At 59.7% G+C, this 55,408-nt stretch carries 54 protein-coding genes, 2 pseudogenes and 1 riboswitch (2 of these 57 running past the window's edge); of the genes and pseudogenes, 25 read left to right on the top strand and 31 right to left on the bottom strand.

The window, feature by feature from the left end; genetic code table 11:
• Positions 1–21: the 5' end (the start) of a 30S ribosomal protein S9 gene (rpsI, locus tag ACEN8Q_RS28130; RefSeq protein WP_003228056.1), read on the bottom strand. It extends 372 nt beyond the left edge of the window; the window shows 21 of its 393 coding nt (coding positions 1–21); it begins with the start codon at positions 19–21; its stop codon lies beyond the left edge, outside the window.
• Between the two features lie 14 nt (positions 22–35).
• Positions 36–464 carry a 50S ribosomal protein L13 gene (gene rplM, locus ACEN8Q_RS28125; RefSeq protein ID WP_003228062.1) on the bottom strand — a complete coding sequence of 143 codons (429 nt, stop codon included), beginning with the start codon at positions 462–464 and terminating at the stop codon, positions 36–38.
• Positions 465–709: 245 nt separating this feature from the next.
• On the opposite strand from rplM, the gene ACEN8Q_RS28120 reads away from it, so the two are divergent.
• Complete coding sequence (locus ACEN8Q_RS28120; RefSeq protein WP_413704031.1) at positions 710–1,750, top strand: NADP(H)-dependent aldo-keto reductase; 1,041 nt, start codon at positions 710–712, stop codon at positions 1,748–1,750.
• A gap of 103 nt (positions 1,751–1,853) precedes the next feature.
• Here the strand turns inward: ACEN8Q_RS28120 and ACEN8Q_RS28115 are convergent, their stop codons facing one another.
• Positions 1,854–2,990, bottom strand: coding sequence for an acyl-CoA dehydrogenase family protein (locus tag ACEN8Q_RS28115; RefSeq protein ID WP_413427719.1), 1,137 nt, complete (start codon positions 2,988–2,990; stop codon positions 1,854–1,856).
• Between the two features lie 221 nt (positions 2,991–3,211).
• Between ACEN8Q_RS28115 and ACEN8Q_RS28110 the strand changes: the two genes are divergently transcribed.
• The 5 genes from ACEN8Q_RS28110 to ACEN8Q_RS28090 all read left to right on the top strand — a co-directional run bounded on the left by ACEN8Q_RS28110 (position 3,212) and on the right by ACEN8Q_RS28090 (position 9,643).
• Positions 3,212–4,132, top strand: coding sequence for a GlxA family transcriptional regulator (locus ACEN8Q_RS28110; RefSeq protein ID WP_178120848.1), 921 nt, complete (start codon positions 3,212–3,214; stop codon positions 4,130–4,132).
• Positions 4,133–4,330: 198 nt separating this feature from the next.
• Positions 4,331–6,277: a flavin monoamine oxidase family protein gene (locus ACEN8Q_RS28105; protein ID WP_413427720.1), complete on the top strand. Its 1,947-nt coding sequence runs from the start codon at positions 4,331–4,333 to the stop codon at positions 6,275–6,277.
• A gap of 207 nt (positions 6,278–6,484) precedes the next feature.
• Positions 6,485–7,372 (top strand): nitrilase family protein, encoded by an 888-nt coding sequence (locus ACEN8Q_RS28100; protein WP_413427721.1) that lies wholly within the window; start codon positions 6,485–6,487, stop codon positions 7,370–7,372.
• A gap of 16 nt (positions 7,373–7,388) precedes the next feature.
• Complete coding sequence (locus ACEN8Q_RS28095; RefSeq protein WP_413704030.1) at positions 7,389–8,582, top strand: hypothetical protein; 1,194 nt, start codon at positions 7,389–7,391, stop codon at positions 8,580–8,582.
• A 77-nt stretch (positions 8,583–8,659) separates the two neighbouring features.
• Positions 8,660–9,643 (top strand): asparaginase, encoded by a 984-nt coding sequence (locus ACEN8Q_RS28090; protein ID WP_413427773.1) that lies wholly within the window; start codon positions 8,660–8,662, stop codon positions 9,641–9,643.
• A 195-nt stretch (positions 9,644–9,838) separates the two neighbouring features.
• On the opposite strand, the gene zapE is transcribed toward ACEN8Q_RS28090, so the two are convergent.
• The 3 genes from zapE to ACEN8Q_RS28075 form a co-directional block, all read right to left on the bottom strand.
• Entirely contained in the window at positions 9,839–10,933 is a 1,095-nt protein-coding gene (zapE, locus tag ACEN8Q_RS28085; RefSeq protein ID WP_413427774.1) for a cell division protein ZapE, read from the bottom strand.
• A gap of 90 nt (positions 10,934–11,023) precedes the next feature.
• Positions 11,024–12,379 (bottom strand): tryptophan--tRNA ligase, encoded by a 1,356-nt coding sequence (locus ACEN8Q_RS28080; protein ID WP_413427775.1) that lies wholly within the window; start codon positions 12,377–12,379, stop codon positions 11,024–11,026.
• A 24-nt stretch (positions 12,380–12,403) separates the two neighbouring features.
• Positions 12,404–13,033, bottom strand: a complete 630-nt coding sequence (locus tag ACEN8Q_RS28075; protein WP_413427776.1) for an alpha/beta hydrolase — start codon at positions 13,031–13,033, stop codon at positions 12,404–12,406.
• 144 nt (positions 13,034–13,177) lie between these two features.
• Between ACEN8Q_RS28075 and ACEN8Q_RS28070 the strand changes: the two genes are divergently transcribed.
• Positions 13,178–13,612 carry a YhcB family protein gene (locus tag ACEN8Q_RS28070; protein WP_008016678.1) on the top strand — a complete coding sequence of 145 codons (435 nt, stop codon included), beginning with the start codon at positions 13,178–13,180 and terminating at the stop codon, positions 13,610–13,612.
• A 249-nt stretch (positions 13,613–13,861) separates the two neighbouring features.
• On the opposite strand, the gene ACEN8Q_RS28065 is transcribed toward ACEN8Q_RS28070, so the two are convergent.
• On the bottom strand, positions 13,862–14,602 hold the full coding sequence (locus tag ACEN8Q_RS28065) for an OmpA family protein (RefSeq protein ID WP_413427777.1): 741 nt from the start codon (positions 14,600–14,602) through the stop codon (positions 13,862–13,864).
• 103 nt (positions 14,603–14,705) lie between these two features.
• Positions 14,706–15,350, bottom strand: a complete 645-nt coding sequence (locus tag ACEN8Q_RS28060; RefSeq protein WP_413704029.1) for an MBL fold metallo-hydrolase — start codon at positions 15,348–15,350, stop codon at positions 14,706–14,708.
• Positions 15,351–15,535: 185 nt separating this feature from the next.
• Here ACEN8Q_RS28060 and ACEN8Q_RS28055 point away from each other — a divergent pair, with 185 nt between their 5' ends.
• Complete coding sequence (locus ACEN8Q_RS28055; RefSeq protein WP_413704028.1) at positions 15,536–16,609, top strand: polymorphic toxin type 44 domain-containing protein; 1,074 nt, start codon at positions 15,536–15,538, stop codon at positions 16,607–16,609.
• A 483-nt stretch (positions 16,610–17,092) separates the two neighbouring features.
• Here the strand turns inward: ACEN8Q_RS28055 and ACEN8Q_RS28050 are convergent, their stop codons facing one another.
• From ACEN8Q_RS28050 to ACEN8Q_RS28030, 5 genes are all read right to left on the bottom strand, one after another.
• The gene (locus tag ACEN8Q_RS28050; RefSeq protein ID WP_413427780.1) at positions 17,093–19,831 is read right to left on the bottom strand and encodes a LuxR C-terminal-related transcriptional regulator; all 2,739 of its coding nucleotides are present in this window, start codon (positions 19,829–19,831) and stop codon (positions 17,093–17,095) included.
• A gap of 175 nt (positions 19,832–20,006) precedes the next feature.
• On the bottom strand, positions 20,007–21,371 hold the full coding sequence (locus ACEN8Q_RS28045) for a DUF1329 domain-containing protein (protein ID WP_413427781.1): 1,365 nt from the start codon (positions 21,369–21,371) through the stop codon (positions 20,007–20,009).
• Between the two features lie 28 nt (positions 21,372–21,399).
• Complete coding sequence (locus tag ACEN8Q_RS28040) at positions 21,400–23,283, bottom strand: DUF1302 domain-containing protein (RefSeq protein WP_413427782.1); 1,884 nt, start codon at positions 23,281–23,283, stop codon at positions 21,400–21,402.
• A gap of 339 nt (positions 23,284–23,622) precedes the next feature.
• Positions 23,623–25,305 (bottom strand): fatty acid--CoA ligase, encoded by a 1,683-nt coding sequence (locus ACEN8Q_RS28035; RefSeq protein ID WP_413427783.1) that lies wholly within the window; start codon positions 25,303–25,305, stop codon positions 23,623–23,625.
• A gap of 256 nt (positions 25,306–25,561) precedes the next feature.
• Positions 25,562–26,191, bottom strand: a complete 630-nt coding sequence (locus tag ACEN8Q_RS28030; protein ID WP_218477436.1) for a LysE family translocator — start codon at positions 26,189–26,191, stop codon at positions 25,562–25,564.
• A 91-nt stretch (positions 26,192–26,282) separates the two neighbouring features.
• On the opposite strand from ACEN8Q_RS28030, the gene ACEN8Q_RS28025 reads away from it, so the two are divergent.
• The 3 genes from ACEN8Q_RS28025 (at position 26,283) to ACEN8Q_RS28015 (ending at position 29,129) form a co-directional block, all read left to right on the top strand.
• Positions 26,283–27,248: a 2-hydroxyacid dehydrogenase gene (locus tag ACEN8Q_RS28025; RefSeq protein ID WP_413427784.1), complete on the top strand. Its 966-nt coding sequence runs from the start codon at positions 26,283–26,285 to the stop codon at positions 27,246–27,248.
• 33 nt (positions 27,249–27,281) lie between these two features.
• Positions 27,282–28,280: a methyltransferase gene (locus ACEN8Q_RS28020; protein ID WP_413427785.1), complete on the top strand. Its 999-nt coding sequence runs from the start codon at positions 27,282–27,284 to the stop codon at positions 28,278–28,280.
• A gap of 51 nt (positions 28,281–28,331) precedes the next feature.
• A riboswitch (yybP-ykoY riboswitch) is annotated at positions 28,332–28,454 on the top strand.
• Positions 28,455–28,544: 90 nt separating this feature from the next.
• Positions 28,545–29,129, top strand: a complete 585-nt coding sequence (locus ACEN8Q_RS28015; protein ID WP_008016665.1) for a TMEM165/GDT1 family protein — start codon at positions 28,545–28,547, stop codon at positions 29,127–29,129.
• 153 nt (positions 29,130–29,282) lie between these two features.
• On the opposite strand, the gene ACEN8Q_RS28010 is transcribed toward ACEN8Q_RS28015, so the two are convergent.
• Positions 29,283–30,101 carry a M48 family metallopeptidase gene (locus ACEN8Q_RS28010; protein WP_413427786.1) on the bottom strand — a complete coding sequence of 273 codons (819 nt, stop codon included), beginning with the start codon at positions 30,099–30,101 and terminating at the stop codon, positions 29,283–29,285.
• A 272-nt stretch (positions 30,102–30,373) separates the two neighbouring features.
• Between ACEN8Q_RS28010 and ACEN8Q_RS28005 the strand changes: the two are divergent.
• Positions 30,374–31,660: pseudogene (locus ACEN8Q_RS28005) on the top strand (HAMP domain-containing protein); the annotation flags it as partial.
• Positions 31,661–31,672: 12 nt separating this feature from the next.
• The gene (locus tag ACEN8Q_RS28000; protein WP_413705520.1) at positions 31,673–32,515 is read left to right on the top strand and encodes a methyl-accepting chemotaxis protein; all 843 of its coding nucleotides are present in this window, start codon (positions 31,673–31,675) and stop codon (positions 32,513–32,515) included.
• 108 nt (positions 32,516–32,623) lie between these two features.
• On the opposite strand, the gene ACEN8Q_RS27995 is transcribed toward ACEN8Q_RS28000, so the two are convergent.
• Genes ACEN8Q_RS27995 through ACEN8Q_RS27985 form a run of 3 tightly spaced genes read right to left on the bottom strand, consistent with a single transcriptional unit; the run spans position 32,624 to position 33,735 of the window.
• Complete coding sequence (locus ACEN8Q_RS27995) at positions 32,624–33,247, bottom strand: SOS response-associated peptidase (RefSeq protein ID WP_008016662.1); 624 nt, start codon at positions 33,245–33,247, stop codon at positions 32,624–32,626.
• Positions 33,248–33,282: 35 nt separating this feature from the next.
• On the bottom strand, positions 33,283–33,543 hold the full coding sequence (locus tag ACEN8Q_RS27990) for a putative signal transducing protein (RefSeq protein ID WP_007979315.1): 261 nt from the start codon (positions 33,541–33,543) through the stop codon (positions 33,283–33,285).
• 9 nt (positions 33,544–33,552) lie between these two features.
• Positions 33,553–33,735, bottom strand: a complete 183-nt coding sequence (locus tag ACEN8Q_RS27985) for a CPXCG motif-containing cysteine-rich protein (RefSeq protein ID WP_085715945.1) — start codon at positions 33,733–33,735, stop codon at positions 33,553–33,555.
• Between the two features lie 139 nt (positions 33,736–33,874).
• On the opposite strand from ACEN8Q_RS27985, the gene ACEN8Q_RS27980 reads away from it, so the two are divergent.
• A complete protein-coding gene (locus ACEN8Q_RS27980; RefSeq protein WP_413427080.1) occupies positions 33,875–35,041 on the top strand; it encodes a 1-acyl-sn-glycerol-3-phosphate acyltransferase in 1,167 nt (388 codons plus the stop codon).
• A 75-nt stretch (positions 35,042–35,116) separates the two neighbouring features.
• Here the strand turns inward: ACEN8Q_RS27980 and ACEN8Q_RS27975 are convergent, their stop codons facing one another.
• Positions 35,117–35,395, bottom strand: a complete 279-nt coding sequence (locus ACEN8Q_RS27975; protein ID WP_008016658.1) for a hypothetical protein — start codon at positions 35,393–35,395, stop codon at positions 35,117–35,119.
• A gap of 190 nt (positions 35,396–35,585) precedes the next feature.
• Between ACEN8Q_RS27975 and ACEN8Q_RS27970 the strand changes: the two genes are divergently transcribed.
• Positions 35,586–35,792: a hypothetical protein gene (locus ACEN8Q_RS27970; protein WP_085724026.1), complete on the top strand. Its 207-nt coding sequence runs from the start codon at positions 35,586–35,588 to the stop codon at positions 35,790–35,792.
• A 124-nt stretch (positions 35,793–35,916) separates the two neighbouring features.
• Here ACEN8Q_RS27970 and ACEN8Q_RS27965 read toward each other — a convergent pair whose 3' ends face one another.
• Entirely contained in the window at positions 35,917–36,501 is a 585-nt protein-coding gene (locus ACEN8Q_RS27965; protein ID WP_007973847.1) for a YajG family lipoprotein, read from the bottom strand.
• A 205-nt stretch (positions 36,502–36,706) separates the two neighbouring features.
• Here ACEN8Q_RS27965 and ACEN8Q_RS27960 point away from each other — a divergent pair, with 205 nt between their 5' ends.
• Both ACEN8Q_RS27960 and mqo read left to right on the top strand, forming a co-directional pair.
• Positions 36,707–36,946, top strand: coding sequence for a hypothetical protein (locus ACEN8Q_RS27960; protein WP_413427077.1), 240 nt, complete (start codon positions 36,707–36,709; stop codon positions 36,944–36,946).
• 737 nt (positions 36,947–37,683) lie between these two features.
• The gene (mqo, locus tag ACEN8Q_RS27955; protein ID WP_413427075.1) at positions 37,684–39,192 is read left to right on the top strand and encodes a malate dehydrogenase (quinone); all 1,509 of its coding nucleotides are present in this window, start codon (positions 37,684–37,686) and stop codon (positions 39,190–39,192) included.
• Positions 39,193–39,258: 66 nt separating this feature from the next.
• Here the strand turns inward: mqo and ACEN8Q_RS27950 are convergent, their stop codons facing one another.
• The 4 genes from ACEN8Q_RS27950 to ACEN8Q_RS27935 all read right to left on the bottom strand — a co-directional run bounded on the left by ACEN8Q_RS27950 (position 39,259) and on the right by ACEN8Q_RS27935 (position 41,257).
• A complete protein-coding gene (locus ACEN8Q_RS27950; RefSeq protein WP_008016652.1) occupies positions 39,259–39,546 on the bottom strand; it encodes a PA4642 family protein in 288 nt (95 codons plus the stop codon).
• 63 nt (positions 39,547–39,609) lie between these two features.
• The gene (locus ACEN8Q_RS27945) at positions 39,610–40,095 is read right to left on the bottom strand and encodes a hypothetical protein (protein ID WP_413427073.1); all 486 of its coding nucleotides are present in this window, start codon (positions 40,093–40,095) and stop codon (positions 39,610–39,612) included.
• 127 nt (positions 40,096–40,222) lie between these two features.
• Entirely contained in the window at positions 40,223–40,696 is a 474-nt protein-coding gene (locus tag ACEN8Q_RS27940; protein WP_413704027.1) for a WbuC family cupin fold metalloprotein, read from the bottom strand.
• A gap of 3 nt (positions 40,697–40,699) precedes the next feature.
• A complete protein-coding gene (locus ACEN8Q_RS27935) occupies positions 40,700–41,257 on the bottom strand; it encodes a hypoxanthine-guanine phosphoribosyltransferase (protein WP_007981338.1) in 558 nt (185 codons plus the stop codon).
• Between the two features lie 164 nt (positions 41,258–41,421).
• Here ACEN8Q_RS27935 and upp point away from each other — a divergent pair, with 164 nt between their 5' ends.
• Positions 41,422–42,060 (top strand): uracil phosphoribosyltransferase, encoded by a 639-nt coding sequence (gene upp / locus ACEN8Q_RS27930; RefSeq protein WP_102671705.1) that lies wholly within the window; start codon positions 41,422–41,424, stop codon positions 42,058–42,060.
• A gap of 2 nt (positions 42,061–42,062) precedes the next feature.
• A complete protein-coding gene (locus ACEN8Q_RS27925) occupies positions 42,063–43,337 on the top strand; it encodes a uracil-xanthine permease family protein (protein WP_413427068.1) in 1,275 nt (424 codons plus the stop codon).
• A gap of 103 nt (positions 43,338–43,440) precedes the next feature.
• Here the strand turns inward: ACEN8Q_RS27925 and hemH are convergent, their stop codons facing one another.
• Both hemH and ACEN8Q_RS27915 read right to left on the bottom strand, forming a co-directional pair.
• Positions 43,441–44,463 carry a ferrochelatase gene (gene hemH / locus ACEN8Q_RS27920; protein ID WP_413427066.1) on the bottom strand — a complete coding sequence of 341 codons (1,023 nt, stop codon included), beginning with the start codon at positions 44,461–44,463 and terminating at the stop codon, positions 43,441–43,443.
• Positions 44,464–44,476: 13 nt separating this feature from the next.
• Positions 44,477–45,379 (bottom strand): TIGR01777 family oxidoreductase, encoded by a 903-nt coding sequence (locus ACEN8Q_RS27915; RefSeq protein ID WP_413704026.1) that lies wholly within the window; start codon positions 45,377–45,379, stop codon positions 44,477–44,479.
• 196 nt (positions 45,380–45,575) lie between these two features.
• Between ACEN8Q_RS27915 and ACEN8Q_RS27910 the strand changes: the two genes are divergently transcribed.
• From ACEN8Q_RS27910 to ACEN8Q_RS27885, 6 genes and pseudogenes are all read left to right on the top strand, one after another.
• Positions 45,576–46,562, top strand: a complete 987-nt coding sequence (locus ACEN8Q_RS27910) for an NAD(P)/FAD-dependent oxidoreductase (protein WP_413427063.1) — start codon at positions 45,576–45,578, stop codon at positions 46,560–46,562.
• 197 nt (positions 46,563–46,759) lie between these two features.
• Positions 46,760–47,305, top strand: a pseudogene (locus ACEN8Q_RS27905) (YbgA family protein); the annotation flags it as partial.
• Positions 47,302–48,243: a MerR family transcriptional regulator gene (locus ACEN8Q_RS27900; RefSeq protein ID WP_413427061.1), complete on the top strand. Its 942-nt coding sequence runs from the start codon at positions 47,302–47,304 to the stop codon at positions 48,241–48,243. The pseudogene ACEN8Q_RS27905 and the gene ACEN8Q_RS27900, both read left to right, overlap by 4 nt.
• A gap of 21 nt (positions 48,244–48,264) precedes the next feature.
• A complete protein-coding gene (gene phrB / locus ACEN8Q_RS27895; RefSeq protein ID WP_413704025.1) occupies positions 48,265–49,722 on the top strand; it encodes a deoxyribodipyrimidine photo-lyase in 1,458 nt (485 codons plus the stop codon).
• A gap of 98 nt (positions 49,723–49,820) precedes the next feature.
• Complete coding sequence (locus tag ACEN8Q_RS27890; protein WP_413704024.1) at positions 49,821–50,603, top strand: SDR family NAD(P)-dependent oxidoreductase; 783 nt, start codon at positions 49,821–49,823, stop codon at positions 50,601–50,603.
• Positions 50,604–50,696: 93 nt separating this feature from the next.
• A complete protein-coding gene (locus ACEN8Q_RS27885; RefSeq protein ID WP_008016637.1) occupies positions 50,697–51,002 on the top strand; it encodes a YkgJ family cysteine cluster protein in 306 nt (101 codons plus the stop codon).
• 146 nt (positions 51,003–51,148) lie between these two features.
• On the opposite strand, the gene ACEN8Q_RS27880 is transcribed toward ACEN8Q_RS27885, so the two are convergent.
• The 6 genes from ACEN8Q_RS27880 to hemA form a co-directional block, all read right to left on the bottom strand.
• On the bottom strand, positions 51,149–51,667 hold the full coding sequence (locus ACEN8Q_RS27880) for an acyloxyacyl hydrolase (RefSeq protein WP_413427055.1): 519 nt from the start codon (positions 51,665–51,667) through the stop codon (positions 51,149–51,151).
• A 121-nt stretch (positions 51,668–51,788) separates the two neighbouring features.
• Positions 51,789–52,580, bottom strand: a complete 792-nt coding sequence (gene murI, locus ACEN8Q_RS27875) for a glutamate racemase (protein ID WP_413704023.1) — start codon at positions 52,578–52,580, stop codon at positions 51,789–51,791.
• Positions 52,573–53,328 carry a molybdopterin-synthase adenylyltransferase MoeB gene (locus tag ACEN8Q_RS27870; protein WP_413427051.1) on the bottom strand — a complete coding sequence of 252 codons (756 nt, stop codon included), beginning with the start codon at positions 53,326–53,328 and terminating at the stop codon, positions 52,573–52,575. Before ACEN8Q_RS27870 ends, murI begins: the two co-directional genes overlap by 8 nt.
• Positions 53,322–54,152: a peptide chain release factor N(5)-glutamine methyltransferase gene (gene prmC, locus ACEN8Q_RS27865; RefSeq protein WP_007973878.1), complete on the bottom strand. Its 831-nt coding sequence runs from the start codon at positions 54,150–54,152 to the stop codon at positions 53,322–53,324. Before prmC ends, ACEN8Q_RS27870 begins: the two co-directional genes overlap by 7 nt.
• The gene (prfA, locus tag ACEN8Q_RS27860; protein ID WP_413427049.1) at positions 54,153–55,235 is read right to left on the bottom strand and encodes a peptide chain release factor 1; all 1,083 of its coding nucleotides are present in this window, start codon (positions 55,233–55,235) and stop codon (positions 54,153–54,155) included. It lies immediately after the preceding gene.
• On the bottom strand, positions 55,232–55,408 hold the end of the coding sequence (gene hemA / locus ACEN8Q_RS27855) for a glutamyl-tRNA reductase (RefSeq protein ID WP_008016623.1). The gene runs 1,113 nt beyond the window's last position; only the last 177 of its 1,290 coding nucleotides appear in the window; the start codon falls outside the window, past its right edge; the stop codon is at positions 55,232–55,234. Before hemA ends, prfA begins: the two co-directional genes overlap by 4 nt.

Here is a 55,408-nt window from a genome sequence, read left to right as displayed (position 1 = left end):
GTAATTTTGAGTCGCCGACATAATGAACTATTCCGTTAAATCTTCAGTTCTTGGGGCTGCTGAGCAGTATGAGGGTGTGCAGCGCCCGCATAGACTTTCAGCTTACGGTACATGTCGCGACCCAGCGGGTTCTTAGGCAGCATGCCTTTGACCGCGGTCTCGATCACGCGCTCAGGGGCCTTGGCGATCAGCTTTTCAAAGTTGATCGACTTGATGCCGCCCGGGAAACCGGAGTGGGAGTAGTACATTTTGTCAGTGGTTTTAGCACCGGTAACACGGATCTGCTCGGCGTTGATTACGACGATGTAGTCGCCGGTGTCAACGTGAGGAGTGTACTCAGGCTTGTGCTTGCCACGCAGACGGCTCGCGATTTCGGTGGCCAGACGACCCAGGGTCTGACCAGCAGCGTCGACGACAAACCAGTCGCGCTTTACTGTTTCCGGTTTAGCAGTAAAAGTTTTCATTCTTTATAGCCTCAGGGGCCGCCCTGTAAATTAGACGGCGGATCTTACTGAATAGTGCGTACTTTGACAAGTCAAAGGCAGCCGGATACAGACGCTTTCGGGGGCTCGGGTCGGCGCGTCCGTTCAACGGCAAGATTCTTCGGCGGCGGCGCATCACTTCCACTGCAGAAAGAGGTGCGCAATTATGCAGATTGCGAAAAATAATTCAACCTGCTTTTATGATTGTTTTGCCCAAGGAGCACCCGATGGATTATCGCCAGCTAGGCCGAACGAATCTGAACGTGAGTGCCATCTGCCTCGGAACCATGACCTGGGGCGAGCAAAACAGCGAGGCAGACGCCTTCGCCCAGATTGAGCGGGCCAAGGCTGCCGGGATCAACTTCATCGACACCGCCGAAATGTACCCGGTGCCACCCAAGGCCGAAACCTACGCCACCACCGAACGCTATATCGGCAATTACTTCAAGAGCCGCGGCGACCGCGCCGACTGGATCCTGGCCAGCAAGATCGCCGGCCCCGGCAACACCATCGACTACATCCGCGATAAAAACCTGCGACACAATCGACAGCACATCACCGCAGCGGTGGATGCCAGCCTCAAGCGCCTGCAGACCGACTACATCGACCTTTACCAGTTGCACTGGCCGGAGCGCAGCACCAACTTCTTCGGCCAACTCGGCTACAAGCACAAGATCGAAGCCAACCTGACCCCGCTGGAGGACACCCTCGAAGCGCTGGACGAGCAGGTCCGCGCCGGCAAGATCCGCCACATCGGCCTGTCCAACGAGACGCCATGGGGCACCATGCGTTTTCTCGCCCTGGCCGAAGCCCGAGGCTGGCCGCGCGCCGTGTCGATCCAGAACCCGTACAACCTGCTCAACCGCAGCTTTGAAGTCGGCCTGGCGGAAATCGCCATCCGCGAGCAATGCGGCCTGCTCGCCTATTCGCCACTGGCGTTCGGTTTCCTGTCAGGCAAGTACGAAGGTGGCGCCCGCCCGCCAAAAGGTCGCCTGAGCCTCTACAGCCGCTTCAGCCGCTATTTCAACCCGCAGTCGGAAGCGGCCTGCAGCCGTTACGTGGCATTGGCCCGCGAGCACGGTCTGGACCCGGCGCAAATGGCCCTGGCGTTCGTGACGCAGCAGCCGTTCGTGACCAGCAACATCATTGGCGCCACGACCATGGAACAACTGGAGAGCAACATTGCCAGTTTCGATCTGAAACTGTCGGAGGAAGTGCTGGAAGGGATCGAGGCGATTCACAAGGATCATCCGAATCCTGCGCCATAACCCCCACTTGTAGGAGCGAGCTTGCTCGCGAAAAACCTGAGCACACCGTTGGGTGTCAGGTTTTCAACGTTATCGTTGACGACCATCGCGAGCAAGCTCGCTCCTACAATGATCTGGCAATAATCTCCTTCATGATCTCGTTAGTCCCGGCATAGATCCGCTGCACCCGCGCATCCGCCCATGCCCGTGCGATCGGGTATTCCCACATGAACCCGTAACCACCGTGCAATTGCACACACTCGTCGAGCACCTTGCATTGCAGGTCGGTGCCCCAGTACTTGGCCATCGCCGCCGTCGGCACGTCGAGCTTGCCTTGCAGGTGCAGTTCCAGGCAGCGGTCGACGAAGACGCGGCCAATCTGGATTTCCGTGGCCATCTCCGCCAGTTTGAACCGGGTATTCTGGAAATCCGCGATCGACTTGCCGAACGCCTTGCGCTCGCGGGTGTAGTCCAGCGTCCATTGCAGCGCCGCTTCAGCTGATGCCAGCCCGCCAACGGCCACGGTGAGGCGCTCCTGGGGCAACTCCTGCATCAGGTAGGCAAAACCCATCCCGGCCTGGCCCAGCAGGTTTTCCTTGGGCACTCGCACGTCCTGGAAGAACAGCTCCGAGGTGTCCTGGGCTTTCATCCCCACCTTTTCCAGGCGCTTGCCCTTGTCGAAGCCCGGCGTGTCGGCTTCCACCAGAAACAGACTGGTGCCCTTCGCGCCGGCCTTCGGATCGGTCTTGGCGACGACGATCACCAGATCGGCCAGGTATCCGTTGGTGATGAAGGTCTTGGAGCCATTGATCACGTACTCATCGCCATCGAGCACGGCCGTGGTTTTCACGCCCTGCAGATCGGAACCGGCGCCCGGCTCGGTCATGGCAATCGCGGTAACCATCTCGCCGGACACCAGTTTCGGCAGGTACTTATGCTTCAGTGCTTCACTGCCGTAATGCAGGATGTAGGGCGCCACGATGTCCGAGTGCAGGGAAAAGCCGATGCCGGTCAGGCCAAGTCGCCCCACTTCTTCGATCACCACCGCACTGTAGAGAAAGTCCGCCCCCAGACCGCCGTACTCTTCCGGCAGGTGCGAGCAAAGCATCCCCGCCTCCCCTGCCTTGTTCCACAGCTGTCGGTCGATATAGCCTTGTTTTTCCCATTGCGCATGGAACGGCACCGCCTCCTTTTCGAGAAACGTTCGCACGCTGTCGCGGAAAAGCTCGTGCTCGGGACTGAACAAGGTTCTGGGGATCATGCGGCACCTTTTCTTTGTTTTTAGAAGGAGTTGACCTTCAGAGACTATGCCTCGCTTCCGATACAGGACACTGGACACATCCGACAAAAAATAAGACGATCCAGCCGTCTGGTGACCACTTCCCCCTATAAAAATAAAGTTGAATTATGTCTAAGCAAGCCTCCACGCCCCTGCGGCGCGTCAGCATCCTGGCCATCGACCGGGTTTTCGCTTCCACCCTCATGCAAGCCAAGGATTTCTTCCATCTCGCCAGCCTGCGCTACGGCAAACAGCTGGGCCAGGGCCTGACACCGGCGTTCGAAACCCGTCTGGTCAGCCCCGATGGCAAACCGGTCAACACCTTCAGCGATGTGATGATTCCGGTGGATGGCGGACTGGAAAACGCCGACATCATCGTTCTTCCCGCGTTCTGGGACGATTTCGACAGTCTCTGCAAACGTTACCCGCAAGTCCTGCCCTGGCTACGCCAGCAACATGCACGCGGTGCCGTGCTGTGCGGCGAGGCCACCGGTGTTTTCTGGCTGGCCGAAGCCGGGCTACTCAATGGCAAGGAAGCGACCACCTACTGGCGCTTCTTCAATGCCTTCGCCGAACGTTTCCCCCAGGTCCAACTCAATCAGGACAAGCACCTGACCGACGCCGACAACCTGTACTGTGCCGGCGGCACCACCTCGGCGTGCGATTTGTACATCTACCTGATCGAGCGCTTCTGCGGTGCCAACGTGTCCCAGGCCGTAGCGCGGGACATTCTGTATGAGGTGCAGCGCAGCTACTCGCCTGGACGCATCGGTTTTGGCGGCCAGAAGCTGCACCAGGACGTGATCATCCTGCAGATCCAGCACTGGCTCGAAGAACACTTCGCCGACAAGTTCCGCTTCGAAGACGTCGCCCGCGAACACGGCATGAGCATCCGCAACTTCATGCGCCGCTTCCAGACCGCCACCGGCGACAAGCCGCTGCATTACCTGCAACGCCTGCGCATCGAAACCGCCAAGGGCTTGCTGTCCGGCAGCCGCAAGAGCATCAAGACCATCAGTTACGAAGTCGGTTACGACGACGCGAGCTTCTTCGCCCGGCTGTTCCGACAGCACACGGAATTGTCACCGAACCAGTATCGGCAGCAATTTCAGCAGGCTGCTTAGCCGGACACAAACCGAATGTGGAAGCGAGCCTGCTCGCTTCCACATTGAATCTTGCGCCGGCCACGCAGTTCTTTAGCTGTGCATTTTCCTACGCAAAAAGCGGAATACAGAGCGCTAGAGCACCCAACCCTGCTCACAGACGCAGCCCCTTAAAAAACTCAATATTTTCCCTGTAAACACCATCAGGGAAGATCATCAATGACTATCGGATCAAGCTACAACTACCCTTCATACATCGCCAAGGAAGCCGCCCGAACAAAGCGCTCGGCTAAAAACAAATGGGCGGCTCGCTTTCCCAATCCGCCGGACTTGTGCTTTGACTATCGTGCACTGGTAGAACAGGAAAACGGCATCGCCAGGGCAACTGACCCGCAACATAAAATCTGCATCATCGGCGCCGGTGTCACGGGCCTGACTGCCGCCAGAGAACTCTATCGCTGCGGCTTTACCCATATCACTCTCATCGAACAATCCACACGCATCGGCGGCAGGCATCTGACCGTTCCCGGTAGCCGAAACTCGGCAGCAAGCCATACACCGTTTGAAATGGGCGCCATGCGCATGCCCTTCTTCAACCGGGCGGATGAGCCACCGACAGAAGGTCGGTCGCTGATGGCTTACTACACCAATCAATTTGAATTGGCGTTTTCAGACTTCGCCAACCCCGGTAGCCAATGGGTCAGCTCGACAGGCATCTATCTCCGGGAGGGCAGCATGGGCGGCGGATCAGCACCGCAAATGTTGATATGGAAAAACGAAGACGGCGTCACACCGCCTCCCGGCGCTGAATTGCAAAAGGTTTATTCCAAGTGGAAAGCCTTTGCCGATCGCATGACCCGCCACGTTGCCGAGCTCTACGCGAGCCAGGAATGGGAAGCTGTATGGGCTTCTATCGTCGAAAAATACGAGAGCGTCTCGTTCCGAGACCTGGTCAGCATGCCGGCACTGGAAGCTTGGGATGACCGCTCACCCGGGGATTTCGGCGGAATGGGAATGTCTGCGCAAGAGTCCGCAATTTTTTACGCGATAGGTATAGGTGACGGTAGTTGGGGAGCTTTTTATGACGTCTGCTGCCTCTACCCTCTGCGTACCGCGATTTTCGGTTTCAGCAGCCAATTGCAACTGATCCATGGTCGAGTGGACTCAAACGGCGATCCACTGGATTCGCCCTACCTGAATAGCGAAGCCGTTTTTGACTCAATGGGGCAGCGTTTCGACAGCCCCCGCTACATCGGCCTCGCCGCGTTGGACGAATGCCTGTTGTTTGTGAAAACCGACGAAACCGGAAAGTCCATCTACGAACATAGCCTCGAAAGAAGCAATGGGCTTCTCACCGACTCATCCGTCACAAAACTGGAAAAGCTGACCAATCAAAAAATACGCGTCCATTACAACTGGAAACACAGTCACCCCGAGCAAATCCGGGAGCAATTTGACGACTTCGACTCGGTCATCATGACACTACCTTCCTGGCTGATTGAAACTCGACTCAAGCTCGAAAATTTCACTCGGGAGATGCTGCCTTTCGAAACGATCAACGCCTACAAGACCGCACACTGGGAAACCAGCTGCAAAGTGTTTGCACCGCTGAAAAAATCATTTCTCTCGAAAAACAAAAACATCCCGCAAGCCATCGTAACCGACAGTTTTATCCACGATGTCTATACCTACCGCTACAACAACAACTACAGCTATGACTGCATCCTGCTGAGTTATACCTGGGAAGATGACGCAACCAAGCTCGCCTCATTCAGCGATAAGGAGTTGGTATCAAAATGCGCCGAAGAGCTGGATCGCATACTCATGAACTCTGCCAACATCCAGGAGAAAATTTCTCCCTACATAGGCATTGATCAAGCGGTGGTTCAGCGCTGGATCACTGATAAAAATGCTCTGGGCTGTGCCAAGCTTTACCGACCGGGCACCTACTACGATGCCGTCGGCCTGATGAAGTACAACCGGGACTTCGCGCATGTCTCAGGCTTGTATTTGTCCGGCGAGTCATTTTCCGTCGACGCCGGTTGGACGGAGCCATGTTTTCGCGGTGCTGTCGATGCAGTGATCCATATCTGCAACAAAACCGCCGCGAACTTCAATGGCGGATTTTCCTTGAGCGACTACCCGCACTACCAACTCAAAACCTGATCACATCCCCGCTCCAGAGCCATGCTCGCAATACATGGCTCTACCTCTCGCGCCTGCTACCCACTGCAATCAAACATCACGTTGATCCATTTTCGGACAAGGACTACGACCTAAACGGAAGTAGCTGACTTACGCCCCATTCCTGATTCCCCTCTTATAAACACGCCATTTAACACCTTGAAAAACAATTAAAAGAGGAACGCCGGAATGACCGAGCCAACAAGCCCTGTTCGTGTAGCAGTCGTGCAATTCGATCCACAAGTCGGCATCGAGAAATGTGTAGGTAATCTGCGGTGCAGCCTGGAATTGGCGCTTGAAGCGGTAAACGGCGGTGCGAATCTCATCGTTCTGCCCGAGCTTTCCAATACCGGCTATTTCTTCAGCAATCGGCAGGATGCCTTCGCCCATGCAGAAGCGGTTCCCGACGGGCCAAGCGTGCAGCGCTGGATCGACTTCGCCCGCGAGCACAACGTTTACCTCGTGGCCGGCCTGGCCGAACGCGACGGCATGCGACTCTTCAACACCGGCGTTCTGGTGGGACCAGACGGTTTTATCGGCAAGTATCGCAAAGCCCATCTGTGGAATATGGAGAAGCTCTGGTTCACCCCCGGCGACCTGGGTTTCCCGGTTTTCGACACACCCATCGGCCGCATCGGGCTGTTGATCTGCTGGGACATCTGGTTCCCGGAGGTGCCTCGGATCCTCGCCCAGCAAGGCGCGGACATCATTTGCAGCCTGAACAACTGGGTCTGGACACCGCCGCCGCTGTTCGACGATGCCGGTAAGTGCATGGCGTCGTATCTGACGATGACGGCCGCTCACGTCAACAACGTATTTATCGCTGCCGCCAGCCGGATCGGCGAGGAGCGCGGCGCGCGCTACCTGGGTTGCTCGTTGATTGCCGGAACCAACGGCTGGCCGATTGGTGCCGTGGCTTCCGCAGACAAACAGGAAATCCTGTTTGCCGATGTCGACCTGACCAACTCCCGCAGCGCGCCCATCTGGAACAACCTGAACGACCTGCATCGTGATCGCCGGGCCGATCTTTACGATCAGATGCTCGGTTACACCCAACACCCTTGCCTCCCACGCTGATCAGGAGGCCTATCGCATGGAAGTTACAACCGACAAAAACCAACCGTCGCGCAAATCGCCGATTGATACAGCCGTCGTCCTGCTAATGATCGGCGCGACACTGCTGATCGTCTGGCTTTCTTTCAGCAACCGGACTTTCTGGGGAGCGCATTGGCCCGGGTACGGTGACATGGTATCGCTGCTACCCGAACCGAGTGCCTGGTTGCGCTGGGTGTTAGGTGACATCAGCGAGGTGGCTTTCTACAAGCACGAGTTCGCCTCGATCGGCCTGCTGGCGGGCGCTTATCTGGCTTACTGGGCGAATCGAACGGGGAAATCCTGGCAAGGGTTTGCCATCTCCTATGGAACCGGACTTTGGCCCTGGCTGGTCACCAGTTCGTTGCTCGGGCTGCTGCTGAGCAATCTGCTGTGGGGCTGGACGGTGACAGCCACAACCTGGCAACCCACATTCGTAGCGTTCGTCTCGCTGCCAGCGGCGATGGTGCTGATGTTTGGCGCAGGCTGGAAAATCACGATCAACGGCGCACTCATGGGCGCCGTACTCGTCACACCGATGTGCCTGCTGATCGTCAACTACGTGTGCCAACCGCTGGCCTTGCCTGCGGTGATCGGCAATGTGCTGGGCATGGCGGTTGCCAGCGTCCTGGCGTTTCTGTTCTGCCGCTATTGGCCGAACCTGGTGAAATCCAGGTCGTCGGAAACACCACCCACCCCGATCGCCCCCGCCAAGGTCCCCGACTATGGCGTCATCTGGAGCCTGCGCAGGATTCTGGCGGACTTTTCCGAAGCACCGTTCTTCGGCAATGAACTGGCCAGCCTTGGCCTGATACTGGGGGCATTGCTGGCGTACAGCTTGAACCCTTCAAGCCCCGCGTACGGATCGGGCCTGTTGCTGCACATCATCGGCGCGCAGGCATTGGCCTCGGCCATCGGCGTGCTGATCTGGCGTCGACAATGGATGTTGCGCGGCTGGTATCCCACTTACATCCCGCTGGTTTCAGTGGTGCCCGCGGCGATCCTGGCCTATGGCGGCAGCTGGCAGATTATCGCCTCAAGTGCACTGCTGGGGGCATTGCTCGCACCACCGCTGGCCTGTGTGATTGCCAGGAAATTACCGGCCGACATGCACGCCTACATCGCCAATGTATTGTCGATGGCCATCAGCACACTGCTGATCGTGCCGCTGATCGGCTTTCTGATCGCTGATTGATGTCCCAGCCATTCGGCTGTATCGCGGCCTCAAAAGCGGATACAGCCACTTTTCATTACAAACAAGCGAGGTAACCCATGGACCTGCCCAAACTGTCCATCGCGGCACTTGGCGGCACGGTAAGCATGCAAGCGAGCAATGCCGGTGAAGGTGTCATCCCGACCGTCAGCGGCGAAGCCCTGCTGACTTCCATACCGGAACTGACGACGCTGGCCGAAGTCACTGTCGAGACCCTCGGCCTGCTGCCCAGTGCGTCCCTGGATTTCGGGTTTTTGCTGAACGTATTGTCCTGGGCTGAGTTTCAGGTCAAACAGGGCGCCGTTGGGGTCGTGATAACCCAGGGCACTGACACCCTCGAAGAAGCCGCGGTGTTTCTGGATTATCTGTGGCCCTACGGCACCCCCTTGGTGCTGACCGGTGCCATGCGTTCCGCAGCACAGCCAGGTGCCGATGGACCGGCCAATCTGCTGGATGCATGTCGCGTTGCCCTGGCGCAGAACAGCCGGCAACGCGGTGTCCAGGTCGTGATGAACGGACAGATTCATCAAGCGTGCAGCGTACGCAAAACCGATTCGCTGGCATTGCAGGCGTTTTCCTCTCCGGTCGTGGGACCCGCGGGCCTGCTGCTGGAAGACCGTGTTCGCTACCTGCGCCCGCCGGGGCCGCGCACGGTGTTGCCGTTGCCGCAACAGACCACGCAGAAGGTTGCGCTGCTTGAGGCCTCACTTTCGGCCGACACCCTGCTACTGGAGAATATTCTCGCACTCGATTACGACGGACTGGTGATCGGCGGTTTTGGCGCCGGCCACATCTCGCAGCGCTGGGCGACAATGATTGAGCATATTGCCAAACGAATCCCCGTGATCATTGCGACCCGAACCGGTTCCGGCTCCACTGCACTTGCCTCTTACGGTTTTGGTGGCGGTGAGATGGACTTGATCCGCAAGGGTGCATCGATGGCGGGTTTTCTCTGTCCGCGAAAAGCCCGGATTCTGCTTTGGCTGTTGCTCGGTTGCCAACGGCAGCACGAGCTTGCGCGGTATCTCAACGAAGACATTTGACTTCAAGACAATGTACGAGCTTGTGGGAGCGGGCTTGCTCGCGAAAGCGGAGTGTCAGCAAAAAGAGCATCAACTGACACGACGTCTTCGCGAGCAAGCCCGCTCCCACAGGGTATTGTGATGAACCCATGGGGTTCTTCCGCGTACAAAAAAAGGGCCTGCATTTGCAGGCCCTTTTTCATTTTCCGAATCGTCCTACGGCTTATGCGCCCGGGACAGGAATTCGTGGGACTGCATTTCCAGCAGTCGGCTGAGGGTCCGCTGGAATTCAAAGTTCAGGCGACCACCGGTGTACAGATCCTTGAGCTCGACTTCGGCAGAAATGATCAGCTTCACGTTACGGTCGTAGAACTCGTCGACCATGTTGATGAAGCGGCGGGCGATGTCGTCGGTGGTGACGCTCATCTGCTCGACATCGCTGAGCAGCACGGCGTGGAAGATCTTGCCCAGCTCGATGTAGTCGTTCTGGCTGCGCGGGCCGTCGCACAGTTCACGGAAGTTGAACCAGGCCACGTCATCGCAGGTGCGCAGGGCACGAATTTCACGGTTTTCGATCATCAGCACGTCATTTTCGACCGCTGCCGTGCATTCCGGTGTCAGCGCACGGAAGCTCTTGCGCAGGCTTTCGTTGGCGGCTTCGTCGAGTGGATAGTGGAACAGCTCGGCTTGCTCGAGGTGACGCAGACGATAGTCGACGCCGCTGTCGACGTTGACGATCTCGGTGTTCTGCTTGATCAGCGCAATGGCCGGCAGGAAGCGCGCGCGTTGCAGGCCATCCTTGTACAGGCCGTCCGGCACGATGTTCGAAGTCGCGACCAGGGTCACGCCGTTCTTGAACAGCTCTTCCATCAGGGTGCCCAGGATCATGGCGTCGGTGATGTCGGAGACGAAGAACTCATCGAAGCAGATTACCCGGGCTTCGGTGGCGAAACGCTTGGCGATGATGGTCAGCGGGTTTTTCTCGCCGCCCAGGGTTTTCATCTCTTCGTGCACGCGCTTCATGAAACGGTGGAAGTGCGTACGGGACTTTTCCTTGAAGGGCAGCGCTTCGAAGAAGGTGTCCACCAGGTAAGTCTTGCCGCGACCTACGCCACCCCAGAAGTACAAACCCTTGACCGGGGCCTGATCCTTCTTGCCAAACAACTTGCCCAGCAGGCCCGGCTTGTTTTGCTCGGCCGCGACCAGGTCGTCGTACAGGCGCTGCAAATGACGCACGGCGGTTTCCTGCGCGGCATCATGGAAGAATTCCGGGCGTTTCAGATCAGCTTGATATCGTTCTAGGGGCGTCATAATTCGTTAGCAAGGCAACAAAAACGGGCCGACACTGTAGCGACGGCCCGCAGGAATGGCAATCGGCCCTTGGTCAGGCCGAACCGTTGTTTATTCCTGAACCGGCGTCAGGGCAATGCGCAAGGCTTCAATGGCCGCGTCGCGTGCGGCGCTGTCGGCGAAGGCCGGGCTGTCGGCAACACACTCGCCTTCCAGCCAGAGGCTGAAGCACAGTTCGTCACTGCGCACGTCCAATGCCTGGCCCGCTTGCAGTTGCTTGGTCACCTGACCGGCGGTTTTACCATCGGCGAAGTTGCGCGACAGCAGCAGCTGTTCGCCATCGGCCGCCAGCAGACGGAAGCGGAAACTGCCGTCGTCTTCGCGGAAGCTGACAAAACGTGCGGCCTTCACGGCTTTCTTTTTGGTAGTCGCCGCCACTTGAGTCTGGGCAACGAAGGAGCGCAGGCCCACCGCTTCACGCAGTTCGTGGAGGAACGGCGTCGCCACCGCACGGGCCTTTTTCGCGCCGTGTTGCAGGATGTCTTCCAGATCCGCCGGACGCTCGATCAGCTGGTTGTAGCGCTCGCGGGATTCGCCCAGTTCGGCGTCCAGCAGCTGGAACAGACGATTCTTCGCCTCGCCCCAACCCAGGCCCTGCAACAGCTCGCTGCGGAACTCGTCGGCCTGCGCCGGGGTGGCGAATGCCTGGAACAGGGTGAACAGGTGCGAATTGTCCGGATCCTTGGCTTCGCCCGGCGCGCGGGAGTCGGTGACGATCCGCGAAATCGCGTCCTTCATCTCTTTGGCGCTGCTGAACAGCGGAATGGTGTTGTCGTAGCTCTTCGACATCTTGCGGCCATCCAGGCCCGGCAAGGTGGCGACGCTCTCTTCGATCAGCGCCTCGGGCATGGTGAAGAATTCCTTGCCCTGGCCAAACAGGTGGTTGAAGCGCTGACCGATGTCCCGCGCCATTTCCACGTGCTGGATCTGGTCACGACCGACCGGCACCTTGTGCGCGTTGAACATCAGGATGTCCGCGGCCATCAGCACCGGGTAGCTGTACAGGCCCATGGTGATGCCCGCGTCCGGGTCTTCACCGGTCTCGACGTTCTTGTCCACCGAAGCCTTGTAGGCGTGGGCGCGATTGAGCAGGCCCTTGGCGGCGACGCAGGTCAGCAGCCAGGTCAGCTCGGGGATTTCCGGGATGTCGGACTGGCGATAGAAGGTCACGCGATCGACATCCAGGCCACCGGCCAGCCAGGTCGCGGCGATTTCCAGACGCGAGCGCTGGATGCGCAGCGGGTCATCGCACTTGATCAGGGCGTGGTAGTCGGCCAGGAAGTAGAACGAATCGGCATTGCTGTCACGGCTGGCAAGGATTGCCGGGCGGATGGCGCCAGCGTAGTTGCCCAGGTGCGGCGTGCCGGTGGTGGTGATGCCGGTGAGGATACGGGTACGAGTCGTCATGGGTAATCGCTTGTCAGACTGCAATCAATTCGAGAGACGCGGCAGGATCAGATCCTTGAGATCGGTCAGCTTGCCATGAAAAAAGTGTCCGCATTCTGCCACTTTCAGCAGCTCATGGGGGCGTTCGAGCTTGTCGGACCATTCGTAAACGACTTGTGGATCGATCACTTCGTCGGTTTCCGGCTGGATCAAGGTCAATTCGCCGTGCTGCGGCAACCGATCCTGATCACCGAGGCGCATGACCGCTGGCGCGACCATGAACAGATGCTTGAGCTGCTCACCCTTGGCCTCGAGGCGCCCGCCAAGGCTTGCTGCAACAAAACCGCCGAAGGAAAAACCGAACAGGGTCAGCGGCAATTCCGGGTGTCTGGCGCGAATCCATGCGGCGACAGCCTGGGCATCATCGACTTCACCGGTGCCCATGTCGTGGGAGCCTTCGCTGGCACCGACGCCACGATAGTTGAAGCGCAGGGTGATCAGTCCGGCGTCGCGCGCGGTGCGCTGCAGGGTCGAGACCACCTTGTTGAGCATGGTGCCGCCTTGCACCGGGTTCGGATGGCAGATGAGCGCCAGGCCACGCGGTTGCTCATTGTCCAGGTACAGTGCTTCCAGTTGGCCGACCGGGCCATCAATCACTACAGGGGTTTCGCGCATAAGCAAGGAAGGAACTCCGTGACCTCGAATCGGGTCGACTCGTCTAGCAAATTGTCTGTGGCTGTCTATTGCGAGTGAATCGCGGTATACAGCGCAGGTTCGAGCCGTTAACGTAAAGCAAAGCCGTTTATAGAGGAAGGACTCGTGGAACACTCGCTCTTAGTTTGGTTGTTACCGACTCTTGCCCTGGTTGTGGGTGTCGCCATTGGGTTTCTGATCGCTCGCCTTGCGCCGAATGCCGCGCCTAGCAGCACGCAACGTCAGCTGGACGACATTCAGGAACGTTTCGACAGTTATCAGAACGAAGTGGTAACTCACTTCAACAGCACTGCAACGCTGGTCAAGAAACTGACTGCGAGCTATCAGGAAGTGCAGGACCATCTCGCCGAGGGCGCCAACCGCCTGGCCCTGGACGAACAGACTCGCCAACGCCTGCTGGCCTCCCTTCACGCCGATGCGGCGCAGGCTCCACGGGAACGCCTGACGCCGCCACGCAATCAGGAACCGCCTCGCGACTACGCACCGAAAGCCCCGAACGCGCCGGGCATGCTCGATGAGCATTACGGCCTGAAGAAGTAAGCAGACCTGCGCAATGAAAAGCCCCCGGACAAATGATTGTCCGGGGGCTTTTTTGTTTCTGATCCAATATTTTCGGTGTTTGTCAGGGCCCCTTCGCGGGCAAGCCCGCTCCCACAGTATCCGTGATCGACCCAGAACCCTGTGGGAGCGGGCTTGCCCGCGAAGAGGCCGGAACTGACAGCACAAAAAAACCGTTCGCCCCCCATAAGGACCGAACGGTTCTTTTACACCCGGGATTCAGTCAGACGCTTATGGATACTGCTGAACTGTACCCTGCTGCTGAGCACCATACTCCTGACCCGGAATCGCCTTGAGGTTGACCTCTACACGGCGGTTCTGCGCCCGGCCATTGACGTCGCCGTTGCTGGCAACCGGGCTATCGGGACCTGCGCCGCGAGCGCTCAGGTTGGTCCCGCTGACACCTTGCGAGGTCAGGTAGGTTGCCACGCTTTGCGCACGACGCTGGGACAGGTCCATGTTGTGCTGGCGGCTACCGGTGCTGTCGGTATAGCCGACGATCTCGATCTGGTTCTGGTTGAACTCTTTCAGCGAGCCCGCCAGGTTGTTCAGCGGTTGATAGAAACCTGGAGCAATGTTCGCCGAATCGGTAGCGAACGTGATGTTACCCGGCATGATCAGTTTGATCTGGTCGCCCTGGCGCTGCACTTCAACACCGGTGTTGGCCATGCTGGCGCGCAGCTTTTTCTCTTGCTGGTCGGCGTAGTAGCCGTAACCGGCGGCGGAAGCACCGACCACTGCAGCACCGATCAGCGCACCCTTGCCACGGTTATCGTGGTTGATGGCAGCACCGGCCAGCGCACCGGCCAGAGCGCCGAGGCCACCGTATTTCGCGGTCTTGCTCATGCCTTCGGAGCCGCTTTCCGCCTGGCCCTGAGCCTGGCCCTGACCGCCGTAAGGGTTAGGCGAGGCACAACCGGACAAAACGGCCACAGCTGTAGCGACAATAATCAAACGACGCGTGGTGAACATGTAAAGCTCCTACGTTTTTGCATTCTGTGGTGCAACGGACCAAGGCATCAGCCTTTGCGGGCGTTGGATCACTTCCTGGATTAAAAATTCCGCTCGTTACAAATCATGCCCGTACAAACGGGTTTTCGCGCATTTCATCGCCCAGACGAGTGTCAGGACCATGCCCGGCTACCACCGTCGCCTCTTCGTCGAGGGTGTACAGCCGCTGCTTGATCGAACGCACTATGGTCGCCTGGTCGCCACCCCACAAGTCCGTGCGCCCGACTCCGCGACGAAACAGCGTGTCGCCGGCAATCAGCAGCCTGGCCTCGGAAAACCAGAAGCTCATTGAGCCCGGTGTATGACCCGGCGTGTGCAACGCCATACCGCAGCCGCAGGCCAGTTCTTCATCATCGGCCAGCCAGCGATCCGGTGACGGCACCGGGGTATAAGGCACACCGAACATCTGGCACTGCATTTCCAGGTTGTCCCACAGAAACTGGTCTTCCTTGTGCAGATGCAGTGTCGCGCCGGTTTTCTCCTTGAGTTGACCGGAAGCGAGGAAATGATCGAGGTGGGCATGGGTATGGATGATACTGACCACTTTCAGCCCCAGGGCATCGAGACGCGCCAGGATCAGCTCATGATTGCCACCCGGATCGACAACGATGGCCTTTTTCGTCACCGGATCGCCGATGATTGTGCAGTTGCACTGCAAAGGACCGACGGGGAAGGTTTCGCGGATAAGCGCAGGTTTGACAGCGTCCATGGGCGTTCCTGGAGTAAATGGATGGCCTATTCTGGCACAGCCCGCCGACATCGCCGATGCCGTCCGCCGCCTATCACCTGCCTGATTGCAGAATCCACCTACATCATTCAAGGAAACGTCTGATTTAACTCCCGTGCCGCCAAGCCTAGCGTGCTCGTCCCTGCAAACAACACAAGGACTGAATCATGGGGCGAGGAACAGCTAACGGGTTAGGACAAGGATTGCACGGCGACCTGACCACGACAGGAGCCATGTGTATCAGTAGCTTGCCCTGTGCAACGCATGGAGGGCGTGCTGTGCTACGACTCGGGGACAAGACCACTGCGTGTAAAAAATGCGGCAGAACCGGCGTTATCGTTGACAGCCTACCCGCTATGAAATGGCACGGCGTTCCAACTGTACTGGACGGTGCAGAAGTTCACTGCGGCTGCCCACCAGGTACCAATCGGCTGATTGCTCCCGCACCTTCGCCTCGCGCCACCCGCTCCGAGCACACTCAAAGTGTTGCTCATCCGACGAGGCATTCTGATCAAGTATCGACGACAAAATCTCTACAAAGTGATCAAAAAACAGTTGAGATAAAAACGCGACCTGTCGTTTGCAACGACCCGGACATGATGGAAGAGGTAGCGAGCTACATTGCCGGGGAAATGAACCGCAATATTACTCATCCGTCCGTAGTGAAGATGAAGAACCTCAACAATTTTGACGCTGATGGTGAGCAAAAGAAGTTCAGAAAACTACCTTGGTACGCACGCCTTTCCCCACCCAACTTCAAAGCAATTGAGTCAGGAAACAGGGTGACGGCCATGGCTCTTTGGGCAGAGCGCGTAGGTCAGAACAGACCCTGGGATCACAAGGTCACGATAGGGCTACAGTTTGGCGGCCCCTGGCAGAAACAAGGTATGTTCGACTACTTCTACGACATATGGTCAAACGTGCACTATGGGTACGTAGGGATGGCGGGAGGACTTTCCGAAAGTCTCCTTTTGGATGGAGCTGGAGTCGAACAAATTGCCTCAGATTCCATCCGTAAAATACAAAAATGGGATAAAAGACCGGGGCCACGTCGGTCGACGGACATCGAAGGGATGCGAGCGTGGGACGACATCGGAGACAGGGTATCTATCAGCATTGGCATCAAACTCTACAGACTTCAACCGAACGGCGGGATAACAGTGAAGATGCTGATGGATGAAGTCTTGGGTTTACCACGCACAAGCTGGGGTGATGGTATTCGTGACCATATCTGTAAATAAGCCCCATTCCAGGAATACATGGTGCGGTTTGGTCATTCTATTGCTCGCACCCATCCTCTTTTGGTACTTCGCCGCACCTCAGGTGAACTTCTACTTTTCTGAAAAAGGCCAAGGGCGCCTAGGCTACATCCTGAATGTGCAGCACGAGATCTCGAAGGGAGAACTTTACCCTGGTGAAGTGACTGGAGGCCCCGGTCATATCTTCCCAGACGCGAAATTTTTTATGGAGTTTTACTGGAATAACGGAGGTAAATCACACTGCATACGGGTCAAACCGAAATGGCCAAACACAGATATCTACATTGGGCCAGACGGAGAAATTGAGAGTCGCACTGAGAGTAGCCGTATTGAACAATGTGGAGCGCTCCCGGGCTGATTGCTGGCCAATGTTTTCAAATTTGGCCCGTTTTTTTGACCACAACTCCCCTCTTGCAGTACAGAGTCACTAATACCAGCCCCCCACGCTGGAAAGTCCGCTGCACGTTACACCAACACCCCCAGCTCCTTGGCCCGCGCCACGGCCTGAGTACGCCGCTCGACCCCGAGCTTGCTGTTGATGTGGCTGGCGTGGGTCTTGACCGTGTGCAGGGAGATAAACAGCTGATCGCTGATTTCCTGGTTTGAACAGCCCTGGGCAATCAATCGCAATACCGCCAGTTCCCGCGTGCTGAGCTGTTCCGCGGCGACGCCGGACTCCTGGCCGGAGCGGGCAGCCAGTGCCGGCAGTTTTTCACTGAGGCTCAGGGAAACGGGGGTTGGCGGACAGAGTTGAAGTTGCCCACGCAGCCAGTCCGGGTAATCGGTCAACAAGCACTCAAAGGGTTGCAGCACCCCGCCACCGGCGACGTCCAGCGCCTGAGCCAGGGCCTTGCGTGCTTCCGGTTCCCGTCCGGTGCCCAGCAATAGCGCCACTTTCTGGGTCAACGCCATGGCACTGAGCATCTGTCGACCGCTTTGCTGGCCATGTTCAAGCAGCGCATTCAAACGCCCTTCAGCCAGCATCGGTTGGCCCTGGATGGCATCCAGCAAGGCTTGCTGCAATTCGATATGCAGCGGCAATTGCGGGTGGAACTCTGGCGGTGCTGCCCCGTATTCACCGTTATAGGTCTGGCCCAGACGCGCCAGCCAGGCTTCAGCCAGATCGGTGCGCCCCTGGGCCAGCCAGAGTTCACATTTGACCAGGGTAATCATCGCCAGGTAGTAGATCGGCGGCACATCCCAGATGTGCATCAGCCGTTCGGCTTCGGCAAGTTCGGCAAAGGCCTTGGCGAACTCACCGCTGCAGCCTTCCAGCCTGGCAATCACGCAGTGGCCGATAAGCACGCTGATGTCACGACAGGCACGCGCCTCGCTCAACCCGGCCTGCAAGCGCACCCGGGCCAATTGCGGCTGCATGCGCTGGGCCAGCAAAAAGCCTTCGTACAAGGTCAGCCGGGCGCGAACCGCATACAGCCGTTGCGCAGACAGGCTCTGCAGGCGCTGCATTCCCTGACGGACCTCTTCCAGCGCCCGACAGATTTCCCCGCGCGCTTGCAACACCCGGGCACGGTCGTAGTGCGCCAGTGCTTCGAACAACGGGTTGCCGACCCGTTGCGCCAGCTCCAGCGATTCGCGGTTCAGCCCCCGCGCCTGCCACAAATCACCATCGGCAATGGCCAGGTTGGACAGGGTCGAGAGGCACATCAGGCGCTGGCCGTAACGCTTGGTCGGAAGACTCTCCAACGCTTCGCGGCAGTACCGCAGCGTCAGTTCGCGGTTGCCGCGCCCACGGGCAATGATGCCGCTCAATGCCAGCCATTGAGCCAGCATGGACTTCTGGGCGGTGGCTGACGGAGCAGGCAGGAAGCGGCTCAAATGGCTGGCCAGCTCCTCGGCGGCATCCAGCTGGCAAGCCATCCCCAGCGCCCAGCTATACAGCACGATCAGTCGCGGCGTGCTGATCAGCAAGCTGTCAGGCAAGTCCATTTTCCAGCGCAGCAACATGCCGACATTCTGCTCGGCCAGCAGTTGCTCTTCGGAGAGGTTCTGCACCAGGTTCGCCGCGACGTCCAGGTGACCGGCACGCAGGGCCTGCTCCACGGCCTCATCGAGCAATCCCTGGGCATTGAACCAGCGACAGGCACGCAGGTGCAGGCTGGCGGCCGGGACCATCGACTGGGAAGTCGGCCGCGTGCGCAACAGATCGGAAAACAGGTGGTGGTAACGATACCAATGGCCATGCTCGTCCAGCGGCACCAGGAACACCTGGTGAGCCAACAGGAAACGCAGGATCTCTGCGCTGTCATGGGCGTCGCGGACGGCATCGCACAGTTCGCTGCAAAAACGTTCCTGGGGCGCCGTGTCATAGAGGAACGACTGGACCTCGGCGGGCAGGCAATCGATGACTTCTTCGAGCAGATAATCACGGATCAGCCCTTCCCCACCGTGCAACGATTGCGGCAGCGTCCCATCGGTGCCCGCCTCCGAAGCGGCCAGTAGCCAGAAGCGTAACCCCGCGACCCAGCCTTCGCTGCGCTGGATCAGACTCTCCAGTGCCTCACCGCGCAAGGAACTGCTGTGCCGGTCGAGCAGGCTCAAGGCCTCGTCACGGGTCAGGCGCAAATCCTGTTCATGCAACTCAAGCAGTTGTCGCGACAGCCGCAGCCGCGCCAGGTGCCAGTCGGGACGTTGCCGACTGGTGACCATCACCAGCAAGCCATCCGGAAGATGATTGAGGAAAAACTGCAGGCAACGGTCCAGTACCGGCCCCTGGGCCAGATGGTAATCATCCAGCACCAGCAGCAATGGCCTCGCTGTGGACAGGTGCACGGCCAACTCGTCGAGCAGGCCGTCCAGCCACTCTTCGAACGCGAACGGCTGATGGCGCTGGCGCATTTTCAACAGCCCGAGGGATTGCCTGCCCAGGTGCGGAAAATAGTCCTGAAGGCCTTCGAGCAGGCGTTCGAGAAAACGCCCCGGGTCACTGTCTCTCGGGCTCAACCCCAGCCAGAGACTTTGCCAGTGCTCTGGCAAGCCCTGACAAAACTCCACCGCCAACGAACTCTTGCCGAACCCTGCCGGTGCGCTGACAAGCAACAACCTGCCTGCGAGCCCGGCATTCAGCCGTTCGCACAAACGCGGACGCAGCACATGGCCGTCGGGCAACGGCGGGCGGAAGAAGCGCCCGTCCAGTGTCGCGACGGCAACATGAGCAGAACCTGGGGGTGTAGACAAATCAGTCATAACCGGCTCTTGTTTGAATTGCGGGTGGCGGCGTTGCAGATGTCCGCAGACTAGCCGTAATCGGATAGGGAATGAAGGTAATTGCTACAAATGGCTACAAAAAGACTACAAGCAAAAAAAAACGCCCCGAACCAGTCGGGGCGTTTTCAGAGGGTGCGTCGCTACTCAGTTCACCTTAGCGAACACCATCCTGACGCAAGGCTGCCGGGGTGAAGTCGCTGGTGGTGGCGGTGAAGCCGAAGTCATAGGCCGACTTCTCTTCGTTCTTCATGCCGAGCGCCAGGTAACGACCCGACTGCAGGTCATACAGGGCTTCGAGGGCATACCACGGCACTTGCTTGTCGTAATAGTTCTCGGCGTGGGCCTCGGCGACGCGCCACAGTTGACCGCGACCGTCGTAGTGATCGATCACCGCTGCTTGCCAGGTGTCTTCGTCAATGTAGAAGTCACGCTTGGCGTAGATGTGACGCTGACCTTCCTTCAGGGTTGCAACCACATGCCACACACGACGCAACTCGTAACGAGCCAGGTCCTGGTTGATGTGGCCGGCCTTAATGATGTCGGCGTACTTGAGCTTCGGATCATCGAGTTTGTAGGCATCGGAGGCGATGTACATCTCTTTCTTGCCTTCGAGCTTCCAGTCGTAGCGATCCGGCGCACCGTTGTACATGTCCAGGTTGTCGGAGGTACGCAGGCCATCGGCTGCAGTACCCGGGCCGTCATAGGACACTTGCGGTGCACGGCGCACACGACGCTGACCGGCGTTGTAGACCCACGCCGAGCGCGGCTCCTTCACCTGGTCGAGGGTTTCGTGCACCAGCAGCACACCACCGGCCAGACGTGCCGGCGCGGTCACTTTCTGCTTGAAGTAGAACAGGATGTTGCCCGGGTTTTTCGGGTCGTAATCCTTCATCTTGTCGCGGAACACGAACTGGTCCTGGAAGTAGACCAGGCTGAACGAACCGTTCGGCTGTGGTGTGGCCTGGGTCACGAGGCGGGTCACGCTGCCCCCGCGATAGCGGGTGATGTGGTTCCAGATGACTTCCACGCCGCTTTTCGGAATCGGGAACGGCACGGCCGTTTCGAAGTTTTCCAGACCGTTACCGCCGGACACCAGGTTGGTGTTGGTGGCGTTGCGCTTGATGGCGGCGAACACGTCATCCGGCACGGTGGCACCGCGATGGGACGGGTACACCGGCATCTTGAAGGTTTCCGGGTAGCGCTTGAACATCGCGTACTGGCCCGGGGCGAGCTTCTCTTTGTACTGATCGACGTTCTGCGCCGTGATGGTGAACAGCGGCTTTTCGCTGGCGTACGGATCGGACAGGAAGCCCTTGCTGTCAGCGGTGCCGGCATTCTTCGGCATCGGCTTCCAGGCCGGGATAGAACCGTCGGCGTTACCCGCCATTTCGGCGCCCATCGGGGTCAAGCTCTTGCCCAGCTTGTCAGCCTCGGCCTGGGGAACCGCTGCCATGACGCTGGTCGCCAGCAGCGAAAGCCCCAGAACACCGGCGTGGAACAGACTCTTTGTTATTTTCATATGTGCGTTCGTCCTGAGAATACAGTGCTTAGAAGTTCACGCCGACGCTGAGCGCAACGAAGTCGCGGTCATCCACGGTGGTGTACTTGCCGTCGAAGAAGTTGGTGTACGCCAGGCTCGCGGTGTAGGTGTTCTGGTACTCGGCGTCGACACCCAGGCTCACCGCCTTGCGGCCTTCCTCGAAGTTGCCGCCAGGGCCAGGCGAGTAACCGCTCACGTCATGGGACCAGGCAACGTTCGGCTTGAGGTTCACACCGGCAAACACGTCGTTGTATTCCCAGATGGCGCGACCGCGGTAGCCCCACGAAGTCGGGGTGGTGAAGCCTTCGTTGGTGCAATTGCGGCTGAGGTTGTTGGTTGGAGTACCCGGGCCGGCCCCGCGGATGGTGCCGGCGTTAAGCGTCACGCAGGTATTTTGGCCGTTGGTAGCAGGCAACTCACCCGGGCCGTAGACCGGGTCACGGCCGTAACGGACATCGGAGGAGCTTTCCAGCCCGCCGACATGAGTCACGCCCACTTCGCCCACCAGGGTCAGACGGCTGGCGCCCATGACCTGGTCAAAGAAGTGCGTCAGGGTAGTCTGGAACTGGGTGATCTCTTTACGGCGATAGCCGTGCAGGTCAGTACCCGGTGCAGCGGACAGCAGCGACGCGTTGCCCAGGCCGTTCAAAGGACGTACACCAGCGAACAGGATGTCGGTGGTATTGAGCTGCACCGGAGCGTTCGGACGGTAGCTGATCTCACCGCTCCACGCCGTACCGGTAGGCAGGGTGGTGGAGAAGCTCAGGCCGTAGAGACGGATGTCTTCCGGGTATTCGATGAAGTATTGCGAATTACCCGCCACCAGCAATGGCGCCAGCGCGGCGAACGGACCTGGGAGTCCCGCTGCCGTGTTGTAGACCGACTGCGGCGCACCAGTGGCGCTGAAGATCGGCGCACGGCTGTGGTAGTTCATGAAGTAGGCGCCGAACTCGGTGTCCAGCGGATCGAACATGTACTTGAAGGACGCGCCCCACTGACCGCTGTCACGGGCATCACGATCGGGGCCACGACGCACCAGAACACCCTCTTCGTTGACGTCGACGCCGTTGGCGGCCAAAGGCCCCAGGGCAATGGCCGGAATTTGCGAGCGCTTGTTCAGCACGCGCAGGTTGTTGTCGCAGCCGTCGGCAACAATGTCCGGCTGGGAGAAGAACGTGCCGCAGTTATCGACGACGGTCTGGTCCCATTCCAGTTGGTAGAAGGCTTCGGCCGAAAGGTTTTCGGTCAGGCTCTGGGAGATGTAGAACATGTTGACCGGGATCAGGCCTTCCTTGATCTCGGCACCCGGACGGCGGAACGCGGACACGTCGATCGGGTTGATCGAGTTGATGCCGCCGCCGATGAAGGTACTTTCACCCCAGCTCACGACCTGCTTGCCCAGGCGCACGGAACCTGGCTGATCGGCAATGGAGTAGTTGTGGTAGACGAAGGCGTCGAGGAGTTGAGTGCCAGCGGACTTGGCGCCTTCTTTGCGGCCGTCGTCGCTGATGTCCTTGAACGGACGGCTTTCGTCTTTCAGTTCAAAGTCGTACCAGTATTTGCCACGGACGAAAACACCGGTATCGCCGTATTTCAGTTCAAGGTCATGGATGCCCTTGAAGATCTTCGAGAAGGTTTCCCCGCTCTTGAAGTTCAGGTGACCGTCATCAGAAGTCTGGGACAGACCCTTGCCACCGTTGTTGACACCGATGAGGTTCTTGTTCGGCTGCTGAGTAGACCAGCTGGCACCAATCGACAGGGATGAGTCGAACTGACCTTCGATTTCACCTACGTTGAAACTGACGCCGAATGCTGGCCCGGCGAGCGTAGAGGCAAGACTGACAGCCAGGGGCAGTTTCGCCCGGCGCCAGAACTGGTTTGCTGATGTCATCGACGCTACTCCATGTGCATTTTATTGTTATGGCAGTGAGCACTTCTAAAAACGCTGTGGATAACCGGGAGCCATGGCATCCCAAAGTCATTCCAAAGTTGCATCGCCCCGGTTTGTGCGGTTGCCCCGTTCTTAAAAATCCTTGAGCGGACTATAGCCAGCAGGTAGTAGTGCTTGATCCCTCTAAAGTGTGATTTGCAGCTGCCAGCCACTCTGGAACAGTCCTTTCGCCAGTCCGACGCCCGTCGGCCCGGCAAGAATGGCTGAAATTTTCGATTTGACAAGCCAAGCGCTTGCTTGGTGGGGCTGGCGTGCCCTTTCGGGCACGCCAAGAGGCGCTTAAAGCGTCGAGAGGAAGGTGCTGTTGGTGGCCTGCCATTCGGTGATGTCGACACGAATGCGCTTCTTGTCGAGTTTGCCGACACTGGTCTTGGGAATTTCAGTAACAAGGGCGATCTGGCTCGGAATCGCCCACTTGCTCAAGTGCCCCAGTTCCACAAACGGCTTGAGGTGTTCCTTGAGTTCCCGGGCCCCGATTGTGTGCCCCTCACGGAGCACCAGCAGGGCAAACGGTCGCTCGCCCCATTGCGGATCAGGGATCCCCACCACTGCTACTTCGCGTACCGCCGCATGACGGCTGATCAGGTCTTCGAGGTCCAGGGAGGAAATCCACTCGCCACCGGTCTTGATCACGTCCTTGATGCGGTCACGAATGTCTATCACACCCATGCTGTCCAGGGTCGCCACGTCGCCGGTGTGCAGCCAGCCGCCGGCCCAGAGTTCGGCGCCCTTCTGCGGCTCGTTGAAATACCCCTCGGTCAGCCACGGTGCGCGCAACACCAGCTCGCCCTGGGTCTCGCCGTCGGCAGGCAGGAAGTTACCCTCGGTGTCGACGATCGCCGCCTCTACCAGCGGCCCGGGTACGCCGGCCTTGATCCGGTAGGTGGTGCGCTCGTCTTCAGTGCCGGCCATCAATTCGTCGTTGAGGTGCGCGCACGACACCAGCGGCCCGGTTTCCGACATACCGTACGCTGCGGTCAACTGAATGCCCTTGGCTTTTGCCGCTTCGTACAGCGTGCGGTTCAGGGCGCTGCCGCCGATGACGATTTTCCAGCCGCCGAAGTCGACGTTCTGCGCGGCCTTGGCATTGAGGACCATCTGCAAGATGGTCGGTACGCAATGGGAGAACGTGACCTTCTCCTTGCGCCACAACTCCACCAGATACTCCGGGTCATAGCGACCGGGGTACACCTGCTTGAGTCCGAGCATGGTCGCCACATACGGCAAGCCCCAGGCGTGCACATGGAACATGGGGGTGATCGGCATGTACACGTCGTTGGTGCCCAGCAGGCGCACGCTATCGATCGCGCCCATGATGGTCGACACGCCCATGGTGTGCAGCACCAGTTGCCGATGGGTGAAGTACACGCCCTTGGGATTGCCGGTCGTGCCGGTGGTATAGAACGTGGTGGCAACCGAGTTTTCGTCGAAATCCTCGAAGTCGTACTGCGGGCTCGCCGCGGCCAGCAGCTGTTCGTATTCGCCGACGAGGTTCGGCAGGTCAGCGGTCTTTTCCGGCAGGTCAGTCAGCAGCAGGGTTTTGTCGACTGTGGTCAGATGCCCTTCGATGGCCTTGTAGAGCCCGACGAACTCGCTGTTGACCAGCACAAAGCGGTCCTCGGCGTGGTTCATGGTGTAGAGGATCTGTTCCGGCGACAGGCGCACGTTGATGGTGTGGATCACCGCACCGATCATCGGGATGGCGAACATGCATTCCAGGTAACGATGGCTGTCCCAGTCCATCACACCCACCGCATCCCCGGGCTTGACCCCGGCCGCTGTCAGCACGTTGGCCAGACGCGCCACCCGCTCGATCAGGGTCGGGTAGCTGTAGCGCAACTTGTCGCGGTAGATGATCTCGCGGGTTTTCTCATAACGGGCACCGGACATCAGTAGCCGTTTGATCAACAGCGGGTACTGGTAAGCGCCTTCGGCCGGGGGGATAACGCGAGTCTGCAACATAATAATCCCTTTAATCTGACTGCACGGTCGTGACTGAAAGTACGCACTGTAGTGCCCTTGATCGTCAGCCAAATCAGCCAAAGGAATGATTTGCAGAGCCCCACCAATGCTAGCGTTGCGCCATCACTCATAGGGCTTGATTACCCGTAGGAGCGGGCTTGCCCGCGATGAACCCGGGATTTTCGCGGGGTGTCAGATATCAAGTGTTATCGTTGACGAGCATCGCGAGCTCGCTCCTACAAGGACAGATATCTGATCAATGCATCTCGGTAAAGGCGAGCTTCACGCCAATCGCAATCAGCACCGCGCCCATGGTCCGGTCGAACCAGTGCCCCATGCGTGCGAAACCGGCGCGTACGCGTTGCTGGCTGAACAACATCGCCACCAGACAGAACCAGGTCGCCGTCGCCACCGCCAGGTAAACCCCATAACCGGCCTGCACGGCCAGTGGTGTGTGCGGGTTGATCACCACGGTGAACAGCGAGAGGAAGAACAGCGTGGCTTTCGGGTTGAGACCATTGGTGACGAAACCTGAGGTGAAGGCACCACGGGCCGTGCGCTCCCCGGCTTCCTTGTGCAGATCGTCCGCCACAGGCTTGGCCGGTTGCGCGCGCAGTGCCTTGTAACCGATGTACAGCAGGTAAGCGGCGGCGGCCCATTTCAAGGCATTGAACAGCACGATCGACTGGGACACGATCAGGCCGATCCCCAACAGGGAATAACCCACGTGCAGGAAGATCGCAGTACCCACGCCCAGCGCAGTCCAGGTGCCCGCGCGGCGACCGTGGGTGACACTCTCACGCACCACCACGGCAAAGTCCGGGCCGGGGCTGGCCACGGCCAGCAGGTGAATCAGGGCAACGGTCAAGAACTCTGTCCAGTACATGGGGGCTCCTTTAGGCCAAGCGTAACTATTAATTCCATCTGGTAGGCTCGGCAGGTTACGCCTTCAGTTCATTGCACAAAAGGTACAGTTGATGACGAACACTCGCCGCGCCGTTTTCCTCGACCACCCGTCCCTGGACCTCGGCGACCTTGACCTCAACCCGCTGCGCAGTTGTTTCAGCGAACTGCAGCTGTTCGCCCAGACCTTGCCCGATCAAGTCATCGAACACCTCAAGGGCGCTACCGTCGCCATCAGCAACAAGATCCTGATCGATGCCGCCGCCATGGCCGCCAGCCCTGATCTCAAGCTGATCCTGATCACTGCCACCGGCACCAACAACGTCGACCTCGCCGCCGCCCGCGCCCACGGGATTACCGTGTGCAACTGTCAGGGTTACGGCACGCCATCGGTGGCGCAGCACACGATCATGCTGCTGCTCAACCTGGCCACGCGCCTGGCCGATTATCAAAAAGCCGTCAGCGATGGCCGCTGGCAGCAAGCCAGACAATTCTGTTTACTGGATTACCCGATTGTCGAGCTCGAAGGCAAAACCCTTGGCCTGCTGGGCCATGGCGAATTGGGTGGCGCAGTCGCACGCCTGGCTGAAGCCTTCGGCATGCGCGTTCTGCTGGGGCAAATTCCCGGGCGCCCTGCCCGGCCGGACCGCCTGCCACTGGATGAACTGTTACCGCAAGTCGATGCCCTGACCCTGCACTGCCCGCTCAACGAACACACCCGGCATTTCATCGGCGCCCGAGAACTGGCCTCAATGAAGCCCGGCGCATTCGTGGTCAACACTGCCCGCGGTGGCCTGATCGACGAACAGGCGCTGGCCGACGCCTTGCGCAACGGGCATCTGGGCGGCGCCGCCACTGACGTACTGAGTGTCGAGCCTCCGATCAATGGCAATCCGCTGCTGGCCCACGACATCCCGCGCCTGATCGTCACCCCGCACAACGCCTGGGGCAGCCGCGAAGCGCGCCAGCGAATCGTTGGCCAAGTGACCGAAAACGCACTGGGATATTTCAGCGGTAAGGCGCTGCGGGTCGTCAGTTGATAAACTGCGGCACTTTTTTTCACGGGAGCAGTTATGGATCCGCGCAGTGAAGTACTGCTTCGTCAGGCCGAGTTATTCCAGGGTTCGGTGCTGTTGGCCGGTTTGCCCGCCGACGACTTGCTGGGCCGTCTGCCCGAGGCTCATGGCTGGTGCTGGCACGCCGGCGATCAGGCCGCGCTGGAAGCCCGCTTTGCCGGGCGCAGCCATTTTGGCGTGAACGCGCCTGAGCGCGGGTTCGATAGCGCCGTGGTGTTTTTGCCCAAGGCCAGGGACCTGACTGATTACATCCTCAACGCTGTGGCCTCACGGCTGCAAGGCCGCGAGGTGTATCTGGTGGGCGAGAAAAAAAGCGGCATCGAAGGTGCAGCCAAGCAACTCAACCCTTTCGGCAAGCCACGCAAGCTCGACAGTGCGCGGCATTGCCAGCTCTGGCTGGTCACCGTGGCCGATGCGCCACAAGCCAAACCGCTGGAAAGCCTGGCACAGACCTACGAACTGCCGCTGGCCGAAGGTCCGTTGAAGGTCATCAGCCTGCCGGGGGTGTTCAGCCACGGTCGCCTCGATCGCGGCAGCGCGCTGCTGCTGGAGCACCTGGACAAACTGCCCGGCGGTCACTTGCTCGACTTCGGCTGCGGCGCAGGGGTCTTGGGCGCGGCGGTGAAACGTCGCTATCCGCACAATCAGGTGACGATGCTGGATGTGGACGCCTTTGCCGCCGCCAGCAGTCGCCTGACACTGGCGGCCAATGGTCTGGAAGCCGAGGTGATTACCGGTGACGGAATCGATGCGGCACCGATGGGTTTGAGTGCGATCCTGAGCAATCCGCCGTTCCATGTCGGCGTGCACACCGACTATTTCGCGACGGAGAACTTGCTGCGAAAATCGGCCAAACATCTGAAAAACGGCGGCGAACTGCGCTTGGTGGCGAACAGCTTCCTGAAGTACCAGCCACTGATCGAAGAGCATCTGGGCCCATGCACGATCAAGGCCGAAGGCCAGGGTTTTCGCATCTACCGGGCTAAACGCGGCTAAGGCTTTTTTGAAAAAGAAGGCTTGCCGAATGGATTTTGCCTAGGCAGAATCCGCTCCGTCCTAGGGGAGTAGTCTCCCACGAGCGCCACGCTCGTCCGGCATGCGTCAACATACTTGGTCCTCAGACCATGGCGCATGCGACCCAAGCATCCACATCAGATGGATCGCAGGGTTTGACAAGACCTATGACACGAACACCTTACCCGGGGCGGGAAGGCTGTACGTGTCATAGCCGTGTCGACCCGCCCCTTAGGAAACCCCCTGATGCTGGATTCACTACTCGTACCTACCGCAATCGTTGCCTTGGCCGAAATCGGCGACAAGACGCAACTGCTCGCGCTCATTCTCGCTGCCCGATTCCGCAAGCCCTGGCCGATCATCGCTGGTATCGTCGCCGCAACCCTGGCCAACCACGCGGCCGCCGGTGCAGTCGGTGCCTGGGTCGGCAGTTTCTTCTCGGATACGATGCTGCACTGGATCCTCGCCGCAAGCTTTGCAGCGACCGCACTGTGGACTCTGGTGCCGGACAAGATGGATGACGACGAAGCCAGTACCGCCCGCAAGTTCGGGCCATTCCTGACCACGCTGATCGCGTTCTTCCTGGCGGAAATCGGCGACAAGACCCAGATCGCAACCGTGATGCTGGCTGCGCAATATCCGGAGTTGTGGCTGGTGATCATCGGCACCACCCTCGGCATGCTGATTGCCAACGTGCCCGTGGTATTGGCCGGTAACTTTGCCGCGGACAAATTGCCGTTGACCCTGATCCGTCGACTGGCGGCGTCGGCGTTCTTCATTCTGGCGATTGTTGCGGTGTACAAGGCGATGCAGAGCAGTGGGTGGGTTTGACGCGCCCAGTAGGTAATACCGTATAACCGTTCTTCGCGAGCAAGCCCGCTCCCACATTTGATCTCCAGTGCAATCAATGGAGATTCAGTGTGGGAGCGGGCTTGCTCCGGGCGGCGTTCCGACGAAGAGGCCCGCAGCCTCACCGCATGACTATCAGTACTTCCTGGCCTGCTCGTACAGCGGCATCACCTTCGGAATCGCCGCCTGCAACGCAGCGGTCCGGCTGCTGGAAGACGGGTGAGTGCTCATGAACTCCGGCGGCGCGCCTTCGCTGGCCTTGCTCATCTTGCCCCACAGGCTGATCGCGGCGTTCGGGTTGTAGCCGGCGCGTGCAGCCAGCTCAAGGCCAATCAAATCCGCTTCGTTTTCGTTTTCACGACTATTGGGCAACGTCATGCCATAGTTGGCTACCGTGTCCGCCAGTGCCAGACTGTCCTGGCCCAGCCCCAACAAGGCGCCGGCGCCCTGCTTGGCCATCTCGATCCCATAAGCCTTGGACATTGCCTCACGACCGTGCTCGCGCAGGGCGTGGGCGATTTCATGGCCCATGACCGCGGCAATTTCATCATCGGTCAGCTGCAGTTTGTCGATCAACCCGGTGTAGAAAATGATCTTGCCGCCAGGGCCGCAGTTGGCGTTGAGTTCATCGCTCTTGATCAGGTTGACTTCCCACTTCCACTGGGCCGCGTCCGGACGGAAGTTCGGCGCCTGGGCAATCAGCCGGTCGGCAATCGCCTGAACCCGCCGGGCTTCATTGCTGGACTTGTCCAGCACACCTTTGCTGGACGCTTCGCCCACGGTCTTCTGATAGGACTGGGCATACATCTGGTCGACCTCTTGCGAGGACAACATGCTGAACATGTACTGCTTGCGCTCAACGCCGACAGCACCGCCACTGGTGGTATTGACCGACTGGCAACCGGCGAGCAGCAGGCCTGCGCTCAGCGCACACAAAGCCAATGTCTTGTTCATCGAAAAACTCCCTGAAAACATGCCGCGTATCCTAGGCGTGGAATTGTATCGACGCCAGATACAACGGACATAAGACGCACAATTCAGACAAAGCTCTCGTCGGTGCAGGAAAAAATTCACATTCCGCGGCGAGCCGCAGCCCATCACGCCGCGCATTGATTCATTTGCGACATCCGCCACGCAAAAACAGCCATTTCAACGGCCCGCGCTCATGCTCGCCCGACACCCTGCCGATACACCTCCGCAGACGTCCTTTCGCGCGCGGAGCCCCCATGAAATTCAAGTCGATCCAGTTTTCCGTGGCGGCCCTTGCCGGCGCCATCGTCCTTAGTGTCGTGGCAGCGCTGGTGGTGTACGCGCTGTTTTCCGGCGCCCGCACGCAAGACATGATCCAGGGGCGGACCCAGGCCCAATTCGAGCAAGTCATCGAACAGCGCCTGACGTCCCTGGCGCAAACCCAGGTCAGCCAGATCCAGCGTGAACTCGAAGCACCGCTGCTGATTGCCGGCGGACTGGTGCGGGTCAATGCCCTGATCGGCACACCGGCTGCCGATGGCAAGCCCGCCCTGAGCCTCAGCCGCGAGCAACTGATCGGCCTGATCAAGGAAAACGTGGTCAAGAACCCGAAAATCCTCGGCACCTACATCGGCTGGGAAAAAGACGCACTGGATCACAACGATGCGGCCTACGTCGGCACCCAGGTGGTCGGCATCGACGCCAGCAACGGGCGCTTCCTGCCCTGGTGGTTCCGCAACGACGACGGCACCCTGGGGCTGGACAAACTGGTAGACGTCGACGACCAGAAGACCCTGTCCACCGGCGTGCGCGCCAGTGAGTACTACCTGTGCTCGAAAGAAACCAGAAAATCCTGCGTGATCGATCCGGCGCCTTACAAAGTGGGCGACAAAATCGTCATGCTTGCCTCCTTTATTGAGCCGATCATGCTCAACGGAGCTTTCCAGGGCATCGTCGGCGCCGACCTGTCGGTGAACTTCATTCAGGAAATGCTCCTTGGCGCCAACCAGAAACTCTACGGCGGCGCAGGTGAAATGACCCTGGTTGGCGGCAATGGCCGGATCGTTGCGTACACCAAGGATCCGAGCAAATTCGGTGAAAAAGTCAGTGACATCCTCGACAGCAAACAGATTGCCAACATGGCCAATCTCAAGCGCGGCGAAGTCACCTACAGCGTCGACAAGGCCCAGGGCCGGATCGAGCTGTACCTGCCTTTCGGCATCGGCCAGACCGACGCCCGCTGGACCTTGATGCTGCAACTGCCGCTGAACGCGGTGATGGCCGACCTGCAAAAACTCCAGGCCGACCTGAACGCACAGCGCAAATCCGACACCTTCGGCATGGCGATGGTCGGTCTGGTGATTGCCGGTATCGGCTTGCTGGTGATCTGGCTGGTAGGCCACGGCATCGCCCGCCCACTCAAGCAGATGGTGGCCATGCTCGACGACATCGCCCAGGGCGAGGGTGACCTGACCCGGCGCCTGACCAGCGACCGCGCCGATGAGCTGGGTTCGATCGCCAAAGGCTTCAACACTTTCCTGGCCAAGTTGCAGGCGATGATCACCCAGGTGGTGACTTCGGTGCAGAGCGTCAGCGATTCCTCGGAACACACCGCCGACATCTCCATCCGCACCAACACCGGTGTACACAAACAAATGGCCGAGATCGATCAGGTCGCCACCGCCGTGCAGGAGATGACCGCCACCGCCCAGGACGTGGCGCGCAATGCGACCCAGGCCGCACAGGCCGCCAGCCATGCCGACCAGGCCGCCAGCCAAGGCATGCAGATCGTGCGTGACACGTCGGACTCGATTGGTGCCCTTGCCGTGGAGATCGGCCGGGCCGTCGGTGTGGTGCAAACCCTTGCCAAGGACAGCGAAAACATCAATGCCATCCTCACCGCCATTCGCGGGATCGCCGAGCAGACCAATCTACTGGCCTTGAACGCAGCCATCGAAGCCGCCCGTGCCGGCGAACAGGGCCGAGGTTTTGCCGTGGTGGCAGACGAAGTGCGTAACCTGGCGCAGAAGACACAAAAGGCCACCGAAGAAATCCAGACCATGATCCAGCAACTCCAGCAAGGCACGCGGGATGTGGTGCGAGTCATGGAGGACAGCCAGAACCGCACGGACGAAAGCGTACTGCACGCCTCCAAGGCCGCCGAAGCACTGGAAACCATTACCCAGGCGGTGTCAGTGATCAACGACATGAACACTCAGATCGCCAGCGCGGCCGAGGAGCAAAGTGCGGTAGCGGACGACATCAACCGCAACGTGATCAACATCGGGCAAGTGGCCAATGAAGTGGCCGGTGGCGCGGATGAGTCGAGTGCAGCCAGTGCAGACTTGACCAAACTGGCCGAGCAGCAGCGGCGGTTGATCAATCAGTTCAGGGTCTGATCCGAGGGCCTCTTCGCTGGCAAGCCAGCTCCTACAAGGGATCTGCGGTGTTCACAAATCCTCTGTAGGAGCTGGCTTGCCAGCGAAGGCGTCAGCACACCCAACACATCAACCCGGCGTCAGACACTCAGGCCCATTGAGCTTCGGATCATTCACCATGTTCGCCAACACCCGCTCGCGCAACGCGGCGGGCTCACTGGCCAGCAAGGCTTGCAAAGCATGCAGCGGCGTATCCGGATCCAGCCATGCCGCCTGCCCCGCCTCATCGAGTATCAACGGTCGACGCTGACTGGCGGCTGGCTGGGTAATGACCGCCGTACTCAGCCACACCTGCTCCTGTACGGGATACGCCTCCCAGATCGCCGCAAAGAACAATGACGAGCCCTCCCCCGGCGTCAGCCAGTACGGCCGCTTGCGGGTGGTGCCGCGCCATTCGTAAAAACCATTGGCCGGCAACAGGCAGCGGCGCAAGCGCAGGGCTTCGCGGAACATCGGTTGTTCGGCCACGGTTTCGGCTCGGGCGTGTGCCGGGGTCCGCGACAGGTCGGTCAGCCAAGGCGGCGTCAGGCCCCAGCGGGCGCGGGCCAACGTGCGCTGGCCGTCCGGCCCGGCCCGCAGCATCAACACCGAATCATTGGGGGAAATGTTCCACTGCGCCTGCTGGTCGGCGGGAAAACCGGGCAGCGCCGCGAAGGCGGGATTCCAGCGAAACAGGGCATAACGTCCACACATGGGGCAACACGGCTCTTGATCAAACGAACGCCAGCCTAACAGACCAGCGTGCCGGGAAAACTGTCCGGTTCATCACCGGACAGCGGCAGCGCGGCATTGTACGCGGTGATCAGCTCGCGGGCGTATTCGGCCTGGTCGTTCTCGACCGACAGCCCGAGCAGGCCATAGATCGGCAACTCGCCGCTGCCCCCGAGCAAATCACGACCGACCAGATGCGCCTCGATACCCTCGCTGGCGAGCATGCCTTGCAGCAACTCGCCTTCCATCAGGTTTTCCGGATCGTAGATGCGCTGCATACACGCTCCTCACTCGTTTTCACTGAACACTTCGAGATGCCATTCCTCTCCATGAACCTGCAACACAAACGTTATCGGCCGGCAGCATACCTGGCAGTCCTCGATGTAGGTCTGATCGCCACCGGACAAATCCAGAGTAGTCTCTACCTCCTCACCACAATACGGACATTCATACAGCGCGTTTTCCAGCATCGCGGTCTCCCAAGTGACTTGTGCGTATAATCGCCGGTCTATTTGCAGGGCTATTTTTGTCTGGCTACTTTTTCAGACCGTGCCCCGCCGGTTTTCGATCAAAACCTTTACTTACCCTAGCCGTTTCTAACAAGAGAGCATGATGGGCGAATTCGATGCCATCCGACCTTACGACGACAGTGAAGTCCCGGCAGTGCTGGCACGGCTGCTCGGCGACAAGGCGTTTCTAGATATCCTCACCCACTTCCGCTTCCCGCGTTTCGCCGGCGCTTTAGGCTGGGCGCTCAAACCTCTTATAGCCCATCGGCTGCGCCGTGAGTTTGCCGGCGTGACCTCCGTGGCCACATTACAGGACAAAGTCGAGCATTACGTCGACCATACCATCGAGCGCGCCACCGACGGTGTCACCTATACCGGGGTAGAGCAATTCAAGTCCGGCAGTGCCTACCTGTTTATCGCCAACCACCGCGATATCGTGATGGACCCGGCCTTCGTCAACTATGCCGTGTACCACGCCGGTCTGCCGACCCCGCGCATCGCCATTGGCGACAACCTGCTGCAAAAGCCTTTCGTCAGCGACCTGATGCGCCTGAACAAGAGCTTCATCGTGCACCGCTCGATCAGCGGACGTCGGGAGAAAATGGCGGCTTATCAATTGCTGTCGGCGTACATCAACCATTCGATCCGCAATGATTGCGCCTCGATCTGGATCGCCCAGGCAGAGGGGCGTGCCAAGGACGGTGACGACCGTACCGAATCGGCAATCCTCAAGATGTTCCACATGAGCCGCAAGGACGAGCCGTTCGGTGAAGTCATTCAGTCGCTGAACCTGACCCCGGTGTCGATCAGCTACGAATACGACCCGTGCGATCAGGCCAAGGCCCGCGAGCTTTACATCCGCGCCACCACCGGCAGCTACACCAAAGTGCCGGGCGAGGATGACGTGAGCATCGCCAAGGGCATCACCGGCTACAAGGGCCGGGTGCATGTGAACTTTGCCGCGCCGATCACCGACCTGTTCGAAGATACCAAGCAATTGGCGGTCGAGATGGACAAGCAAATCCTCAGCGGCTATCGCTTGTTCCCGGTGCATTACCTGGCTTATGCGCAGTGGAAGGACGCTGACCCGCAACTGCAGGTACCAAAAGCTGCGCAAGTGTTCCCGGCCGAGGAACTGGCCAAGGCCCAGGAAGAATGGCAACGCCGCCTGGACGCCTGCCCCGAAGAGCATCGTCCATTCCTGGTGTTGCAATATGCGACGCCGGTACGCAATCAGTACCGGGTGAAGGCAGGGTTGCCGCTGTAAGCGGTTTCGGCCAGATGCAAAAACGGCGCCTTCGAGGCGCCGTTTCTGTTTCTGCGAGGGTGCTGCGTCAAGACTTCAGACCTGCGTACTGATCCACGACACCAGCAGCGCCATCCCCATGCAGGCAAAACCGAAAATGTAGAAAAACCGGTTCCTGCGCAAGGTCGCCCAGTCCAGCGTGGGCTCTACGCTGGGGCTGCTCTGGCGCTGCGCCTGCAAACTGGCCATCGCGCGCAGTTCGCGACGACGGGTGGCGTGCAACAACCAGCCGCCCGGGAAGGCTAAGAGCAAGGCCAGCAGATTGATCAATTTGGCGGGATGGGCGGTAAACAGCGTCATCAAGTGCAGCGACATCACAGACCTCAAGTAAAACAGGTGGCAGGTGCCGGACCGGCGACCGCGGCGCGGATTCTACCGAAACCCTGCGCCCCTGCCCTCTGTTTCCGACAAATAACGAAGCAATTGACTAATGGCTGTCCTGAGTCACGGCTTCGTCATCTGTATCGGCGACCATGCGCGCCTCGAAACCGACACGGACCTCGTCATGCTCCACGCCGAAAACCAGGATCGTCTTTACCTCATCACCCCCAGCGAAGAACAACAAGCCCTCGTCGGCAGCCTCGCTTTCAATGTTCAAGACCGCCATTGGCTGGTGTATTGCGCCCTGGGTGGACATCAACATGCGGATTTGCCGGAAACGGATTTGCTGACCGGTGTGAGCGTGCTGGATTTCTACTCGCAAGCCGCGTGATTCCCTTGCCCCCTGTAGGAGCGAGCTTGCTCGCGATGGACTTGAGGACGCCGCGGGGTATCAGATTCCCCGCGTAATCGTTAACGTCCATCGCGAGCAAGCTCACTCCTACAGTGGGCTCGCATTACTCGCCGAGAATCTGGCCCACGGTCGGGTCCTTGAACAGGCGGGTCAACGCATCGCTCAACACATCGCTGACCAGCTTGGTGTTGGTTTCCTGGTTCGGCGCCATACCGAAGCGCTGGTCCAGGGACGAACCATAACGGCCGCTGTAGCGACGGTTGGCGTTCTGTACATCCGAGCGGAACGTCGCGCCGATGGTGGCTTCGGTCACGTACATGCCTTCCTTGGGCGACTGGTACTTCAACTCTGCCAGGGTCACGGTCAGTTGCGGTGCATTCATGGCATTGTTCGTCGGGGTAAAGCCCAACAGACGCACGGCGGCTTCAGCCTGGGCCTGCAGTTTCGGCAGGATCTGCGCGCCCTGCACGGTGATCGCGCTGGTCTCCGGATACAGGCCGCCACGGGTTCCCAGGGTTGGCGACGGACGACCGTCCACTACACGTACCACAACGGGCTGGCCATGGCCGACCGGGGCCAGCTGGGCGGTCAGCTTGGGTTCCGGGCTCAGTTGTTGCGGGCTGTGGGCGCAGCCAACCAGGGTCAAACTGGTCACAGTGATCAAACCGAACAACAGGCGTTGCAACATGCTCTTCTCTCCAGAATCAGGCACAAACAGGCCAGCAGTATAGCGGTGCGCCACCGCGGGGAACCAGCACCTCACCGTGTTTGATGAAATCTCTGACAACTCCCTGGGAAAGCGGTTCTTGTCACCTATCTGTCATCGCCCATACACTTGCACGTAACGGCTAGTGGGCTATTTTCACAATAACCGCCCTACAAGGTAATTTGCCATGCGATACCTCGTCTCGTTGTTCGCACCACGCCCACTGCACCGCTGCTTTGCCCTGCTCGACAGCAATGGCCATTGCCAGGCGTTCAAGCAGTGCAGCCTCCAGCCCATGGGTGATGGCTGGGTTGAAATCGAAGAAATCCGCCTGAACTGGCTGAATCAGCCGCTGCCGGCCGGTGCCCGCGTCGTTTCGCAACAGCAGCAGCCACGCTCGCGTGCACAGCAATTGATGACGACCTGACCAAACACCTAATAAAAGTCATTAAACACGACCAATTCCCTGCGTTTCTTAGATACAATCTCCCCCCGATTATAAGGACGTCTCCTGATCGGGCCTCGCAGCATCGTCAATGCGCTTGTGTTGACACCCCGCACCGCCCACAGAGAGCCGCCCACACAGATCGAGTGAAGCTGGCGCGCTTGCTGTTTCGTTGAGCAAAACCTCCACTTTTCGCGAATCTGCAGAGCTGTCATTACGCTCGGTCACTGAGCTGTTTGCCCGTTTTGCCTGCCCTGTATCCCATGGCGGCAATCCATCCGGGCACGGTGCCAGGCTGGGACAGCCCTTTTTGAGGTTCACGTCTTCAAAAGAGCGTGAAAAAAACGGGTTTTCACAACTTCACAAGAGTGTGGCGAGCAAATGAATAGTTTTGCGTCTGAACATGCACCATTAGCGTCTACAACAGCCCAACGACACAGGACCGAGTATTCCTCTAACACCGGAGCCTGAAGCCTGTCCGCTACGGATTTGGTTGCACAAACGGATGTATCGACCATAAGTCGAATTGCCTCCCGCGCGCTGAAATGAGTTCATATGGCTCATAGGCCCGGCAGGTAGCGTCCGTCGAAGTTGCGATAAATTGCGAAGATTCGGACATGGCGACACTGCCATGGGTACCTGGGGCAACACTGACACGCCCCGTCACTCCTGGCAGCCATGCCGACAATTTGGTGCTGCAGATTTTGGAGACGCGTTAAATGGCGCATAACGAAGCAGTCGACGTAGTACTGGTTGGGGCCGGCATCATGAGTGCCACCCTGGCGGTACTGCTCAAAGAGCTCGACCCCGCGATCAAGCTGGAAGTCGTCGAGCTGATGGATTCCGGTGCTGCGGAGAGTTCCAACCCGTGGAACAACGCCGGTACCGGTCACGCCGGGCTGTGTGAGCTCAACTACACGCCGCAGGCAGCCGATGGCGCCGTCGACATCAAGAAAGCCGTGCACATCAACACCCAGTTCGAGGTGTCGAAGCAGTTCTGGTCGTACCTGACCCGAAAAGGCACGTTCGGCTCGTGCAAATCGTTTATCAGCCCGGTGCCACACCTGAGTTTCGTGCAGGGCGACAGCGGCGTGTCCTTCCTCAAGGAACGCTTCAGGGTGCTGAGCAAGCACCACGCCTTCGCCGACATGGAATACACCGAAGACAAGGCCAAAATGGCCGAGTGGATGCCGCTGATGATGCCTGGCCGCGATCCTGGCGAAACCCTCGCCGCGACCCGCGTGATCAATGGCACCGACGTCAACTTCGGCGCCCTGACCAACCAGTTGCTCAAGCACCTGACCAGCGCACCCGATGCCCAGGTCAAGTACTGCAAGCGCGTGACCGGCCTCAAGCGCAGCAACGGCGGCTGGACCGTCAGCATCAAGGACGTCAACAGCGGCAATACCCGTGAAGTCGACGCCAAATTCGTCTTCCTCGGCGCTGGCGGCGCGGCACTGCCGCTGCTGCAAGCCTCGGGCATCGAAGAAAGCAAAGGCTTCGGCGGCTTCCCGATCAGCGGCCAGTGGCTGCGCTGCGACAACCCGGAAGTGGTCAAGCACCACCAGGCCAAGGTCTACAGCCAGGCCGCAGTAGGTTCGCCACCCATGTCCGTGCCGCACCTTGACACCCGCGTAGTCGATGGCAAGAAGTCCCTGCTGTTCGGACCGTACGCCGGCTTCACCACCAAGTTCCTCAAGCACGGTTCCTTCATGGACCTGCCGATGTCGGTTCGCGCCGGCAACATCGGCCCGATGCTCGCCGTGGCGAAAAACAACATGGACCTGACCAAATACCTGGTCAGCGAAGTGATGCAGTCGATGGAGCAGCGCCTGGATTCCCTGCGTCGCTTCTACCCGCAGGCGAAACCCGAAGACTGGCGTCTGGAAGTGGCCGGCCAACGGGTGCAGATCATCAAGAAAGACCCGAAAAAAGGCGGCATCCTGCAATTCGGTACCGAACTGGTCGCGGCCAAGGACGGTTCCCTGGCGGCACTGCTCGGCGCTTCTCCAGGTGCCTCAGTGACCGTTTCGATCATGCTCGAGCTGATCGAAAAATGCTTCCCGAGCAAAGCCAAGGGCGAATGGGCCACCAAACTGGCCGAAATTTTCCCGGCCCGGGAAAAAGTTCTGGAAACCGACGCTGCGCTGTATCGCAAGATCAACGCGCAGAACAACGTTGCCCTGGAACTGGTTGAAGCCAGCAGCGAGACCGAAAGCTACGCTTGATTCGGCGCCATGAAAAACGCCCCGTTCTCGGTGAGAACGGGGCGTTTTTTTATGGCTGAAATTTACTCAGCCGCGAGCTTTCTCGATCAGCTCGATGTAATCCGCCGCGTTGCGCTGATCCTTGATCAGGGCAACGAAGTCATTGCCGTGCTCATCCTTGCCATTCACGTCGTAACCCGCTTCGACGAAGAACGTCAGGAAACGCTCGAAATCGTCGATGCGCAGGCCACGGTAGGCCTTGACCAGTTTGTGCAGGGACGGAGAAGTCGCGTCGACCGGTTCGAAATCGAGGAACAACTTGATCTGCTCATCGCCGATCTCGTCACCAATCACTTGTTTTTTATCTTTACGCATTGCCGACTCCAGCTCGCAGACATTTCACGGGGCGGGCAGTTTACCCCTGCGCAGGCACAGGGCTCAACGCGGACGAGTGCTGCCGGTGTGCAGATCGGCCCAGACATGCCCATTGGCGTAGCTGAGAAACTGGCAATACACCGTGTCGTTGCGCAACAAGTCGATCACCACCCGGTATTGCGCCAGCGGGTAATAGAGGGTCAGGGTCTTGCTCGGCGCGTCATAGACCGGCTTCTTCAGGCTTTTGCTTTCGCCGTCGAAATTGACCAGCACCTGACTGATGCTGGCGCCCTTGTTCAGGGATTTGCCCTTGAGTCGAATCAGCAGGGGCGAAGTGACCGGAATGGGCTGTTGACTGGATTGACGCTGGCTGCCGACCACCACCGAATACTCGGTAACCTGCAGCAGTTGTTGCTGCTCGGGATCAGCAGCGCGCAGAGTGAGATCGTCCGGCGGCAGAAATTGACTGTGCATGGGCGCCGGGGCCGCGGCAAGTGGCAGGCTGAGGGTCAGCAACAGGGCGGCACAGCAGCGGATCGAACGGCTCATGGCAGGCTCCAGAGGACGGGTGTAGGAGCGAGCTTGCTCGCGATGTAATTGAAGGCGACGCTTTTTCCAGACAAGCGTCATCGTTCACGTCCATCGCGAGCAAGCTCGCTCCTACAAGTGGTGTATATCAATCGAACTGCGCGTGCATCCAGGCCTGATACTCGGCAACACCGGGCTCGCCTTCGCGTGGAGCCCAATGCGCCAGTTCACCTTCACCGACCGGACGGTAAGGGCCGGCCTTGCATTCGAACATCAGGCTGTCGGCCTCCAGCACCACCAAGCCGTGGAACACACCGGCCGGCAGGTCCACGCCAACACAGTCGCCACCGGCCTGAAGCACGGTCTTGCTCAGCACCGTACCGGTCTCGTCAAAGATCAACACACCCAGCCGCCCCTTGAGGACCAACAGGGTTTCGGCCTTGTTGTCGCCCAAATGCCGGTGAGGCGGGATATACGTGGACGGCTGCAACCCCACCGCCATGCGATGGCAAGCGTCCTCCATCTGATGGAAGTTGTGATGCTGGCGCCCACGAGGATTGGCCGCGGCTTTCCCGGCCAACTCGGTGAACAGGGTCTGATCCAGAAAGCGAGGCGTATCCATGTCTTACATTCCTTTAACGGCGAAAATCCCGTTGGCGTTACGCCAGTAGCCTTTGTAGTCCATGCCGTAACCGAAGATGTAGCGGTCGATGCACGGCAGACCGACGAAATCGGCCTTGAGATCCGGCCGGGCCTTGCGGTCGTGGTCTTTGTCGATCAACACGGCAGTGTGCACTTTACGTGCGCCAGCGTGTTTGCAAAAGTCGATGATCGCGCCCAGGGTGTGCCCCTCATCGAGGATGTCGTCGATGATCAGCACATCACGGTCGATGAAGGACACTTCCGGCTTGGCTTTCCAGAACAGGTCGCCGCCGCTGGTTTCGTTGCGATAGCGGGTGGCGTGCAGGTAGGACGCTTCCAGCGGGAACTGCAGATAGGTCAGCAGCTTGCCGGAGAAAATCAGCCCGCCGTTCATCACGCAGAACACCACCGGGTTGCTGTCGGCCATTTGTTCGTTGATTTGTGCACCGACGCGGGCGATGGCCGCCTCGACTTCAGCTTCGGTGTACAGGCAGTCAGCCTCTCGCATGATTTGACGGATATGCTCGAGATCAGCGGACATGGCGCTCTCCAGGGGGTTGGAAGTCAGGAAAAGCGGGCAAAGGTACGCATCCCGCACGGCCAGATCAAGCGTTTGTGGACTAACGTACTGTATGTCTATAGGACAACACCCTCGGATAGATTAATCTAGGCCGGTTTTTTTGCCCGCCGCCGGAGCCTTTCCCCATGCCCATCCATGAGATCCGCCACCCGCTGATCCGTCATAAACTTGGCCTTATGCGCCGCGCAGACATCAGCACCAAGAATTTCCGTGAGCTCGCTCAGGAAGTCGGCGCCCTGTTGACCTATGAAGCCACCAAAGACCTGCCGCTGGAGTCCTACGATATCGAGGGCTGGTGCGGCACCGTATCGGTCGAGAAAATCGCCGGCAAGAAAATCACCGTGGTACCGATCCTGCGTGCCGGCATCGGCATGCTCGAAGGCGTGCTCAGCCTGATCCCGGGCGCCAAGGTCAGCGCCGTCGGCGTGGCTCGCAACGAGGAAACCCTTGAAGCCCACACCTACCTGGAAAAACTGGTACCGGAAATCGACGAACGCCTGGCAATGATCATCGACCCGATGCTTGCCACCGGTGGCTCGATGGTTGCCACCATCGACCTGCTGAAAAAAGCCGGCTGCAAGGACATCCGCGCCATGGTGCTGGTCGCCGCGCCAGAAGGCATCGCTGTGGTCGAGAAAGCTCACCCGGACGTGATCATCTACACCGCTTCCATTGATCAGAAACTCAACGAGCACGGCTACATCATCCCAGGGCTGGGCGATGCCGGTGACAAGATCTTCGGCACCAAGCAGAAGGACGCGTGAGCATGCAGCAAGAGTTCAACGATCCGCTCTGGCGCACGGTGCTGTCGGGTGCGCAGATGCTGTTCGTGGCCTTCGGCGCTCTGGTGTTGATGCCGCTGATTACCGGTCTCGACCCGAACGTGGCGCTGTTCACGGCCGGCCTGGGGACGATCCTGTTCCAGATCGTCACCGGGCGTCAGGTGCCGGTGTTCCTGGCATCGAGCTTTGCTTTCATTACCCCGATCATTCTCGCCAAGGGCCAGTTCGGCCTGGCGGCGACCATGGGCGGTGTGATGGCGGCGGGATTCGTCTACACCTTCCTCGGCCTCGCGGTGAAGATCAAAGGCACCGGTTTCATCGACCGCCTGCTGCCGCCGGTGGTGATCGGGCCGGTGATCATTTCGATCGGCCTGGCCATGGCGCCGATTGCCGCCAACATGGCCATGGGCAAGGCTGGCGATGGCAGTGAATTGATTCATTACCAGACGGCGATGATGATCTCGATGCCCGCGCTGCTGACCACGCTGATCGTCGCGGTTTTCGGCAAGGGCATCTTCCGCCTGGTGCCGATCATCTCCGGCGTGCTGGTCGGTTTCGGCATGTCGTTCTACTTCGGTGTGGTCGATGTTGCGAAGATTGCTGCGGCACCGTGGTTCGCCATCCCGAACTTCACCGCGCCGGAATTCAACTGGCAAGCGATCCTGTTCATCGTTCCGGTGGCCCTGGCCCCGGCCATCGAGCACATCGGCGGCGTGATTGCCGTGGGTAGCGTGACTGGTCGCGATTACCTGAAGAAGCCGGGCCTGCACCGCACCCTGCTCGGCGACGGCATTGCCACCACGGCGGCCGGCCTGTTCGGCGGCCCACCCAACACCACCTACGCCGAAGTGACCGGCGCGGTCATGCTGACCAAGAACTACAACCCGAAAATCATGACCTGGGCGGCGATCTTCGCCATCAGCCTGGCGTTTATCGGCAAGTTCGGTGCACTGCTGCAAAGCATTCCGGTGCCGGTGATGGGCGGGATTCTCTGCTTGTTGTTCGGTTCGATTGCGGCGGTGGGGATGAACACGCTGATCCGCCACAAGATCGATCTGGGCGAGGCGCGCAATCTGGTGATCGTTTCGGTGACCCTGGTATTCGGGATCGGCGGCGTGCTGATCGGCACCGGCACCGGGCCGGACGATTTCGGCCTCAAGGGCATCGCGCTGTGCGCGGTAGTGGCGATTGGTTTGAATCTGATCCTGCCGGGCAATGACAGCTGGAAGCACAAGAAGGCGAATGAGCCGCTGATCTAAGCAGACTCGGATTCTTCGCTGACTGAAAGACCCACTTCGCGAGCAAGCCCGCTCCCACAGGTTAATCACCGACCCTGTGGGAGCGGGCTTGCTCGTGAAGCTTTTAAAGCGCCAGAGGCGCTCGCTCGCACAACGCACTCAACGCCTTCGCCCAATGCGGGTCATCGTTGAGGCACGGCACCAGCACCAGGTCCTCTCCCCCTGCTGCGCGGAATTGCTCCTTCCCGCGATCACCAATCTCTTCCAGTGTTTCGATGCAATCGGCCACGAATGCCGGGCACATCACCAGAATCTTTTTCGCGCCGCTTTTGGCCAACTCATCGAGGCGCGCTTCGGTGTAGGGTTCGATCCACTTGGCGCGCCCCAGACGCGACTGGAACGACACCGACCACTTGCCCTCCGGCAATCCCATGCGCTTGGCAAACTCTGCCGCCGTACGCAGGCATTGGCCGCGATAACAGGTGGCGACCACCTCGGGTGGCGCCCCGGCGCAGCAATCACCGCCACCCTCGAAGCTGTGCCCGGGGTTGAGCTTCTTCAGATGCCGTTCCGGCAACCCATGAAAACTCATCAACAGGTGATCGAAGTCCTGCTGCAAATGCGGCCGGGTCGTGGCCACCAGCGCATCGAGGTACTCCGGTTGATCGTAGAACGGCTGGAGCACCGACAGCTGTACGTCGAGGCTCTTCTCGCGCACCACACGTCTGGCTTCCTCAATGACGGTAGTGGTGGTGCTGTCGGCGAACTGTGGATACAGCGGCGCCAGCGTGATTCGCTTGTGCCCCGCGGCGGCCATGCGCACCAGCGTCGATTCAATCGACGGCTCGCCGTAGCGCATCGCCAGTTCGACCGGGCCATGCTGCCACTGGCCGGTCATGGCTTGTTGCAGGCGGCGGCTGAGCACCACCAGCGGCGAGCCCTCGTCCCACCAGATCGAGGCATAGGCGTGGGCCGACTGCTCGGGGCGCTTGATCAGGATCAGCGACACCAGCAAGCGTCGAACCGGCCATGGCAGGTCGATCACGTACGGGTCCATCAGAAATTGATTGAGGTAGCTGCGCACATCCGCCACCGAGGTGGAGGCAGGTGAACCCAGGTTGACCAGAAGCAACGCGTGATCGGTCATGCAACGTCCTATTTCAAAGGCGACCGGACAGATCGTCCAGAGCCGCGCGCAAATCCGTGAACTGAAAAGTGAAACCCGCCTTCAACAGGCGAACCGGCGTGGCCCGTTGGCCACCCAGCAACAGCAAGGACAACTCGCCCAGCCCCACCTTCAATGCGAGGGCCGGCATCGGCATGAACGCCGGGCGATGCAGCACGCTGCCCAGCGCCTTGGCAAACTCGCGGTTGCGCACCGGTCTGGGCGCGCACGCATTATAGGGACCGCTGGCCTCGTTGCGGTGCAGAAGAAAATCAATCAGGGCGATTTGATCGTCGATATGAATCCACGGCATCCACTGCCGGCCGTTGCCGATCGGCCCTCCCAGGCCCAGTTTGAACGGCAGTAACAGCCGCGACAAAAAGCCGCCCTCCGCCGATAGCACCAACCCGGTACGGATGAGAATGACGCGAATGCCCAGCGTTTCAGCCCGCTGTGCAGTCTCTTCCCAGGCGATGCATAACTGGCTGGCGAAATCTTCGCTGACCGGCGCCGTGTCCTCGGTCAGTTCGCGCTCGCCACCATCGCCATACCAACCAGCAGCCGAACCGGAAATCAAGACCCTTGGTTTCTGCTCGAGGCTTTCAAGCCACGCCAACAGGGTTTCAGTCAGCGTGATCCGGCTGCTCCACAACAAGGCTTTGCGCTTGTGCGTCCAGGGACGGTCGGCAATTGGCGCTCCGGCAAGGTTGACGATCGCATCCACCGGCTCCTGCCCCAGATCCTCCAGCCGAGCAACTCCACGCACTTGGGCACCACATATTTTCGCGACCTTTTCAGGCTTGCGACTCCAGACTGTCAGGCGATGGCCCTGCCCTGACCAGTGCCGGCAGAGCTGACGTCCTATCAAACCAGTACCGCCGGTCAGCAATATGTGCATGACTTCTTCCTCGCGTGGCGTTTTACCCTGTCCATTAGTCTATTTTTATAAGCAGGGATCTTTGGTATCGAGCAGGCGCTATGTTTAACAATAGGCCAAGCTGTCAGAACGAGAACGCTAAAAGTTATACCAAAAAACAATATTGTACAGGTTTCAACCCCGGCGTAGTCTGTACAGAAAGGTAAACGAGGCCCCTATGACTGTACCTATCGCAATCATTGGCACCGGCATTGCCGGACTCTCCGCCGCCCAGGCCCTGACCGACCTCGGGCACGTGGTTCAACTGTTCGATAAAAGCCGCGGCAGCGGCGGGCGCATGTCAAGCAAGCGCAGCGATGCGGGTGCTCTGGACATGGGCGCGCAATATTTCACCGCCCGCGATCGCCGCTTTGTCACGGAAGTCCAGCGCTGGCAAGCCAACGGCTGGGTCGCCGAGTGGACGCCGCAGCTGTACACTTACCATGGCGGCCAGCTCAACCTGTCGCCGGACGAGCAGACCCGCTGGGTCGGTACGCCCCGCATGAGCGCCATTACCCGCTCCCTGCTCGGTGACCTTGAAGTGCATTTCGCCTGCCGGATCACCGAGGTCTATCGCGGTGAAGAACACTGGCATCTGCAGGACGCCGAGGGCTTCACCCACGGGCCGTTCAGCCACGTGGTCATCGCCACGCCAGCCCCACAGGCCACGGCTCTGCTGGCATCTGCGCCGAAGCTCGCGGGCGCCGCCGCCGGGGTGAAGATGGACCCGACCTGGGCGATTGCCCTGGCCTTCGAAACACCGTTGGAAACCCCCATGGAAGGCTGCTTCGTACAGGACAGCCCACTCGACTGGCTGGCCCGCAACCGTAGCAAACCCGGACGCGACAACACCCTCGACACCTGGGTGCTGCACGCCACCAGCTCCTGGAGTCGCCAGCACATTGACCTGCCCAAGGAGGCTGTGATCGAACAGCTGCATGGCGCATTCGCCGAACTGCTGCACGACTCCATGCCCGCGCCGAGCTTCAGCCTCGCCCACCGCTGGCTCTACGCCCGCCCTGCCACCAGTCACGAATGGGGCACCCTGGCCGATGCCGACCTGGGGCTGTACGCCTGTGGCGACTGGTGCCTGTCCGGACGCGTCGAAGGGGCCTGGCTCAGCGGTCAGGAAGCTGCCCGCCGCTTGCATGAACACCTGCAGTAAAGAGCATCGATCCGAGCAAGTCGCTGCTGTCGTCATGGACAGCAGCCGGTCAAAATACCTATACATATAATTTGACTTGTACAACTTTGAATCTATGATGAAGTTGTCTTGTACAGACTCGAATGTTTGTACAGGTTCAGATTCGAGGTGCTCCGATGCCCCACTCCCCCGCCAAACCGAAAATCGCCATCAGCGCCTGCCTGCTGCACCCGGATTTGCCGGTGAAGGAAGACGGCCGGCTCAACGATCCGGAGCTGCGGGAAAACTTCCTCACTCGCGTATTCGCCTGCAGCGCCTGGCAGCGGCTGTGCCAGGAAGGCCTGACCCGGCGCGGTCTCACGGACTTTCACTCGCGCTACAAATACCTGTTGATGGCGCACAATCCACAGCAATACAAAGTGCTCGGCAACCTGCTGGGCAACATGGGCCATACCGATCCGAAGGAGCTTGGCGCGCGCTATTTCATTGAACTGATGGCGGCCCTGAAAAAGTGCGCCACCCGCGGCACTCATGCCAATGTCCTGCAACACCTCAGTGGCTACCTGAAACAGGCCATCAGCCGCGAAGACAAGCAGGAGTTGCAACACGTGATCAGCCAGTATCGCCTGGGCATCGTGCCGTTGGTGGTGCCGTTGACACTGCTCAAACATCACTTTAACCGACACCCCGATCCGTACATCGCACAGCAGGTTTACCTGCAACCGCCCCCGGAAGACCTCAGCCTGCGAAACGCCATCCAATGAAAAAAGCACCCGACACCAGCGCCCGCGATGACCTCGGCGATGACTTTAACAAGGCGCTGGACGAAGGTTGGCTGCCGATCCGTGAAGTGGCGCGGCAAACCGGCGTCAATGCCGTGACCTTGCGCGCATGGGAGCGGCGCTACGGCCTGATCGTGCCGCAACGCACGCCCAAGGGGCACCGGTTGTTTTCGGCCGACCATGTACAACGCATCCTGACCATCCTCACCTGGCTCAACCGTGGCGTTGCCGTCAGCCAGGTCAAGCAATTGCTCGATACGCCGCAAGCCTTCAGCGAGTCCGTCGACAACGATTGGCACGCCTTGCTGCAAACGTTGCTGCAGGCGGTCAGCGGATTACAGGAACGCGCCCTGGATGACAGCGTCAATCAGGCGATGGCGCTGTATCCGCCGCGAACCCTGTGCGAGCAATTGCTGATGCCCCTGCTGGCCGCTCTGGAGCTACGCTGGCAAAGCCAGTTCGGGGCGCAGATGGAGCGAGTCTTTTTTTGTGCCTGGTTGCGCAGCAAGTTCGGCGCACGCATCTACCATAACAATCGTCAGTTGCGCAGCGCACCACTGCTGTTGATCAACCACTCGGACTTGCCCATGGAGCCTCAGCTGTGGCTAACGGCCTGGCTGATCAGCAGTGCCGATTGCCCGGTGGAGGTCTTCGACGGGCCACTGCCTGTCGGTGAACTGGCACTGGCGGTCGAGCTGCTGCGACCCCGCGGGGTTCTGCTGTACTCCAGCAAGGCCATGAACCTGGCGCAACTGCCGAAACTTTTCAAAGGCATCAGTTGCCCAAGAATGATTGCCGGACCAACGGTATGCATCCACCACGCCGAGTTGTCCGCAAGTACTCCCGAGATCGCTGATTTGTACCTGGCCGAAGATCCATTGTCGGCACATCAGGCACTCATTCAGCGCGGGCTGATTTAAATGAATCGCGTGGATACCAACATGCAATTGATCTGGTTGCGCAGCGACTTGCGCCTGCACGACAACACCGCCCTCTCGGCCGCCGCGGCCCGCGGGCCGTGCGTGGCCGTGTATCTGCTGAGTCCGGAACAATGGCTGGAACACGACGACGCGCCCTGCAAAGTGGACTTCTGGCTGCGTAACCTGCGCGAATTGAGCCGCGAACTGGGTCAACTGAACATTCCCCTGCTGGTCCGCCGGGCACCGCGCTGGGAGGATGCGCCAGCCGTGTTGCTGAATCTGTGCCGGCAATGGCAGATCGACGCGGTGTACCTCAACGAAGAGTACGGCATCCATGAAACCCGTCGCGATGCGGCGGTCGCCAGGACACTCGGGGCCGAAGGCATCGAAGTTCACCGCTACCTCGATCAATTGCTGTTCAAGCCCGGGAGTGTGCTGACCCGGACCGGCACTTACTTTCAGGTCTTCAGCCAGTTCCGCAAAGTCTGCTACGAACGCTTGCACCACTCGCTGCCCAGCCTGGTCCGCGCACCACACAGGCAAGCGCCGCTGAACATTGCCAGCGATGCGATCCCCTTGAGTGTCGAGGGTTTTACGACGCCCGGTGATAACCTGCGCAGCCTGTGGCCGGCGGGCGAAGCCCAAGCCCGGCAGCGCCTCGACAGCTTCAGCGATGCACAGATCGACCATTACCATAACGAGCGCGACTTCCCGGCAAAACCCGGCACCAGTCAGCTCTCGGCCTATCTCGCCGCCGGAGTGATTTCTCCCCGCCAATGCCTGCACGCCGCCTTGAACAGCAATCAGGGTGAGTTCGAAAGCGGCAAGACCGGCGCCGTCACCTGGATCAACGAACTGCTGTGGCGCGAGTTCTACAAACACATCCTGGTGGGCTACCCACGGGTGTCCCGGCACCGCGCGTTTCGCCCGGAAACCGAAGCGCTGGCCTGGCGCGATGCCCCCGAAGAACTGGCCGCCTGGCAACAGGCGCGTACCGGTTTGCCGATCATCGACGCCGCCATGCGCCAACTGCTGGCTACCGGCTGGATGCACAACCGCCTGCGTATGGTGGTGGCGATGTTCCTGACCAAGAACCTGCTGATCGACTGGCGCGAAGGCGAACGCTTTTTCATGCGACACCTGATCGATGGTGACCTGGCGGCGAACAATGGTGGCTGGCAATGGAGTTCCTCCACCGGTACCGACTCGGCGCCTTATTTCCGGATTTTCAACCCGTTGAGCCAGTCGGAAAAATTCGACCCCGAAGGCCTGTTCATCAAACACTGGCTACCGGAGCTGGCGGGGCTGAGTAAAAAAGACGTGCACAACCCCGCCAGTCTCGGCGGCCTTTTCAGTGTTGTGGATTACCCGTCACCGATCGTCGACCTGAATGCTTCGCGTACACGCGCCTTGGCCGCATTCAAGAATCTGCCGTCACGGCAACTGTCCGCCGAACTGGCCGGGAGTGCCTGTGAGTAGTTTCCTGCAGCCGTATGCCGGCAGTTCATGGCGCTCGACAAAGACAACCTGCAACATTTAGCGGACCGGGCTGTTGCCTGGCTGAAAAGGAGCTTGGGATGAGTCGTACACCTCCTCGCCGTTATTGGCTGACCGGCGCCAGCAGCGGTATTGGTGCCGCGCTGGCCGAGAAAATCCTGAAAACCGGCGCGCACCTGGCGGTAAGCTCAAGGTCAGTTGCGCCACTGAAAGTCTTGTCGCAACGTTATCCGGGACAAGTGCTGGTGGTCGCCGGAGACCTGACCAATAGCCAGACCGTGCGCGAAATCGGCGAGCAAATTGCCGAGGATTGGGGTTCGCTGGACACCGTGATACTCAACGCCGGCACCTGCGAGTACGTGGACGCCAGGCAGTTCGATGCGTCGATTGTCGAGCACGTGGTGCGCACCAACCTGTTGGCCAGCAGCTATTGCATCGAGGCTGCCCTGCCTTTGCTACGGGCTGGCACCGCACCGCATATGGTGCCCATGGCCAGTGCGGTGACTTACCTGCCGCTGCCCAAGGCAGAAGCCTGCGGCGCCTCGAAGGCCGGGTTGCGTCATTTGTTCGAATCCCTGCGCATCGACCTGGCTCCCGAAGGCATAGAAGTCACGGTGATCAGCCCCGGTTTTGTTGAAACGCTGCTGACGACGAAAGACGACTTCTCCATGCCCTTGAGCTGGCCGGTGGCGAAAGCCGCACGGTACATCTTCGAAAAGCTCAAGGACCGCCCGCTGGAAATCGCTTTCCCGGCAGCGTTCATGGCTACCCTGTGGCCGCTCTCCAGACTGCCGGACCATGTGAAACTGGAGATAGGTAAACGCATGGTGCGCAGCCAGCCGCCGTTCAAGGATCAACCGTGAAAATCGCCATCATCGGAAGGGGAGTTTCGGGGGCGGACCTGCGTCCGTCCGACCTTTCACACAGCACCCGGTGACTGCCTTACACTGCGCGCCATGAATACCATCCCCCATACGCAAATCGCGGAACCCGCGGTCACGTGTTCGACCTGCGCAGCCTGCTGCTGCCAGCTCGAAGTCATGCTGATCACCGATACGGGTGTGCCTGAACGGTTCATCGATACCGATGATTGGGGCGGGGAAGTCATGCTGCGTCTGGACGACGGCTGGTGTGCCGCACTGGATCGCAACTCGATGATGTGCACCATCTACGAAAAACGCCCGCTGATCTGCCGGGAGTTCGAGATGGGTGCACCGGAGTGCATCGACGAACGCCAGGGGATTTCGACGGCGTATCGCTAGTTTGAAGTCACCCAAATACAAATGTGGGAGCGGGCTTGTCTCCGGGCGGCGATCCGACGAAAGCGTCAGATCAGTCAATTACAGTGTCGACTGATCCACTGCTTTCGCGAGCAAGCCCGCTCCCACATTTAGTACAGCGTCGTGTCTTACAACGGCAACGTGTAATGCAGCGAGTAGCTTTCTACACCGTCGTTGGAACTGGCGAGCCCGGCGTTGGAATAGTGCGTTGCGCGGATCCCGACTTCATGGCCACCGTTGAAGCGCAGGCCAAAACCGAGCCGGTCTTCAAACTGGAAAGCACCGCCGATGTTGTTGTCTTCGAGTCGGGTATGGGAGAACACCGCCACGCCAATGCCAGCTTCAACGAACGGTTTGACGTTCTGGCCGGCAAACTCGTAAACGAACACCGGAGAGAACGACAGGCTGTTGTTGCTTGAGGTCTTGTCGCCTTCCCAATAGGTGTAGGCACCGCTCCAGTAGCCGGTCATGCGACCGACGTCACTCTGCCACCAGCTCTGGTCCCAATCGAATTGCATGCCCAGTCGATACGTCATGGTCGAATCGCTGGTCTGACCAACCGCGAACTCCACACCTGCCGCCTGCGCAGTAAAGGTGTGCCCCATTAATGCGGCCGCAATCGCGGCCAAACAGAATAGTCGCTTCACGAGAAACTTCCTTTTCCGAACGATTTCGTATGATTTTTTTGTTGCCCAGCCCTGCAACGCTGTAGAAGTCAGCGATCAATCAGAAGCTCACCCGATTTTTCGTATTCCCCCGGTCAATCTTTTACCTGTTGAAGCTTCGCACAACGCCACAGCTATTCCACAGTTTCGGCAATATATTTCTGAAATGCTGCGGATCGGCGCTGGTCCAGAACTGCGCCTCACGGGTAGGCCCTTCGGCGAGCAGTTCGCCTTCGGCCAAAAGCCGCTGGAGTTGCCGTGCGACGGCGGCACCGGTGTCGATCAGGCTGATGTCCTCGGGGATCATCTGCCGGAGCATCGGCTTGAGAAAGGGGTAATGGGTGCAGCCGAGAATCAGCGTGTCCGCGCCGGCGGCCAGCAGCGGCTGGACATACCTGGCCAACAGCTGGCGAAGCTCGGGGCTATGCAGATCGCCGTTTTCAATCAGCTCCACCAGCCCGGGGCACGGCTGGGTAATGACTTTCACGTCCGCGGCGAAACGGTCGAGCAATGCAGCGAATTTGGCGCTCTGCAAGGTGCCGGTGGTAGCCAGCACCCCCACCACACCGGAGCGGGTTGCGGCGGCGGCCGGCTTGACTGCTGGCTCCATGCCGACGATGGGCCATTCGGGATAGTCTCGGCGCAAGTCGGCGACGCCGGACACCGTCGCCGTGTTGCAGGCCAGCACCAAAGCCTTGGCGCCCTGCTGCTGAAAAAAATCGGCCATCACACTGCAACGCTGCCGGATGAATTCCGGGGTTTTCTCGCCATAGGGAACATTCCCGCAATCGGCGACGTACATCAGCGTCTCGTTGGGCAACAAGCGCTGGATCTCGGCGAGCACCGAGAGCCCACCGACACCAGAATCGAACACGCCGATTGGCGCCTCACGCATGTTTCGATCCACAAACGCTGCAGCCCGGATCACGCTTGACCCGCAATTCGCGAAAGCGCGTACCCAAGGCATCGATCAACAGCAGGCGCCCCACCAGCGGTTCGCCGAATCCGGCCAGCAACTTCAGCGCTTCAAGCGCTTGCAGACTGCCGACCAGCCCCACCAGCGGCCCGACCACCCCGGCTTCGCTGCATGTCAGTTCGGCTTCGCTGCCGTGCCCGTATAAACAGTGGTAGCACGGGCTCTCTGGCCGACGCGGATCGAACACCGACAATTGCCCTTCGAGGCGAATCGCCGCGCCGCTGACCAGCGGTTTGCCGGCGGCCACACAAGCGCCGTTGACCGCTTCACGGGTGGCGAAATTGTCCGAGCAATCGAGCACCAGATCCACGGCGGCGACAGTAGCGGCCAGGGAATCTTCATCCAGCGCCGCACGATGAGCGATCAACCGTATCTCGGGATTGATCGCCGTCAGGCGTTTGATCGCCGAATCGACTTTGCCCATGCCGATGCTGTCGGTGTCGTGAATGATCTGGCGCTGCAGGTTAGTCATGTCGACCGTATCGAAGTCCGCCAGATGCAACTCGCCGACCCCTGCGGCGGCGAGATACAGCGCCACCGGCGAGCCGAGGCCACCGAGGCCGACGATCAATACGCGGCTGTCCTTGAGGCGCAACTGGCCGTCGATATCGATGTGTTGCAGCAGAATCTGCCGACTGTAACGCAGCAACTCCTGATCATTCAGCACGGCAGGCGCCCCAGACTGATGCGTTGGTGACCGCCCAGATCGGTGCGGCTGTGAACTTCCTCGAAACCGCGGGTCAGCAGCAAATCGCGGACCGCCTCGGCCTGATCATAACCATGCTCGAGCATCAGCCAACCGCCAGCGTCGAGATGGTCCGGTGCCTGGGCGACGATCAGACGCAGATCGTCGAGCCCGTCGACACCGGCCACCAGTGCGCTGGCCGGTTCAAAGCGCACATCGCCCTCGACCAGATGCGGATCGGCCGCTGCAATGTAGGGCGGGTTGCTGATGATCAGTTGAAAACGCTGACCTTCCAGGGCGCTGAACCAATGGCTGCTCAGCACCTTGGCGTTATTCAGATGCAGGCGCTGGCGATTGCGCTCGGCCAGGGCCACGGCTTCCAGCACGCGATCCACGGCAGTGACGCTCCAGGCCGGACGCTCGCTCGCCAGCGCCAGGGCAATCGCGCCACTGCCGGTGCCCAGGTCGAGGACCTTGGCCGGTGTGGCCGGCAGCAACTCCAGTGCAGCCTCCACCAGCAGTTCGGTGTCCGGGCGCGGGATCAGCGTGTGCGGTGCCACTTCCAGATCCAGCTTCCAGAAACCTTGCTGGCCGAGGATATAGGCCACCGGCTCGCCGCTGCGGCGGCGCTGCAAATACTCGGCGAACGTCAGCGCCGCTTCGCTCGGCACGATGCGTTCCGGCCAGGTATGCAGGAAACTGCGGGACTTGCCCAACGCCGCCGCCAGCAGCAATTCGGCATCCAGACGCGCCGTCGGCGAGTCGGGTAAATCGGCGGCGCGCAACAAACTGGCAATGATCGTCATTTACTCACCTATCGCTGCCAGTTGATCGGCCTGGTACTCGGCCAGCAATGGCTCGATCACCGCCTCGACGCCGCCGGCAAGGATCTCGTCGAGGGAATACAGGGTCAGGTTGACCCGGTGGTCGGTGACCCGGCCCTGGGCAAAATTGTAGGTGCGGATGCGCTCGGAGCGATCACCGGAACCGACCAGCAACTTGCGCTCGCTGGCGATGGCGTTGGCCGCGGCCGAGGTCTGCTGATCGTTCAGCTTGGCCGACAACCAGGACATCGCCCGGGCACGGTTCTTGTGCTGTGAACGTTCTTCCTGGCACTCGACCACGATGCCGGACGGCAAGTGCGTGATACGAATAGCCGAGTCGGTCTTGTTGACGTGCTGGCCACCGGCGCCGGAGGAGCGATAGGTATCGATGCGCAGGTCGGCCGGGTTGATCTCGATGGCTTCCTGCTCGTCCGGCTCGGGCAATACCGCCACGGTGCAGGCCGACGTGTGGATGCGGCCCTGGGATTCGGTCGCCGGCACCCGCTGCACGCGGTGGGCACCGGATTCAAATTTCAGCTTGCCGTAGACGTTATCGCCTTCGACCCGGGCAATCACCTCTTTATAGCCGCCGTGCTCACCCTCGTTTTCCGAGAGGATTTCCACCCGCCAGCCACGACGCTCGGCGTAGCGCGAATACATGCGGAACAGGTCGCCGGAGAAAATCGCCGCCTCGTCGCCGCCGGTGCCGGCACGGATTTCGAGGAACACGTTGCGCCCGTCGTTCGGGTCCTTGGGCAGCAGCATGCGCTGCAGGTCGGCCTCGAGCGAGACCAGGCGTTCCTTGGCCTCGCGGACTTCTTCCACGGCCATTTCACGCATGTCCGGGTCGCTGTCCTTGAGCAGAGCCTGGGCGCCTTCGAGGTCGGCCTGCACTTTCAGCAGCTGTTTATAGGCGTTCACGACCGGTTCAACTTCCGCGTACTCCTTGGAATAGGTGCGGAACTTGTTCTGATCGGAAATGACCTCGCCGTCGCCCAGCAGGGCGGTCAATTCCTCGAAACGATCCTGGAGAATATCCAGCTTATTGAGCAGTGACGCTTTCATTGCGGTTTTTTATCCGAAAAGCTATCCGATGAGCCCTCACCGAGGGCAAAGAGTTCCTGGGCCATCGCCAGCGCATCCAGGCGACCTTCGGCAGAGAGCTTTTTCAACTGCACGCTCGGTGCGTGCAACAGTTTGTTGGTCAGCCCACGAGCCAGTTGCACCAGCACCTCTTC

This window comes from Pseudomonas sp. Pseusp16 (assembly GCF_047324915.1).
In the GTDB taxonomy this organism is placed as follows: Bacteria; Pseudomonadota; Gammaproteobacteria; order Pseudomonadales; family Pseudomonadaceae; genus Aquipseudomonas; species Aquipseudomonas fluorescens_CD.
This window is presented reverse-complemented; position numbering and strand designations above follow the sequence as displayed.

Bases quoted from the DNA above. Each gene is read 5' to 3' on its own strand.
- rplM (WP_003228062.1), bottom strand. From the start codon at position 464: ATGAAAACTTTTACTGCTAAACCGGAAACAGTAAAGCGCGACTGGTTT.
- ACEN8Q_RS28120 (WP_413704031.1), top strand. From the start codon at position 710: ATGGATTATCGCCAGCTAGGCCGAACGAATCTGAACGTGAGTGCCATC.
- ACEN8Q_RS28115 (WP_413427719.1), bottom strand. From the start codon at position 2,990: ATGATCCCCAGAACCTTGTTCAGTCCCGAGCACGAGCTTTTCCGCGAC.
- ACEN8Q_RS28110 (WP_178120848.1), top strand. From the start codon at position 3,212: ATGCAAGCCAAGGATTTCTTCCATCTCGCCAGCCTGCGCTACGGCAAA.
- ACEN8Q_RS28105 (WP_413427720.1), top strand. From the start codon at position 4,331: ATGACTATCGGATCAAGCTACAACTACCCTTCATACATCGCCAAGGAA.
- ACEN8Q_RS28100 (WP_413427721.1), top strand. From the start codon at position 6,485: ATGACCGAGCCAACAAGCCCTGTTCGTGTAGCAGTCGTGCAATTCGAT.
- ACEN8Q_RS28095 (WP_413704030.1), top strand. From the start codon at position 7,389: ATGGAAGTTACAACCGACAAAAACCAACCGTCGCGCAAATCGCCGATT.
- ACEN8Q_RS28090 (WP_413427773.1), top strand. From the start codon at position 8,660: ATGGACCTGCCCAAACTGTCCATCGCGGCACTTGGCGGCACGGTAAGC.
- zapE (WP_413427774.1), bottom strand. From the start codon at position 10,933: ATGACGCCCCTAGAACGATATCAAGCTGATCTGAAACGCCCGGAATTC.
- ACEN8Q_RS28080 (WP_413427775.1), bottom strand. From the start codon at position 12,379: ATGACGACTCGTACCCGTATCCTCACCGGCATCACCACCACCGGCACG.
- ACEN8Q_RS28075 (WP_413427776.1), bottom strand. From the start codon at position 13,033: ATGCGCGAAACCCCTGTAGTGATTGATGGCCCGGTCGGCCAACTGGAA.
- ACEN8Q_RS28065 (WP_413427777.1), bottom strand. From the start codon at position 14,602: ATGTTCACCACGCGTCGTTTGATTATTGTCGCTACAGCTGTGGCCGTT.
- ACEN8Q_RS28060 (WP_413704029.1), bottom strand. From the start codon at position 15,350: ATGGACGCTGTCAAACCTGCGCTTATCCGCGAAACCTTCCCCGTCGGT.
- ACEN8Q_RS28055 (WP_413704028.1), top strand. From the start codon at position 15,536: ATGGGGCGAGGAACAGCTAACGGGTTAGGACAAGGATTGCACGGCGAC.
- ACEN8Q_RS28050 (WP_413427780.1), bottom strand. From the start codon at position 19,831: ATGACTGATTTGTCTACACCCCCAGGTTCTGCTCATGTTGCCGTCGCG.
- ACEN8Q_RS28045 (WP_413427781.1), bottom strand. From the start codon at position 21,371: ATGAAAATAACAAAGAGTCTGTTCCACGCCGGTGTTCTGGGGCTTTCG.
- ACEN8Q_RS28040 (WP_413427782.1), bottom strand. From the start codon at position 23,283: ATGACATCAGCAAACCAGTTCTGGCGCCGGGCGAAACTGCCCCTGGCT.
- ACEN8Q_RS28035 (WP_413427783.1), bottom strand. From the start codon at position 25,305: ATGTTGCAGACTCGCGTTATCCCCCCGGCCGAAGGCGCTTACCAGTAC.
- ACEN8Q_RS28030 (WP_218477436.1), bottom strand. From the start codon at position 26,191: ATGTACTGGACAGAGTTCTTGACCGTTGCCCTGATTCACCTGCTGGCC.
- ACEN8Q_RS28025 (WP_413427784.1), top strand. From the start codon at position 26,283: ATGACGAACACTCGCCGCGCCGTTTTCCTCGACCACCCGTCCCTGGAC.
- ACEN8Q_RS28020 (WP_413427785.1), top strand. From the start codon at position 27,282: ATGGATCCGCGCAGTGAAGTACTGCTTCGTCAGGCCGAGTTATTCCAG.
- ACEN8Q_RS28015 (WP_008016665.1), top strand. From the start codon at position 28,545: ATGCTGGATTCACTACTCGTACCTACCGCAATCGTTGCCTTGGCCGAA.
- ACEN8Q_RS28010 (WP_413427786.1), bottom strand. From the start codon at position 30,101: ATGAACAAGACATTGGCTTTGTGTGCGCTGAGCGCAGGCCTGCTGCTC.
- ACEN8Q_RS28000 (WP_413705520.1), top strand. From the start codon at position 31,673: ATGATCACCCAGGTGGTGACTTCGGTGCAGAGCGTCAGCGATTCCTCG.
- ACEN8Q_RS27995 (WP_008016662.1), bottom strand. From the start codon at position 33,247: ATGTGTGGACGTTATGCCCTGTTTCGCTGGAATCCCGCCTTCGCGGCG.
- ACEN8Q_RS27990 (WP_007979315.1), bottom strand. From the start codon at position 33,543: ATGCAGCGCATCTACGATCCGGAAAACCTGATGGAAGGCGAGTTGCTG.
- ACEN8Q_RS27985 (WP_085715945.1), bottom strand. From the start codon at position 33,735: ATGCTGGAAAACGCGCTGTATGAATGTCCGTATTGTGGTGAGGAGGTA.
- ACEN8Q_RS27980 (WP_413427080.1), top strand. From the start codon at position 33,875: ATGATGGGCGAATTCGATGCCATCCGACCTTACGACGACAGTGAAGTC.
- ACEN8Q_RS27975 (WP_008016658.1), bottom strand. From the start codon at position 35,395: ATGTCGCTGCACTTGATGACGCTGTTTACCGCCCATCCCGCCAAATTG.
- ACEN8Q_RS27970 (WP_085724026.1), top strand. From the start codon at position 35,586: ATGCTCCACGCCGAAAACCAGGATCGTCTTTACCTCATCACCCCCAGC.
- ACEN8Q_RS27965 (WP_007973847.1), bottom strand. From the start codon at position 36,501: ATGTTGCAACGCCTGTTGTTCGGTTTGATCACTGTGACCAGTTTGACC.
- ACEN8Q_RS27960 (WP_413427077.1), top strand. From the start codon at position 36,707: ATGCGATACCTCGTCTCGTTGTTCGCACCACGCCCACTGCACCGCTGC.
- mqo (WP_413427075.1), top strand. From the start codon at position 37,684: ATGGCGCATAACGAAGCAGTCGACGTAGTACTGGTTGGGGCCGGCATC.
- ACEN8Q_RS27950 (WP_008016652.1), bottom strand. From the start codon at position 39,546: ATGCGTAAAGATAAAAAACAAGTGATTGGTGACGAGATCGGCGATGAG.
- ACEN8Q_RS27945 (WP_413427073.1), bottom strand. From the start codon at position 40,095: ATGAGCCGTTCGATCCGCTGCTGTGCCGCCCTGTTGCTGACCCTCAGC.
- ACEN8Q_RS27940 (WP_413704027.1), bottom strand. From the start codon at position 40,696: ATGGATACGCCTCGCTTTCTGGATCAGACCCTGTTCACCGAGTTGGCC.
- ACEN8Q_RS27935 (WP_007981338.1), bottom strand. From the start codon at position 41,257: ATGTCCGCTGATCTCGAGCATATCCGTCAAATCATGCGAGAGGCTGAC.
- upp (WP_102671705.1), top strand. From the start codon at position 41,422: ATGCCCATCCATGAGATCCGCCACCCGCTGATCCGTCATAAACTTGGC.
- ACEN8Q_RS27925 (WP_413427068.1), top strand. From the start codon at position 42,063: ATGCAGCAAGAGTTCAACGATCCGCTCTGGCGCACGGTGCTGTCGGGT.
- hemH (WP_413427066.1), bottom strand. From the start codon at position 44,463: ATGACCGATCACGCGTTGCTTCTGGTCAACCTGGGTTCACCTGCCTCC.
- ACEN8Q_RS27915 (WP_413704026.1), bottom strand. From the start codon at position 45,379: ATGCACATATTGCTGACCGGCGGTACTGGTTTGATAGGACGTCAGCTC.
- ACEN8Q_RS27910 (WP_413427063.1), top strand. From the start codon at position 45,576: ATGACTGTACCTATCGCAATCATTGGCACCGGCATTGCCGGACTCTCC.
- ACEN8Q_RS27900 (WP_413427061.1), top strand. From the start codon at position 47,302: ATGAAAAAAGCACCCGACACCAGCGCCCGCGATGACCTCGGCGATGAC.
- phrB (WP_413704025.1), top strand. From the start codon at position 48,265: ATGCAATTGATCTGGTTGCGCAGCGACTTGCGCCTGCACGACAACACC.
- ACEN8Q_RS27890 (WP_413704024.1), top strand. From the start codon at position 49,821: ATGAGTCGTACACCTCCTCGCCGTTATTGGCTGACCGGCGCCAGCAGC.
- ACEN8Q_RS27885 (WP_008016637.1), top strand. From the start codon at position 50,697: ATGAATACCATCCCCCATACGCAAATCGCGGAACCCGCGGTCACGTGT.
- murI (WP_413704023.1), bottom strand. From the start codon at position 52,580: ATGCGTGAGGCGCCAATCGGCGTGTTCGATTCTGGTGTCGGTGGGCTC.
- prmC (WP_007973878.1), bottom strand. From the start codon at position 54,152: ATGACGATCATTGCCAGTTTGTTGCGCGCCGCCGATTTACCCGACTCG.
- prfA (WP_413427049.1), bottom strand. From the start codon at position 55,235: ATGAAAGCGTCACTGCTCAATAAGCTGGATATTCTCCAGGATCGTTTC.